We start from the raw sequence: 57,149 nt of genomic DNA, 5'->3' as shown, positions 1-57,149 counted from the left end.
AGGGCGCATCCGGCTTATTCCGGAGTGCAACACCATAAAGAGCAGCACGGCCCTGTGGCCTGCCGCTTTCATGGCCATCAACTCGCGCAAGTGCTTGGCACCACGGGCGGTGACCGCATCGGGGAAGTAACCCATCCCCGGATGTTCACGCTCGTCGAGCAGGGTGACCGATTTTACCTCGATGTAACAATTGCCCTTTTCGTCATCTTCCAGCAACAGATCGATGCGACTGTTCTCTTCGCCATACTTCACCTCGGTGCGCAACCGGCTGTAACCCGCCAGCGGAGCAATGGCCTCCTGCTCGATCAGCTCCCGGGCAATCTGGTTGGCGCGCGCCGTGTTGACGCAGATAAAGTGGCCCGCCGGGCTCTCGGCGATCTCCCAGCTGTTGGGCAGCTTGCGCTTGGGGTTATCGGAGGTGGAGTACCAGACCCGGGTGCCCGGATCGGCACAACCGGTCATGGCACCGGTATTGGCGCAGTGGATAGTGATGACCTCGCCGTTATCGAGTTGCACATCGGTCAGAAAGCGCTTGTAGCGGGTCACCAGCTGGCCCGATTGCAGGGGGGGATCAAAGATCACGGGTTAGCCCTCCGCGCATCTTCTTTTACCCGGGCACGCAGCGGCCAGCAGGCAAGCGGCTCATAGCGCACCCCGTCCGGAGTCGAGATGGATTGATAGAGGCAGAACTCATCGGCCTGCAGCAGAAAATTGGGAGCAGGCTGGATGGCCGGTGCCTCAACCGCCTTGCGCGACAGGGTGACATGGGGGCGATAACCCTGCTCGCCATTGCCAAGGCGCAGCTTCTCACCGTGGCGGCGCAGCGCCTTTGCCAGCACGGTCAGCTCGTTGGGCCACTCCTTCGGGCCAATCCAGGCGGCTTTGGCCCGGCTGAACCAGCCGGTCTCATCCAGCCTGATGGAGAGCGGCGGACAGTGCTGACGCTCCACGGCGGCGATCAGGCGCCGGGTGGTCAACTCGTCAGCCTCCCCCAGAAAGGCCAGGGTCAGGTGGAGGTTGGCTTGCGGCACCGGCTGACCGGGCCAGGGCTGCTGATCGCGCCAGGCGATGAGCTCGGGGGCGAGCTCCTTGACGGGCAGGGCAAAAAAGAGTTTGGCCATGTGGTGATAATGCCTTTTTCACGCTCATTGGATGGGCCCATTCTATGGCAGCCATTCGGCCATGTCTCGCCACCCTCCCGCCCGAGTGGTCATCTCCGCACATCCACTCACGGTGGCACGGGTGGCTGTGGCAGAATAGGCGCCGTTTTACCGGTTGCCACAGAAGGTGCTCATCGCTTTGTCCCAGCTCCCCATCGTTTCGGTATTGCCCGAACTCTTTGCCGCCCTCGACAGCCACACCAGCGTGATCCTGCAGGCGCCCCCCGGCGCGGGCAAATCGACCCTGCTGCCGCTGGAGCTGGTGCGCCAGAACCGGCTTCCCGGCCGCATCATCATGCTGGAACCAAGGCGCCTGGCTGCGCGCAATATCGCCACTTTTCTGGCCCGTCAGCTGGGGGAGAAGGTGGGCGAGCGCATCGGCCTGCGGGTACGCGGTGAGAGCCGCACCAGCCCAGCGACCCGGCTCGAGATCGTCACCGAAGGGGTGCTGACCCGGATGTTGCAGCAAGACCCTGAGCTGAATGGCGTCTCGCTGGTCATCTTCGATGAGTTCCACGAACGCAGTCTGCACGCCGATACCGCATTGGCCTTCGTCATCGAGAGCCAGCAGGGATTACGCGATGACCTCAAGCTACTGGTGATGTCCGCAACCCTGGATGGCATGGCACTCGAGACCTTGTTGCCGGATGCCCCTGTGGTTCGCTCCGAGGGGCGCGGTTTCCCCATCGACTACCACTACCGCCCCGCCAATCGCCAGCAGTGGCTGGAGCCGCAGGCCGGCGCCGTGGTACTCGAAGCGCTGGCCGCCCACCGCGGCAGCCTGCTGGTCTTTCTGCCCGGGCAGGGTGAGATCGAGCGGTTGGCACAATGGTTGGCAGATAAACTGCCGGACGACGTGACCCTCGCCCCCCTCTACGGCCGCCTCGACATGGCGGCGCAGCAGGCAGCCATCGAACCAGCGCCTGCGGGCCGCCGTAAGCTGGTGCTCACCACCAATGTGGCGGAGACCTCCCTCACCATCGAAGGGATTTCGGTGGTGATCGACAGCGGGCTGGAACGACGGGCTTCCTTTGATCTGAAAAGCGGCGTCACCCGACTGGAGACCCGCCAGATAGCCAAATCCTCCGCCACCCAGCGGGCCGGTCGCGCCGGTCGCCTCGGCCCCGGTATCTGCTACCGGCTCTGGAGCAGCGAGGTGCAGGAGCGGCTCGCCGAGCAGAGCCCGCCAGACATCCTCACTCAGGAGTTGACCGGCCTGCTGATAGATGCCGCCCAGTGGGGGGCAAAGGTGGAAGATCTGCCACTGCTGGACATGCCCCCCGCCGCCGCGGTGGCCTGCGCCCAGCGGCTGCTGATTGCCCTTGGCGCCATGAAGCCGGAGGGTGAGCAGCAACTCACTGCCGCTGGCCGTGCCATGGCGGCCTTCGGTACCCACCCTCGCCTCGCCCGTATGCTGCTGCGCGCCCGCGAGCTGGAGTCAGAGGGTCTGACAGGGATTGTCGCCGATGCCGCTTATCTGGTGGCGTTGCAGGAAGAAGATCTGCGAGGATCGGAGCGCCTCTCTGTGCTGTTCCACCGCCGTCAAAACGCCCTGCGCCAGAGCGCGGCCCGCTGGTTTGAACGGCTTGGCGTGCGCCCTGCCAATGCGCAGGGTCAGTGGCTGGGGCTGCTCTGTGCTCTCGCCTGGCCGGATCGCATCGGCAAACTGCGTAGCGGCAGTCGCTATCAACTCAGTGGTGGGGTGAGCTGCGATCTGGTAGAAGGTCATCCCTGTCAGGGACAAGGGGCCCTTATCGCCATCGAGATGGGGCAGAACGATCGCGGCAGCCGTATCTTTATCGCCGAACCGATAGAGCTGGATGAGCTGGCGCGTCTGCTGCCGGAGCTGGTGAGCGAACGGCAGTGGTTCGACTGGGATGAGCGGGAAGAGCGGGTGCGCGCCGAGCGCCAGCAGGTGATCGGTGAGCTGGTGCTGAGCCAGCGACCGCTGACCGAACTCTCCGACGAGCAGAAAGGACGCTGCCTGCTGCAAGGCATTCGCCGCAAGGGGCTGCATGTGCTGCCGTGGGACGAGAGCAGCGAAGGGCTGCTGGCCCGTCTGCGCTGTGCCCGCGACTGGCTGCCCGATGAGGGGTGGCCCGCGATGGATGAGGAAAGTTTGCTTGCCACGCTGGAACAGTGGCTACTGCCAGCAGTGAGCGGCATGACCCGGCTGGAGCAGTTGAAAAAGCTCAATATGAGCGACATCTTGCGCCAATCCCTGCCCTGGCCGTTGCCCAAACGGCTCGACGAGGCGCTGCCGAGCCACTTTGCGGCACCGACCGGCAGCCGGGTGCGGATCCGCTATCAACCGGGGCAGGCACCGGTGATCCCGGTGCGCATTCAGGAGATGTTCGGGCAAGGTTCGACCCCCTGCGTGGCCGATGGCCGGGTACCGCTGGTGGTGGAGCTGCTCTCCCCCGCCCAGCGACCGCTGCAGATCACCGCCGATCTGGCCGCCTTTTGGGCTGGCTCCTACGAACAGGTGAAGAAAGAGATGAAGGGGCGCTATCCCCGCCACTACTGGCCGGATAATCCGCTGGAAGCGATGCCGACCAAAGTCACCAAAAAGAAGATGGGCATCTAGGTTCGGCGAGTTAATCCCGCTCGGACGTTCGCGAATGCGACATAACAAGTAGAAAGGAAAGCAAAGAGGATTTATGGCAACCCAACGACGCAAGCGTGCCCCCAAAAAGGCAGCGCCCAAACGCACCATCTGGCGCAAGCTGTTCTGGCTTGGCTTCAAGCTCTCCCTGGTGGTGGCGGCCTTTATGGTGGTGTTTGGCATCTACCTCGATACCAAGGTGCGCGAGCGCTTCGATGGCGAGAAGTGGCAGCTGCCGGTGATGGTCTACAGCCGCCCGCTGGAGCTCTACCCCAGCCAGCGCCTGTCGCGGGACCAGATGCTGCGCGAGCTCAACATGCTGAGCTACAAGCAGGTGCGCCAGCCTCACACGCCGGGTGAATACACCATCAACGGCAACCGCATCGAGCTGATTCGCCGTCCGTTCGAATTCTATGATGGCGCCGATGGAGCCCGCGGCCTGCGCCTCACCTTCAACGGCCCGCGCCTTGAGGGGATCCAGTCGCTGGAGAACCAGCGCCAGCTCGGTTACGCCCAGATGGACCCGGTGCTGCTCGATCGCCTCAATACCGAAGATCGGGAAGATCGCCTGCTGGTGCGCATCGCCGAGGTGCCCGACAGCCTGCTGGTGACCCTGCTCACCACCGAAGATCGCGACTTCTACCAGCATGGCGGCGTCTCGCCGGTGGCCATCATGCGCGCCATGTTCGCCAACCTGATCGCGGGTCGTACCGTGCAGGGGGGCAGTACCCTGACCCAGCAGCTGGCCAAAAACTTCTTCCTGACCCGTGAGCGCAGCCTGTGGCGAAAACTGCAGGAAGCCTATATGGCGGTGCTGATCGACTATCGCTACAGCAAGGACGAGATCCTCGAGTCCTACCTCAACGAGGTCTATCTGGGGCAGAACTTCTCGCAAGGGGTCTATGGTTTCGGCCTCGCCTCCTACTTCTACTTCGGCATTCCGGTCAACGAGCTGGATATCGATCAGGTCGCTCTGCTGGTCGGGCTGGTGAAAGGCCCCTCCTATTACGACCCATGGCGCTTCCCGGAGCGGGCCAAGACCCGCCGTGATCTGGTGCTGAAGCTGCTGATGGATCACGGCAGCCTGACCCAAGCCGAGTATGAACTGGCCAGCCGTCAGCCCCTCGGCATCATCGCTCGCGGCCAGATGAGTTATGGCCGTACCCCGGCCTTTATGGGACTGCTCAAGCGGGAGATCCAGAGCCGCTTCGGCGCCGATCTGCTCAAGCAGTCCGGCCTCAAGATCTTCACCAGCCTCGACCCCATCGCCCAGCATGCGGCCGAGCGAGCGGTCGAATCGGGCCTCGCCGATATCGAAAAACTGCGCGGCAAGAAGAAGCTGGAGGCGGCCATGGTGGTCTCCGACTGGCATAAGGGCGAAGTGGTGGCGCTGGTGGGTGGCCGCGATCCCCGCTACGCCGGGTTCAACCGAGCGCTGGATGCCCGCCGCCAGATCGGCTCGCTGGTGAAACCGGCGGTCTACCTCACCGGCCTCTCCAACGGCCTGACCCTGGCGACCCCGCTCAAAGATCAGCCGATCCGCATTCGCGGTCAGGATGGTCAGGTCTGGACGCCGCAAAACTACGATCGCAAGTTCCGCCAGAGCGTGCCGCTAATGGATGCGCTGGCCAGCTCCCTCAACGTGCCGACCGTCAATCTGGGTCTGCAGGTGGGGCTGGAGAAGGTAGTCGACACCCTGCACAAGCTGGGAGTCCAGCAGGAGATCCAGCCCTATCCGTCGCTGGTACTGGGGGCGGTGGCCCTCTCCCCGCTGGAGGTGAACCAGATGTATCTGCCCATCGCCAATCAGGGACTGACCCAGCCGCTGTCGGCCATTCGCGCCGTGGTGAACGGAGATGGCAGCCTGCTCTATCAGCATGATCAGACCGCCAAGCGGGTCACCGACCAGCAAGCAAGCTGGCTGACCCTGTTCGCCATGACCAAGACGGTGAGTCAGGGCACGGCCCGCGCCCTCAGTGCCAAGTTCCCCGGCGCCACCATGGCGGCCAAGACAGGCACTACTAACGAGCTGCGCGACTCCTGGTTTGCCGGGATGGACAACAACGAGCTGGTCAGTATCTGGGTCGGTCGCGACGACAACACCCCGGCAGGTTTGACCGGTGCCAGCGGTGCTCTGCAGCTCTTTAGCGGCTACATGAGCCAGCGCGGCGTCAACAGTCTGGGGCTGAAGATGCCGGAAGGGGTCACCTGGGCCAACTTCTCCCGCGCCAGCGGCACCCGCGTCACCAGCGACTGCCCAGGCAGCCTGCAGGTGCCGGCCAAAGCCTCCACCATGGGCTCCCCGGCCGGTTGCGCCAGCAGTGCGACGCCACGCAGTGCGCTGGATGACTGGTTCGGCGGTTTCTTCAACTAGATCAACGACACGGGCAGCGCAGGGTGCCCGTTCACTATGCTGCTGACAAGGAAACACCATGACCTTTCCGCTGTTTGACGCCATCCACCATGTGGCCATCATCGCCAGCGATTACCCACGCTCGCGCCACTTCTACCACGAGGTGCTGAGGCTGCCCATCATCGCCGAGACCCTGCGCGAGGCGCGCCAGTCGTGGAAACTGGATCTGGCCCTGCCGGACGGCAGCCAGCTGGAGCTGTTCAGCTTCCCCTCGCCTCCCGAGCGCCCCTCCCGCCCCGAGGCGTGTGGCCTGCGCCATCTCGCCTTTAGGGTCAGCGATCTTGACCGGGTCATCGCCCACCTGCTGACCCATCGGGTCGAGGTAGAGCCCGTGCGGGTGGACGAGCTGACCGGCAAGCGCTTTACCTTCTTCGCCGACCCCGACGGCCTGCCGCTGGAGCTCTACGAAGCGCCGCGCTGAGCCTGCATCGACCAAGCAATCAGCCAAACAAAAGCCGCCCGGTTGCTACCGGGCGGCTTTTGTTATTGCTTCAGGTCATCAAGCGGTAGTCAGCATAACGACAGCCAGCGCCATCACCATCATGCCAGCCCAACCGATGGGCTTGAGCCGCTCACCGAAGAAGAGCAAACCGCCCAGCGCCGTACCGACGATGCCGATAGCCCCCCAGGTGGCGTAGGCAACAGCCAGGTCAATCTGGCCGCCACTTACCGCTTCCGAGAGCAGGGTAAAGGCGCCGAGTACCAGCATGATCCCCAGGAATCCCCACCCCTTGTAACGAAAACCCTTGGAGCGGTTGATGGCCATGTTGGCGCCGATATCGATCAGTGCGGCCCCCAGTACAATCACAAACGGACTCATGCTGTGGCCTCCGCTTCTACTGACTTGTCTGCGGGCTCATCATGGGTCTCCCCCATGGTCACCATAACAATCCCCACTATCGCGAGAGCCAGGCCAATCAGCTCCTGAACGGTCACATCGTAACCAAGGAACATGACCGACACTATGGTGATCAAGGTGATCCCGAGCCCCTCCCAGAGCGCAAACGCAATACCAATGGAGATTGTTTTGGCGGCTTTCGCCAGCAACCAGTACGAGAAACCGATCAACAGCCACATCGGGATGTAATTCATCCAGCCAGCCCCCTGCTCGGGGATCATGGCCATGCTGGAGGTACCGGCGACCTCGGTCACGATGGCGCCGGTCAAAAACAGCCGGGCCAGAAACATACGACTTAATAACATATAAGATGCCTTTGTTGCTTCGACGGGAGAGATGGTAAACGGGGAGAAGCAACTCGCGACAATCGCTCAGCGTCGATTATTCCGACGCCACAGGTTTGCCTTGCCTTGGTTCGGCACGCTAAGGTGATGGTGAAAAACTCCGCCACAGCCTGTAAAACATGAAGCTATATCAGATAGAACTCTTTGTAGAGTCAGCCAATAGCGGCTCTATTGCCAACACCGCCCGTCGCCTCGGCAAAAGCCGCAGCGCCGTCAGCACCGCCATCGCGGCGCTGGAAGTTGAGCTTGGCGTCGAACTTTTTGAACGAGGTGCCAATCAGAGTCGGCTGACCGAGATCGGCGAGCTGGTGCTTGATGATTGCACTCGCCTGCTACAGGCAGCCAACAGCCTGCAGCAGAAGTGCAAACATTACGCCTCGGGGGCCGAAGTGGCGCTGCGGGTTGCCCGCGATGACGCGATTCCCGAGCCGGTGTGGCGCGAGATGCTGACCAGCCTGCACAATCAGTTTCCCGGTACCAGTATCTCGCTGGTGCTTGCATCTCCGCCTGAACTGCCGGCGCTGGTGGAAGAGGGATTCGTCGATGCCGCCTTTGGCCTTATCACCGAGGATCAGGAACGCAGCGGCCTCAATATCGACGTGCTCAACCCGATCCGCACCCTGATGGTGGTGGCTCCCAGCCATCCGCTGGCCGGACTGAAGCGGGTCAAACAGCAGGATCTGACCGATCACACCCAGGTTACCCTCTCGTATGTAGATGAATTTTCGGTAAAAAGCCTGCTACCTGTGGGAGGCCAGCATATCGGTCTCTCCAGCTTCGAGTTGATGCGCAATGCGGTGCTGGACGGACTGGGCTGGGCGGTGCTCCCCTCGCCACTGATCCAGAGCCAGCTGCGACAAGGCTCCCTGCTGACCCTGAAACACAAGTTCAGCCTGCAGTGGCGAGATTACGGGGTCTATCTGGCGGAAAACGCCTATCACGGCAAGGTGTTGGCCTGGTTGAAGAAGTCGATCCAGGGGTATCTGGAACCTTTCGAGTAGCGATAAAGAGGCGGAGCCAGCTCACGATATCTACTTATCCTGATGATCCGAGCGGATGTGATCGTGCATACTGTTCACATACTCATTGAGCGCCGGAGGCGTAACCGATATGAGCAGTGCCCAAGACAAGGACGATATCTTGCTGGACGACGACATCATCGAACTCGATGATGAGGAGGTCGTGGTCCCCAAGGCACTCAACCCATGGCAAGTGCTGATCGTGGATGATGAGCCGGATATCCATCATGCCACCCGCCTGGCCCTCTCCAACATTCACTACAAATCCCGCCCGCTGGAGCTGCTCAATGCCTACAGCGGCGCCGAGGCTGGCCGCATGCTGGAGGCCAATCCCAGGATTGCGCTGATCCTGCTCGATGTGGTGATGGAGACCGAAGACGCAGGTCTGCGGCTGGTGCACCGGATCCGCAACGAAATGCACAACTCGCTGGTACGGATCGTGCTGCGTACCGGCCAACCCGGCCAAGCCCCCGAGCAGCGGGTGATCCTCGATTACGACATCAATGACTACAAGACCAAGACCGAACTGACGGTACAAAAGCTCTACACCACTGTCATCGCATCCCTGCGTTCATACGAAACCCTCAGTGCCATCGACAAGAGTCGGCAGGGGCTCGGCAAAATTCTCGAAGGGGCGGGCGATCTCTACCATCTTCATTCACTCAAAGAGTTTGCCTCCGGCGTGCTGAAACAGATCAGCGCCATTCTCGATGTGGGCACCGAAGGGGCTATCTGCGCCGAGCGCCGTCCCGGCGAACAGGGGCTGGAGATCCTCGCCGCCACCGGCGACTACGAGACTCTGCTGGATGATGGCAAGATCACCGACTTTCCCACCCTCAATGACTCGGTTCTGAAGGCACTGGCGGCGCGCAGCAACCGCTTTGAACACCCGCAGGACTCCCTCTATATCGCCGCCCAGAATGGTCGCGAGTTCGTGCTGAGTTTTACCCCGACCCAGCCCCTCGATCCCCTCGAATGCGATCTGCTGGATGTCTTCTGTCAGCGCATCTCGGCGGCCTACGACAACCTCTATCTCTACAACCAGTTGCTGCGCGCGCAGGAGGCCACCGTGGTGGCGCTGGCGGCGCTGGCGGAGTTTCGCGACTCCGATACCGGCGAGCATGTCTTGCGGGTGCAGAAACTCTCGGATGCCATCGTGGCAGAGTTGAGGCAGATGTCGGCCTATCCCGAGCAGCTGACCCCGGAGTTTGTCGAGATGATCGGCATGGCCTCCATCCTGCACGATGTGGGCAAGGTGGGCACCCCGGATCATATCCTGCACAAGCCCGGCCGTTTCGACCCGGAGGAGCGGGCCATCATGGAGCAGCACGCAGGTATCGGCGCCAATATCCTGCACAAGGCGGGCGAAATGGTGGAGGGAACCAGCTACCTCTCTCTCGGCGCCGAAATCGCTCGGGGCCACCATGAGCACTTCGATGGCAAGGGCTACCCGCAGCAGTTGGCTGGTCAGCAGATCCCGCTGTCGGCGCGGATTGTGGCGGTAGTCGATGTATTCGATGCCCTGCTCAGCAAGCGCCCCTACAAGGAGCCCTGGACGCTGGCGCAGACCATGGAGTATATCCAGTCCCGCTCCGGCACCCAGTTTGACCCTCATGTAGTGACAGCCCTGTCGCGACTGGTCAACGAATCGAGACTCCCCTACTCGCTCTGACCCCCTTTGCTCGCAACTCCACATGCCCTGCCGGTGACCAAGGTCAGCGGCAGGGCATCAAAACAGCCGTTTTGTTGCATCCCGCACACATCAAAGTGCCGCAAAGCGGAAACATCCCCCTTCTTTGTTAGCGATATCCGCTGAAATATGGTCATTTAACATCACATCGCTATAATATCGGCCTGCAAACCTGATACTAACAACGAAGGAATTATCATGAGCCTGAACCTGGTACCGGCCGGCAAGAGCCTGCCCGACGATATCTATGTCATCATCGAAATCCCGCAGAATGCCGACCCGATCAAATACGAAGTCGACAAGGACAGCGGTGCTATTTTCGTCGATCGCTTCATGTCTACCCCGATGTTCTATCCGTGCAACTACGGCTACGTGAACGCGACTCTCTCTCTGGATGGTGACCCCGTCGACGTACTGGTTCCGACCCCCTACCCGCTGCTGGCCGGTTCCGTCATTCGCTGCCGTCCGGTTGGCGTGCTGAAGATGACCGACGAATCTGGCGAAGATGCCAAGATCGTTGCCGTACCGCACTCCAAGCTGACCAAGCAGTACGACCACATCCAGGATGTGAACGATCTGCCGGAACTGCTGAAAGCCCAGATCCAGCACTTCTTCGAGCGCTACAAAGAGCTGGAAGCGGGCAAATGGGTCAAGGTGGAAGGTTGGGGCGACAAGGCCGCTGCCGAAGCCGAGATCAAGACCTCTGCCGAGCGTTACGCTGCCAAGTAAGCGTCACCCGGTTTGTAAAAAAGGCGCCTTATGGCGCCTTTTTTGTCGGTGTTTGCGGCAGCTGACCGGCCGCATCTCCGGCAGGATTGCCCTGAATGTATATTTCACAGCCATCTTTCTGGTAGGGACGATAGTAATCACCGCCACAGCGATAGCCGCCGCCCGGCTGGCTCATCAGCTCGCAGTTGACCGGCAACACCTCCAGCCACTTGATGGCCTGCTGGTAGCGCAGCCACTCCTGCCATTCGTGCTCGCGTGCCAGCTGATCACGCAGGGCAAAGGTATCCGCAGTGGACATCCCCTTGTTGACGATCACCTGACCCGCCATGGCTGGCAGGCTGAGCAGCCCAAACAGCACTATGATCCAAGGCTTCATAACCCCTCCAGAGTGACTTAATTTCACAATTAAATTAAAAGTCACATCAATCTGTTATCCAGATCACAAAACGAAACATCACCAAAGTGGTGCCGGCTCACCTAGTTGTTAATTATCGTCCACGGCAGGAAGCACCACCATGAAGCTGACCCCCGCGCTGTTGCTCAGCCTCACTCTCAGCACCACCCTTGGCGCCACAAGCAACGCCAGCGAGATCAACATGAGCTGGCAGTGGCAATCCACCGATGGCCAGCGCAAGCACTTCCAGCTGACCACCGACGACCAGGTGATGGCCGCCAGTCGCCACGAGATGAGCCTGCTAAAGGCTTCCCTCACCAATCCGCTGGAGACCCTTTACGCCTACATCAGCCCGCGGCTCTACAACAGCATCAACCTGATCAACCAGAGCAGCCCAGAGACCGCTACCAAATTTCGCAATCTGGAGCAGGCCTTCACCCTGCGGGACGACAGCATGGAGTCGCTGCTGTTCTGGCAAGCCTACCAGCAGTATCAGGAGGATGCCTTCTACCAGATGAGGGTGATCCCCTGCGTCCATCCGGCCAATCGCAAACTGCCTTGCGTGCGACCCGATTACTCCCAGCTCTTCTACCACTTCAAAGGGCACCTCAAGCCACTGGCGCAGCAGTTTGCGGCCAAGGATCTCGCCACCAGCGTAAGCCTGCTGCAGGAGTGGCTGAACGCCATCCCCACCCAACCGGAGCAGCTGGATCACTTCGCGCCGCCGCTGCAGGCGTTGCAGGATAACAAGGCCGACAGCGACGAGAAGGCGCTGCTGATGGCCAGCCTGCTGGCGGAGCTGGCCCCGCAATATGTGCTCAGCATCATCTATCCGGATATCAGCATCGGCAGCGTCTCCCCTGCCTGGCTGGCCATTACGGCAGACAGTGGCGTACCCGGTGATGTGGTGGTGATCAACAATCAGCGCCATGTGCTGCTGACCGGCTCGTCCCTGCTGGCCCAGCAGATGACCATGGCCAAGATCCCCCTCATCAGCGAATCGCTCTACTGACGCAGACAGCTCAGACCAGCAGCCAATTCATTGATTTTTATCGATGTCATGCCATCCTAGCCGCCCTTGCCAGCCAACCCCCTGACTGGCGGGGCGCCGACGCTTCTGAATTGCGATCTTATTTAACACTTTTTAAACAGATCCGATCAGTTTAGGATGAAGCTCGCCCATTCCCTCAATCCGAAACTCGTTATAACATAACAAATGGAGTGTCATCAGGATGAAACATCTCGTACTTACTTTGGCGCTGCTGCCATCTCTGGTCTTTGCTCACAACTTCAAGGATGGCAACCCGGTTCCGCTGGTCAATGTCAGCGACAAGGGTGAGCTGGTACTGAACGGCAAGGATATCGGCTACCAGCCGTGGCAGAGCACCTCGCTCACCGGCAAGGTGTTTCTGATCCAGCATATTGCAGGTCGCTCCAGTGCCAAGGAGCTGAACGCCCCGATGATCGAGGCGATCAAGGCCGCCAAGTTGCCGCAAGACAAGTACCAGACCGTTACCGTCATCAACAGCAATGACGCCATCTGGGGCACCTCCGGCTTCGTGAAGAGCAGTGCCGAGGACAGCAAGAAAGAGTTCCCCTGGTCCGCCATGGTGCTGGATGCCAAGGGCATGGCGCGCAACGCCTGGGATCTGACGCCGGAAAGCTCGGCGATCATCCTGCTGGATAAAGAGGGCAAGGTGCTGTTTGCCAAAGATGGCCAGCTCGATGCCAACAACATTGCTACCGTGATGGGGCTCATCAAGTCCCATCTCTAAGTCAGAGAGAAAGGGCGCTGATGGCGCCCTTTCCATAAGGGTTTATGGGTCGTATCAAGCTGAAAATCTGGATCTTGCTGCTGGGCTGGTTATGGCTGCAGCCTGCCCTTGCCCGGCACCAGTTTGAATCTGCCCTGCCCGGCCACGACGACCATCACTGCCTGGTTTGCGCCCTCCATCTGGATGGCAAACAGGTCATCACCGCCACCCCCTATTGTTTCCCCGGTTCGACCTCTGTTCTGCCCGCAGTTGCAACCATGCAACGCTCGGCAGATACCGCCACGCTTCACAGCTATGCCATCCGTGCGCCGCCCGCCTCTGCTTTTCTCTATCCCTTTGTTTAATTTCGCTATTTGTTTTGAAAAAGGATTAAAGATGAAAGCAGTTACTCTGTTGCTGGCCGCTGCGGCCTTTGGCGCACACGCAAATCACGACGAACACGAGAGCCACAGCCATGGCGCCCACGAGCATGGCCACGGCCACCTCAATCTGGTGGTCGATGGCGACCAGCTGATGATCGAGCTGCAGGCCCCTGCTGCCGATCTGGTGGGCTTCGAGCACGCGGCCAAGAGCGATGAAGAGAAGGCGCAATACGCCAAAGCGGTCGCCCGCCTCCAGCAGCCTGACGCCCTGTTCCGCTTCGACCCGGCCGCAGGCTGCAAACTGACCCAGCAGGAGCTGCAAGCAGCCAAAGAAGAGCATGATCACGACCATGACCATGACCATGACCATGACAAGGCTGCCAGCGACAAACATGAAGACCACCATGATCATGACGAAGCGGGTCACGCCGATATGGGCGCCATGTACACCTACACCTGCGCCACCCCGGCCAAACTGACCGGCCTTGAGGCGACCCTGTTCAGCGTCTATCCGAGCCTTGAGAAGCTGAGCGTGCAGGGGATCCTGCCCACCGGCCAGACCGCTGGCGAGCTGACCCCGTCCGCCAACAAGCTGAGCTGGTAACGCCATGAAAAAAGCCGTGGTTGAGATCCGCGATCTGGCCTTTGCCTGGCCAGGTGGCGACGCTGTACTCGATCTGCCCGCCCTCACCATCCGCGAGGGTGAGCGGGTCTTTATCAAGGGCCCGTCGGGCTCTGGCAAGTCGACCCTGCTCGGGTTGCTGGCCGGGATCCAGACCGCCAACCACGGCACCCTGGAGGTGCTGGGCCAACCATTGGCCCGGCTCTCTGGCCGTGCCCGTGACCACTTCCGGGCGGCCAATCTGGGTTATATCTTCCAGCAGTTCAATCTGCTGCCTTTTCTCTCGGTGCAGGACAACGTGACTGCTGCCCTCACCTTCTCGCCCGCCAAACGGGCCCGCTTGCAAGGGAGTCCGGAGCAGGAGGCGCGCCGTCTGCTGGCGGAGCTGCAACTGCCGGATGACGCACTGCATCGCCCCGTCCACGCCCTCAGCATCGGCCAGCAGCAGCGGGTTGCTGCCGCACGGGCGCTGATCGGCTCGCCGCCACTGGTGATCGCCGACGAGCCCACCTCGGCCCTCGATACCGACAACCGGGCCGCCTTTATCAAGCTGCTGTTCGAGGAGTGCGACAAGCAGGGCTCGACCCTGATCTTCGTCAGTCACGACCCTTATCTCGAACCCCTGTTCCCGCGGGTCGAAAACCTGCAACAGCTCAACCGGAGGGCATCATGCTAAAGCTCGCCCTGCAAAGTCTCTGGGCCCGCCGCCTTACCGCCGGGCTCACCCTGCTGGCCGTCGCCATCAGCGTCACCCTGCTGCTCGGGGTGGAGCGGGTGCGCACCCAGGCCCGCGAAAGCTTCTCCAACACCGTCTCGGGAACCGATCTCATCGTCGGTGCCCGCTCCGGTCAGGTGAACCTGCTGCTCTACTCGGTGTTTCGCATCGGCAACCCCACCAACAACGTGGGGTGGGACTCCTATCAGGCCATCAAGCAGAAACCGGGCGTCGCCTGGACCATCCCGCTTTCCCTTGGTGACTCCCACAAGGGATTTCGGGTGCTCGGCACCAATGGCGACTACTTCACTCACCTGAAGTACGGTCAGCAGCAGTCGCTGCAACTGCGCGAGGGGCGGCCATTCGAGACGCCGTTTGAAGCTGTGCTCGGCGCCCAGGTGGCCGAGAAGCTCGGCTATCACCTTGACCAATCCATTGTCATCGCCCACGGCGCTGGCAACACCTCGTTCAGCCAGCACGACAATCTGCCGTTCAAGGTGGTGGGTATTCTGGCGCCGACCGGCACGCCCATCGATCGCACCATCCATGTGCCGCTGGCGGGGATCGAGGCGATCCATCTCGGTTGGGACACCGGCCGCCACAGCAAGAACGTGACGCCGGAGCAGGCGCTGGCGCAGGATCTCACCCCGAAAACCATCACCGCCTTTATGGTGGGGCTGAGCAACCGGATCCTGGCGTTCCAACTGCAACGCAGCGTCAACACCTATCCCAAAGAGCCGCTGATGGCGATCCTGCCGGGGGCCGCCCTGCAGGAGCTGTGGAGCCTGATGAGCGTGGCGGAAACGGCCCTCTCGGTCATCGCCGGTTTTGTGGTGGTAGCGGGCCTTATCGGCATGCTGACTACCCTGCTGGCGGGGCTTAACGAGCGGCGCCGGGAGCTCGCCATCTTGCGATCCCTCGGCGCGGGCCCTGCCCACCTGTTCCTGCTGCTGGCGCTGGAGGCCATGGCGCTGACCACGGTCGGCATCGCTCTCGGGGTCGCCGTGCTCTATCTGGGGCAGGGGCTTGCCTCGCCCTGGCTGCTCAGCCACTATGGCCTGCAACTGAGTCTGGGGCTGCCGAGCACCTACGAGTGGCAGTTGCTGGGGGTAGTGTGGCTGGCAGGCATGATGATCGGCCTGCTCCCTGCTGCCCGCGCTTACCGCTACAGCCTGAGCGATGGTATGAGCATTCGCGTCTAGCGAGACGCCCAAAAATAGAAACAGAAGGACAGATGATGAAGTGGAAAATTGTGGCGCTGCTCGCCAGCCTGCTGGTACTGCCCGCCCTGGCCGCCGATTACAAGACCATCGACTGGGATGTGCTCATCCCGGAAGGGGAGAAACTGCTGCCACCGCCCCAGGTCAATCACGAAGATCCCATGTCGGTTCCGCAACCGGTGGGTGGGGTAAACAAGAAGCTGGACAACCAGGATGTGCGCATTCCGGGCTTCGTGGTGCCACTGGAAGGGGATGCCAAGAAGATCACCGCCTTCCTGCTGGTGCCCTACTTCGGCGCCTGCATCCATGTGCCGCCGCCCCCCACCAATCAGGTGATCTATGTGAGCTACCCCAAGGGTGCGCCGGTGGATGATCTGTGGGATGCCATCTGGGTGAAGGGCAAGATGCGCACTGTCAGCTCCAGCCACGAGATGGCCACCGCCTCCTATTCGATGGAAGCAGTCGAGGTGAGCGTCTACGAGGAGTAATACTCCCGTTGCAAAAAAAGCGGCCTCCACGGAGGCCGCTTTGTTATCTTGGCATCCCGGTTGGAGTAACATTCAGCTCCAGAACCTGTGCGAATGGAGTCAGCATGGCAGACCTCCCCCCCCCGAAAAAAGAGAGTTCGATCCTGAGCAGCCAGGAGCAGACCCTGCGTCTGGCCCGCAGTCGCGGTATCGACGGCATGCTCACCCGCAATACCGACAGCACCTTCGAACAGCGCGCCACCTTTCGCCATCTGGCGGATCAGGCCGCCCGCCAGCGCAATCTGGAAGCCATCATGGTGATGGCCTCCCGCCACTGCGAAGAGACCGCGGCTGGCGGCGAGATGGACAGCGACTGGCTGACCCGCTTCCTGCAACTGGCAGAAGATATCAGCATGGTGCCGATGCAGCAGCTGTGGGGGCGGATCTTCGCGCTGGAAGTCGCCACCCCGGGCCGCTTCTCCATCCGGGCGCTCGCCACCCTCAAAGAGATGACCCAGCGCGAGGCCCAGCTGTTCCAGCGCATCTGTTCGCTAACCTGCCACTATACCGGCAGCGACGAGCAGCGACTGCTGCTGGGGCTGCACAAGGGGGCCACCCTGCTGAGTCGCGCCAAGGCAACGCGCCTTGGCCTTGGCAAATACCGACTGCCATACAATGCCCTGCTGCAACTGTTCGAGCTGGGGCTGCTGCATCGCGCGGAGCTGGAGTCCGGCCCGCTGCCCGCCGATGGGGTCGAGCTGGAGTTCGGCAACCAGCGCTGGCGGCTGCAGTGCAAGCAGAACAACATCACCCTGCTCTACTACCGCCTCACCCCGGTGGGCAACGAGCTCGCCCAGCTGCTGCAAGAGTCGCCGCTGGAGGAGTACCTGCAGGATCTGAAAACCGTGCTGGTGCAGGGTATCCAGATTGAAGTGATGCAGCTCGTCAGCCCCCCCTCCTCACCCGCTCCCGACCCTCTCCCCTGAGCTCTGGCGGGGCAGCGGATGCCCCGTCGGTTCGTGGTTCCTTCGCATCAAGCTGCTGGCTCCCAGCTTATGGGCTTGACCAGAATAGGTTGCAAATTGCAGATGCCGCAGAGGCACACCCCGTCAGCTCCGTTGCATATTGCAAATAACAACGATCTTTTCCTGCCAAAATGGCACTAATAACACATCAATCATTAGCTTTTGCCAGCTGGCCCGCCCTTTGCACATGTCTTGATGCAGATCAAAATTTAACCATCACAGCTCGGGAGCAAGGCCATGAGAATCAATCAACCGGTTACCCAAAGAGAACGTCTCTATCCAGACCACCAGAGCCTGATCTCCACCACGGATCTGGAGAGCCGCATCACCTACGCCAACGATGAGTTCTGCGAGATTGCAGGCTTCCAGCTCGACGAGCTGGTGGGGGAACACCACAATCTGGTACGCCATCCTGACATGCCGAGACAGGCCTTTGCCGATCTGTGGAACCATATCCGCGAAGGCAAGAGCTGGATGGGGCCGGTGAAGAACCGCTGCAAGAGTGGCGATCACTACTGGGTCAGCGCCTTTGTCACCCCCATCAAGGATGCCAGCGGCCGGGTGGTGGAGTATCAGTCGGTGCGCACCGCCCCGAGCGAGGCGATCAAACAGCGGGCCGAGAAGGTCTATGCCGACCTTCGCAACAACAAGCTGCCGCTGGCGCTCAAGTTGCCCACCTTCTCCCATACCCTGACCATCAACCTCTGCCTGCTGCTGAGCCTGCTCGCCATGTTTGCGCTTGGCTACAACCACGACATGAACTGGCAACTGGCGATGGTCGCCCTGCCGCTGGCGATAGCGGCCATCACCCTGAATGCCCTCTCCCGTCGCCTCGGCAAGCTCAACAAGATGGCCCGCAGCCGCTTTGACAACCCGCTGATGCAGCTGCTCTACACCAGCAAGGTGGACAACATCGCCGCCATCGAACTCTCGATGGTGATGAATCAGGCCGAGTTCAACGCCGTGCTGGCCCGCACCCAGCAGACTTGCAGCAAGATCCTGCAGGCCGCCGAGGGGGATCTGCGCAACGCCGAATCCATCACCGACAACCTGCAACAACAGCAGGCCGAAACCAATCAGGTAGCGACCGCCGTGACCGAAATGTCGGAGTCCATTCGCGAGGTGTCACAAAGCTCGACTGACTCCTCCAGCCTGCTGGATGAAACGGCCGTGCTGTTCAAAAGTGGCAACAGCAGCGTGGCCGAAACCGTGGCTGCCGTGGCAGGCATGAACAGCGAGCTGACCACCTCCAAGAGCGTGATCAGTGCGCTGGTCGGCCACTGCCGCGATATCGATGGCATCCTCGATGTGATCAACAACATCGCCAACCAGACCAACCTGCTGGCCCTCAACGCCGCCATCGAAGCGGCCCGGGCTGGCGAAGCAGGTCGCGGTTTCTCGGTGGTGGCTGACGAGATCCGCACCCTCGCCATCAAGACCCAATCCTCGACCAGCGAGATCCAGAAGATGATCACCGAGCTGCAAACCAGCGCCGGGGATGCAGAGCAGGCGATGGAGAAGGGCTGCCAACTCTCCGAGAGCTGCCAGCAAAAAGCCTCGGCGACCGGCACCATACTCCAGCAGATCAACGATATGCTGCAGCAGGTCGCCTCCGGCAGCGGCCAGATTGCCCAGGCGGTGCAGGAGCAGTTCCACGTCACCGCCGAGATCAACCGCAACGTGCTCAGCATCAAGACTCTGGCTGATGACTCCAGCGTTGGCAGCCAACACGCCGTGCACGGCATCACCCAGCTGGTAAATCAGTTGAGCGATCTCGACCGACTGGTGCGCCAGTTCCAGAAAGGGGCTCCGGCAACCCAGAGCCGCTACGAAGTGGCCACCACCCGCGCCGTGCCGGTACGCCAAGCCAGATAACCACCACCCAAACAATCACCGCAGAAAAACCCTATGGGCCCGCAGGCCCATAGGGTTTTTTAGTGTTCGCCAACAAGAGGGAGACACTCCCGCTTCACTGTCCGATTTCCCTCTGCGCTAATGGGCCCAAGCGGTTGAGTGACCACATTTAAACCCATTAATGATTAATTTATTGATCTTGCTCAGGAAACGGCCCGCTTGCGCTTTTCACCTGAGCCCCGTTCGGTAACATAGCCGCTTGGCAACCTCTTGCAGGAGTCAGCCATGAGCCAAGCTAGTGCCAAAACGCAGGTAACAAGCAGCAGACTGGAAGCTGTAATTCAGGGGCGGTAGCGTTATCTGAATATATATAATCAAGTTAAGACTGTCGTGCGCTATTAAAAATGATGACTATCACAACATTATTTATTCTTGACTTATTCATAAGGCATGAAAATTAGTTGCTATCATTGTTTGAATATGCTGACTTATTATAAGCATTAACACAACAACATTTATCTATTAGTTATTCTGAAACGTGACATAGTTTATCGTATGCCCTCTAAAATATAGCTCAGTGATTTAGTTATCAAAAGAGACAAAAATGAAAAAGAATGACAGTGGTGGTATCGGCGCTAAGAAGGGCTTTCTTTATCAGGATTATATCGCCGCATACCTAGCTCTACACATGCTCAAAGATAAACACCTAAAGGCCGTTCGCTGTGAAGTTAGCGATGATATTGATCTTATATATTCAAACTACATTGAATATATCCAAGTAAAAACAACTAATGTTACTAATAAGTGGAACTTAGATGAACTTACGAAAGTAACTAAACAGTCAGTGACAGGAAAGACCAGGCAGATAAAAAATACAGATTCAATACTACACAAATCTATTAGCTGTGACACCAATATTTTATCTCCGAGATTTAGAATTGTTACACCGATAGATGTTAACAGCACTCTAAAATATCTTACCATTCCTTTTGAAGACCGAGAGGATGAAGATAAAAGAAATTCTTTACTGATATCACTAAAAAAAAGGGTTAAAGATTTTCATAGTCCGAATGGTAGGGATGTCGAATACTGGTTAGATAACACGACTTGGATGTATATTGCACAAGTTGAATATATAAAGTCAGAATGCAAACTCATGATCATTAGAAGTGCGTTTGATGATTTTCGTTTACAAATAAATCCTTCTTCAGACCCAGAGAAGATATTAAATGATTTACTTGTTGCCTTAATCGAGAAAAGTGCAACATCAATTGTGTTGTCTTCTGCTGATAAAAAGACGTACTTCAGAGAAGACTTCCTTGATTGGTTTGAAAAACAGCTAAATTTCTACTCGAAGGAAAGCTATAATTTCTCCAAGGTTTACAAACAAAATGAATCCCCTATCCTCTCAAAGTTTTTTGAGTCGAAAGAAGATTATCGAGCTCATGACCAAGAAAAGTTATGTGTAGGAGTTGAAGGAAAATATCACCTTCAAATGTATACATATGACAAGATCGCAAAAGGAATTAAAAAATGGCTACCAGAGGTTCTTTTACGGCCGAGAGAGCTCGCAGATAACACTGCAACAAACCTTGAGCAGAAACTGGCATCCTACTCAAAAATGAAGTTGCAAAGCAGCAAAGAACTTATTTCATTAATTCCACAGGTTCTCTTACACTCAATTATTCGTACTACATATGAAAGTCAACCAATTCCAGCGCACTTGCATATAGATGATGATGAAAATACAACATTCTCAAATGTACATATCGTTATCAATCGTCATTCACCAGACATTTTAGTAATGGGATTTAATTATTTCATACCAAAATTAGAAAAAGCAGACATTGACAGGATAGTAAGTGAATTCGAAACTCTTTTAGAACAAGAGTCTTTCGATACCAAAAAGGACAAAATCCTAGAAATCAAAGATGATTCATATCTTATTACTCATGATATAGATGAGATTCTAGATGCTAATAGTTCATTGGATGAACATTTAGATAGAATTAAGTTTATATTTTTTATCGGATTTAACTCACACAATTTAACATGTAATAAATCAAATATGGATGATGGGTATGAGCATGAACTGAACGCTGAAATAAAAAATAAATTCATCGATTTGATTGAAACACTATTGGAACAAAATTCCTTTTATTCAAAAATGAATATCGAAGTTTATTTATATCCAGTACCCAAAATAGAAAGATTGATAGACTCCGTCAGCTGCTGCTTGGAGGGGAAATGAATACAAATATAGCAACCCTGATTGACAAGGTTGAAAATAATGAAATATCCCCTTTCGGATATTTAAAAAAAACCAATGAATATCTATCCAACCCAATAAGCAATAGTTTAGGGCGTGAATTGGTGATACGAGCTCTGGACAAAAAACATTTATTCTCAGACCGAGAAAAATTATTATTAGAAATGGTAAGGAAATCTGGGCTATATCCTTATATCAACAAATACTTTAAAAAAATAGATTCAAATACTGAGCTAGCCATTAATCTTTATAAGAGTAAAGATGGTGATGGATTTATATTCCATACATTACAAGCAAGAGTTTTTAACTATCTTCTTGAAAAGAGGAATGTTGTATTGAGTGCACCGACCAGCATGGGTAAAAGTGCGATCATAGACTCAATATTATATACCGGCAAATTTAATAAGATAGTTATCGTTGTCCCTACAATAGCACTAATAGACGAAACCAGAAGACGAATTCAACATAAATTCAAAGACACTTATCAAATAATATATCACAACACCCAAGAACTTTCTTCAAATAAAGCTGTATATGTATTGACTCAGGAGCGAGTTAATGAGAGGAATGATATAAAGAACATAGATCTTTTTGTCATAGATGAGTTTTACAAGCTTGCATTTGGCAAAGAGGAAAAAAACCGTTCTATAGCACTTAATATTGCAATGAGTAAACTTCTAACAAACTCAAAGCAATTCTATTTAATTGGGCCATACATTGATGAAGTTAGGGGTCTAGAAAACATTTCAAAGGACTTTATATTCATTCCAACGGATTTTAAAACGGTGGCTGTGAATCTATATTGCTTCAATATAAAACCAACAAACATAGATGAAAAGATAGATAAGACAACTGACATAATTAAGAAATATAAAGGGCAAACCATTATATATTGTATGTCTCAGAACTCCATAAGTGATCTTGCCGAAAAATTGCTTGAGATAGAAAATTTATTTTACTATGTTTCCGAGGATGTAGTTTCAGATATTGTCGAGTGGATAAAGTCAAACTATAGTAAAAACTGGATTTATTTTAAGGCGCTAAGACGGGGGATTGCTATACATCACGGGACATTACCCAGAGCATTACAACAGTTGAGTTTGGACTTATTTAACTCAGGTAAAATATCAATTTTGCTTTGCACAAGTACAATTATAGAAGGTGTAAATACTGTTGCTCAGAATGTAATTATTTATGACAACAAGCGTTCTAAGTACCTTGTTGATAATTTTACACATAAAAACATTTCTGGTCGTGCTGGTAGAATGAATCAACACTTGATAGGTAATGTTTTTTGCTTGGAGGCTTTACCAAAAGATGAAAACGATCCCAAAATTGTAGATCTCCCTCTTGGTAATATGGATGATAACACTCCAATAAACCTTCTAGCTGGCATTCAAGATGAACACCTATCTTCTATAGCGGAAGAACGAATACGTTTATATGCTGTAAAGTCAGATATCCCTATGGAAATCATAAGATCACATACATCATATGACATTGAAGTTATTGAAAAAGCCTATGAGGCTCTTAACGAACTATCCGCTCAAGAACTAGGGATACTGACAAATCCAGCTAAATCAAATTCAGTTTTCTTTGACTTAATAACAAAGTTAATTAAAAAGGTAGAATATCACTCATTAATGAGACTTAATCTTCACTATGATGATAACGATGACTTAAAGAATAGAATTATGTGGTATGTATTTGCAAACAGCCACTCTGAATACATAGAAAAAAGAATTGACTATATAAGTAAGAATGTCTATGAAGATATGCAATCTAAAAAAATAGATATAGAGCTAAAGATATGCAGGAATATATTCAAGCACAATATACCTAGAGCCCTTTCATTGTATCAAGATTTAATAAACTTCGAATTATATTCTTTAGGAATAGCTAAGGAAGCTGATTATGGATATTTAATCCATAAGTTTGAAAACTCAAACCTACCAACAAACTTCACCGCATTAGAGGAAATGGGCGTGCCTATTGAAACTCTTGATAAGGTTAAAACTTTACAGCTGTCTGAGCTGGAAATAGAAGACTTATGCCTAGAGATGAAAAAACTAGCTAAGACTTACAAATCGTTTAACTCTGTTGATTGCTACTTCATAAGAAAAGCATTAAGTTGAAGCTAACTCGACCATTCTATTTCAAAAATGCATAACAACTGAAATATAAGGTCTGTGCATGGTGAGCGGTACAATGATTTACTGATATTCTATCTATATTTCAAACGCTTGTCATAATCAATATAAATAGCTGAACTAAACAAGGGAGGGCAATGCCCCCCTTGTTTATCAATATTCGGACCAGACAATAAACCTCAATCTATTAACTCTCGTAACCTCAATGCAGCCAACAACTCCTCCACCAGCTCCGCCACCGGTTTACCGGCGTTAAGCAGATGAATTTCCGGACTTTCCGGTGCCTCGTAGGCGGAGTCGATACCGGTAAAATTCGTAATTTCCCCTGCCCTAGCCTTCTTGTAGAGCCCCTTGGGGTCGCGCTCTTCACAGACGGCGAGCGGCGCATCGACAAACACCTCGACAAACTCACCTTCACCCAAGAGGCTGCGCACCAGCGCCCGCTCGGCACGAAACGGCGAGATAAAGGCGGTGAGCACAATCAGGCCCGCATCCACCATCAGCTTTGCCACTTCGCCAACCCGGCGGATATTCTCCTGCCGCGCAGCATCATCGAAACCGAGATCCCCGCAGAGGCCGTGGCGCACATTGTCCCCATCCAGCAGATAGGTGTGCTTGCCTTGTGCCGCCAGCGCCTGCTCCAGCGCCCCCGCCAGGGTCGATTTGCCCGCCCCCGACAGCCCGGTAAACCAGATCACCAGCGGCTTTTGCCCTTTCAATTCGGCCCGACTCTGTTTGTCCACGGCATGCTTGTGCCACACGATATTGCTCATCCCACACTCCTTGATTGGCGCTCACGCCTTAAAACGGAAACAGCAGGGGCACCATCACAATCACCCCGAGGCTATAGGCCAGCGAGACCGGCAGGGCCAGCTTGAGGTAGTCCGGCATCTTGTAGTTGCCCGCGGCATAGACCATCAGGTTGGTCTGGTAGCCGTAGGGCAGGATAAAGCTGGAGCTGGCCCCGAACAGCACCGCCAGAATAAACGGCATGGTCGAGACATCCATGCTGAGCGCCAGCTGGTAACCCATGGGGAAGGCCAGCGCGGCGGCCGCGTTGTTGCTCATCAGCTCGGTCAGCACCAACGTAAACACATAGATACCGATAAAGGCGATGATGGGGCTGGCACCGTTGAACTCCCCCATCAGCCAGTCGGCGATAAGCTTGGCCAGCCCGCTCTTTTCCAGCTGATCGGCGATGGCGAGCGCCCCGCCCACCACCAGCCAGATATCCAGCGGAAAGCGGCGGCGGATCTCGTCCAGAGTCAGAATGCGGGTAAGCAGCAGCGCCACCAGCATCAGCAGCAAGCCCTTGAACAGCGGCACCAGATCGAATACCGAGAGCGCCAACACCCCGAGAAAACCCAGCACCACGGCGGCGCTGCGCTTGCCATCGAGGCGGGTGGAGGCTTCCAGCCCGCTCACCACCACAAACTCCCGCCCCAGCGACTTGTTGCGGGCAAACTGGGGGCCTGGGGCCAGCAGCAGGGTATCACCGGCGTGCAGCTCAATCTGGCCGAGGCCACCGGTAAGCTGTGTTTCGCCGCGGCGCACCGCCAATACCACCGCATCGAAGTGGGTGCGAAATTCGGCATCCTTGATGGTCTGACCCACCAGCCGCGAGCTGTGGCTGACGATCACCTCCACCAGATGCTGGCCGTTGAGGCGGTGCTGGCCGTAGAGATCCAGCCCCTTCATCTCCTGCAACACGCCGACGCTTTCCACGTCGCCGCAGAACAGCAGCACGTCCCCTTCGTGCAGTTCGTGTTCCGGCTGCACCGGGCAGATCACCTGCTCACCGCGAATGATCTCCGCCAGATAGAGGCTTTTCAGGCTGCGCAGGCCGTTCTCCTTGACGCTGCGCCCCGCCAGCGGCGAACCGGCGCCCACCTTGGCTTCGAGAAAGTAGCCGGATTCGCGGCTCATCTCGGTATCCTGCTCCGGCAGGTGACGGGCAAACAGCAGCACGGCCACCAGACCGGTCAGCAGGGTACCCGCCCCCACCATAAAGAAGTCGAACATGCCGAGCGGCGGCGCCCCCATCTTGATGAGGAAGCTGTTGACGATGAGATTGGTGGAGGTGCCGATCAGGGTCAGCACCCCGCCAAAGGTGGCCGCGAAGCACATGGGCAGCAGCAGTCGCGACGGCGCATGGTTGGGGTTGCGTTTGACCGCTCCCAGCATGGAGGCCACCACGGCGGTGTTATTGACGAAGGCCGACAGGAAGGCGGTGGAGAACCACACCTTCACCAGCACCTTGTTGAATGAACCCGTGCCCACCAGATTGGCGAACCAGCTCATGATGCGGGTCTTCTCCACCGCCAGCGACACCAGCAGCAACAGCACCAGCGTCAGCAGGGCACTGTTGGTGTAGCCCGCTACCACGGCGTTGATATCCGCCAGCCCGCTCAGGTAGGTGATGAGCACGGCGCCCGAGAAGAGCAGCGCCGGGCGGAGTTTGCCCTGGATCAGCAGGGCCACGAGAGCAGCCAGCAGACCCAGCACCAGGAATTGTTGCCAGGTCATGGGCTTACTCCTTGCTTATGTCGTTACCGATGGCAAGGGCTTGCCAGTGCGGGAAGTGCTTGCGCACCAGCGCGTTGAGCTCGATTTCGAACTCGCTGTAGTGCCCTTTTACCGCTTTGGCCGCCAAGCCTTCCACTATCATGCCGGCGCCGACGGTGACGTTGGTCAGCCGGTCGATCAGGATAAAGCTGCCGGTGTCGCGGATCTCCTGATACGGGTCGAACGCCACCGGGTCGGTGAGGCTCAGCTCGCACAGGCCGATCTCGTTGAGCTTGAGCTCGCTCGCGGGCAGTTCGTCCAGCTTGTTGATCTCGATGCGATGGCGGATAGCTTCCACCTGACCGCGACTCTTCTTGGTGGCCAGTTTGACGTCGTAGACCCGGCCCGGTTGCAGGGACTCTTCCCCCATCCAGACGATATGGGCCAGCACATTCTGGGTCACTTGCGGCCGCTTGGCGGCATCCACCAGCAGGTCGCCGCGACTGATGTCGATCTCGTCGGCGAAGGTGACCGTGATGGCCTGACCCGGCAGGGCGTACTCCAGATCCCCGTCGAAGGTGACGATGCGAGTCACTGTGCTCTCCTTGCCCGACGGCAGCACCGCCAGCTTGTCGCCCACCCGCAGGATGCCGGAGGCGAGTGTGCCCGCGAAGCCGCGAAAATCGAGGTTGGGGCGGTTCACATACTGTACCGGCAGGCGCACCGGATGGCGCTCCAGCTCGCGCTCAACCTCGGCAGACTCCAGCAGAGCAAGCAGGGTTTCGCCCTGATACCAAGCCAGCTTGTCGCTCTGGTTGACTACGTTGTCACCGTCCAGCGCCGAGACCGGCACGATATGGATGGTGTCGACGCAGAGCTTCTTGGCGAACTCGCGGTAGTCGGCGCTGATGCGCTCGAACACCTCCTGACTGAACTCCACCAGATCCATCTTGTTGACCGCCACTACGAACTGCTTGATGCCTAGCAGGCTCGCAATAAAGCTGTGGCGACGGGTCTGATCCAGCACCCCTTTGCGGGCGTCGATCAGAATGATGGCGAGATCGCAGGTGGAAGCGCCGGTGGCCATGTTGCGGGTGTACTGCTCGTGGCCCGGGGTATCCGAGATGATAAATTTGCGCTTGGCGGTGGAGAAATAGCGGTAGGCCACGTCGATGGTGATGCCCTGCTCGCGCTCCGCCTGCAGGCCGTCAACCAGCAGCGCCAGGTCCAGCTTCTCGCCTGTGGTGCCGAGCTTCTGGCTGTCGGACTCCAGCGCTTTGAGCTGATCTTCATAAATCTGCTGGGAGTCGTGCAGCAGGCGACCGATAAGGGTGCTCTTGCCGTCATCCACGCTGCCGCAGGTGAGAAAACGCAGCAGACTCTTGTGCTGCTGGGCGTGCAGATAGGCTTCGATGCCCTGTTCGGTGATGGCGGTCTGAATATGGCTGTTCATGCTGACGACTCCTTAGAAATATCCCTGACGCTTCTTCTGCTCCATGGAGCCGGCCTGATCGTGGTCAATCAGCCGCCCTTGCCGCTCGCTCGAAGTGGTGAGCAGCATCTCTTCAATAATTTCCGGCAAGGTGGTGGCATCGGATTCGATGGCCCCGGTGAGCGGATAGCAACCGAGGGTGCGGAAACGCACCAGCTCCTGCTTCACCTCATCCTCGGCGGTCAGCGGCATGCGCTCGTCATCCACCATGATCTTGATGCCATTGCGCTCCACCACCGGACGGTAAGCGGCGAAGTAGAGCGGTACTATGTCGATGTTCTCGAGATAGATGTATTGCCAGATATCCAGCTCGGTCCAGTTGGAGAGCGGGAACACCCGGATGCTCTCCCCCTTGTTGACCTGGCTGTTGTAGACCCGCCACAGCTCCGGACGCTGGTTCTTCGGATCCCAGCGGTGGGACTTGTCACGGAAGGAGTAGACCCGCTCCTTGGCGCGGGACTTCTCTTCATCGCGGCGCGCGCCACCGAAGGCGGCGTCGAAGCCATATTTGTTGAGCGCCTGCTTGAGCCCCTCGGTCTTCATGATGTCGGTGTGCTTGCTGCTACCGTGGACGAAGGGGTTGATGCCCATGGCGAGGCCGTCCGGGTTCTTGTGGACGATGAGATCCAGCCCGTACTTCTTGGCGGTCTCGTCGCGGAACTTGATCATCTCCTTGAACTTCCAGTCGGTGTCGACGTGAAGCAAGGGGAACGGGATCTTGCCCGGATAGAAGGCCTTGCGGGCCAGATGCAGCATGACGGAGGAGTCCTTGCCGATGGAGTACATCATCACCGGGTTTTCAAATTCGGCAGCCACCTCGCGGATGATGTGGATGCTCTCGGCTTCCAGCTGCTGCAGATGTGTCAATCTTTCACGAGAGACACCTGCATGACTGCTCTCCGCGTTCGGCTGCTGCAAGTGGGTCAATCTTTCACGGTCCATGTTGGTCCTCGGGTCATTGCTTATGCGCCTGCTCGGGGCGCTGGGTGGTTCAGTGCGCGGCCGCGCTGGCAGCCGCATCAAATATCTCTTTCTCGGTCAGGCCAGCTGCACCAGCTTGAGGTCGCAGCCATCGAGATCCGGGTTAGCGCGCTGCTGCTCGCCGCTTTTTTCTCCAAACCAGGCCAGCCGCTCGCGCAGGGCGACCACTTCGCCGATGACGATAAGCGACGGGCTCACCGCCTGTTTGGCCAGCTCCGCCAAATCGGCCAGCGTGCCGGTCAGCACCCGCTGGCGGGATGTGGTGCCGCGCTCGATGATGGCGATGGGGGTGGCTTGGCTTCGGCCGTGATCCACCAATTGCTGCTGGATATGCTCGGAGCGCATCAGCCCCATGTAGATGACCAGGGTCTGACTGGTGGCGGCGAGCTGCTGCCAGTCGGGCTCCTTGCCCTCTTTTTGGCAGTGGCCGGTAATAAAGACGGCGCTCTGGGCGTAATCACGGTGAGTCAGCGGAATACCGGCATAGGCGGTGGCACCGGCAGCAGCCGTGATGCCGGGCACTACCGAGAAGGGGATACCTTCGTCGGCCAGCACTTCCAGCTCCTCGCCACCCCGGCCAAACATAAAGGGATCGCCCCCTTTCAGCCGCACCACTCGGTTGCCCGCCTTGGCGTATTCCACCAGCAGGCGATTGGTCTCCTCCTGCGGCACGCTGTGGGCTCCCGCCTTCTTGCCAACCGACACCAAAGTGGCATCGCGGCGCACCAGATCGAGGATCTCGGCGGAGACCAGCTGGTCGTAGAGCACCACTTCAGCCTGTTGAATCTGTTGCAGCGCCTTGAGGGTCAAGAGGCCCGGATCCCCGGGACCCGCGCCGACCAAGACCACTTCGCCCACTTCGCTTTTCGCCTGATCGAGGCCATCGCTCAGCCACTGCTCGGCTCCTTGCCAATCCTCTTTTTCAATCAGGCTGGCGAGGGTGTTGGAGGCAAAGGCGCGCTCCCAGAAGCGGCGACGGTCGGAAATCGAGGAGAGCACCCGCTTGGCCTTGTCACGGACCCGGCCGGAGAGCTCGGTCAGCCCGCCAAGATGGCGCGGCAGCAGGCTCTCCAGCCGCTCGCGCAACAGGCGCACCAGCACCGGCGCCTTGCCACCGCTGGAGACCGCCACCATCAGCGGCGAGCGATCGATGATCGAGGGGAAGATAAAGCTGGAGCGTTTGGGGTCATCCACCACGTTGACGAACAGACCCTGCTGGTTGGCACTTTGATAAACGAGGGCGTTGACTTCGAGGTTGTCGGTCGCCGCCACTACCAAAATCTGGCCTGCCAGATGGGCCGGAGTGAAGCGCTCGGCCAGATGGGTGAAACGACCGGTGAATTCCGCAAATTCCGGTTCAAGCTCCGGGGAGACCAAGGTCAGCCGGGCACCGGCTGCCAGCAGCAGGCGCGCCTTGCGCAGGGCAACCTCGCCCCCGCCCACCAGCAGTACCGGGCGGCCTTCCAACTTGGCAAACATAGGTAAATAATCCATTTCGGCCCATCCCTCGGAACACGACTAATATGGGGCGACTATAGGCAGGGCAGCTTATCCCTCAAAATAATAAAAAATGCTTTTTAATGCGTTTTGGTAATTAGCAAAGCCAATTCGTGACAAAGGCGTACGAAGTCACTTGTGGTACCTGACGCCAGACCATAGGCTAGGGACTGTGTTTCATAAGGAGCTAAATGATGAATGAATCATTGATTGTGCTAGGGATTTTCGTGTTCCTGGTGCTCGCCACCCTGAGTGCGGGCATCAAGATAGTGCCCCAGGGCTACAACTGGACGGTGGAGCGCTTCGGCCGCTACACCCGCACCCTGACCCCGGGCCTCAACCTGTTGATCCCCTACGTGGATAGGGTCGGCCACAAGATCATCATGATGGAGCAGGTGCTGGATATCCCGGCACAAGAGGTGATCTCCCGCGACAACGCCAACGTCACCATCGACGCCATCAGCTTTGTGCAGGTGGTGGATGCCCGCAAAGCGGGTTACGAGGTCAACGATCTCACCAGCGCCATCCGCAATCTCACCATGACCAATATGCGGACCGTGCTCGGTGCCATGGAGCTGGACGAGATGCTCTCCCAGCGCGACACCATCAACGAGAAACTGCTGCGCACCATGGATGCCGCTACCGCCCCCTGGGGCATCAAGGTGACCCGCATCGAGATTAAGGATGTGCGCCCGCCGCTGGCACTGGTCGAGGCGATGAACGCCCAGATGAAGGCCGAGCGCCAGAAACGGGCCGAGGTACTGGAAGCCGAAGGCGTGCGCCAGTCCAAGATCCTGAAAGCGGAAGGGGAGAAACAGTCCCAGATCCTCAAAGCCGAAGGTGAGCGTCAGGCCGCCTTCCTCGCTGCAGAAGCACGGGAGCGGGCTGCAGAAGCGGAAGCCAAGGCGACCCACATGGTTTCCCAAGCGATTGCGGAAGGAGACCTGCAGGCCATCAACTACTTCGTGGCTCAGAAATATACCGAGGCACTGGCCCGCATCGGTGAAGGCCCCAACAGCAAGATCATCATGATGCCGCTGGAAGCGGGCAGCCTGATTGGCTCTGTGGCTGGCATGGCCGAGCTGTTCAACAAAGATGGCAAGGGCAGCAAGTCATGACAGCCCTGTTAGAGGGGCTGACCCACTGGCACTGGCTGGGGCTCGGCTTTATTCTGCTGGCCATCGAGGTGCTGGGGTCGGTGGGCTTTTTGCTCTGGACCGGCATCGCCGCACTGGAAGTGGGCCTGCTGCTGCTGATCTGGCCCTTTGGCTGGCAGGCGCAGTTGCTGCTGTTTGCGGTGCAATCCCTACTCACCACCTGGGCCTGGTGGCGCTGGCAACACCAGCGTGACAACTCGGGTCAGGATGCCGCCAGCACCATCAACGAGCGGATGCAGAGCTATATGGGCCGCGAGCTGACCCTGCTGGATGATGTCACCCAGGGCACCAGCCGGGTGCATCTGGACGACACGGTCTGGACAGTGCGCTGCGACGAGTCGCTGCCTGCGGGCAGCAAGGTCAGGGTGGTGGGGGCCGACTCCCACATCCTGCTGGTTGAACCCCGCAACTGACGCAACTCTGCCATCGAGTCATAAAAAAGCCCGCGATCGCTCGCGGGCTTTTGTCTCTCTGGCGGCTACTCAGGTACGCAGCCGATCGAGCTGACTGGCCAACGCCGTGGCCGCTTGCTCCAGCGCCTCGCTCAGTTGATGGCTGGAGCTGGCCTCCTGCCCGATCACGTTGGCGGTATCGCCGATCCGCATCAGGTTCTGGTTGATGGTATCGCTCACCGCACTCTGCTGCTCGGCGGCGGTGGCTACCTGACTGATGTGGTCGTGGATCTGCTGGATCTGGGCCACCACCTGATTGAGCGCCTCAAACGCCTGCTCGGTGCCCTGCACCGTGGTGGTGGAGCGCTCGATGCCGGTATTCATCAGACGCTGGCTGCTGCTCACCTCGGTCTGCAGGCTGCCAATCAGCTGGCCAATCTCGTCGGTAGATTCACGGGTCTTGGTCGCCAGCGCCCGCACCTCGTCCGCCACCACCGCAAAGCCGCGGCCCATGTCCCCTGCCCGCGCCGCTTCGATGGCGGCGTTGAGGGCCAGCAAGTTGGTCTGCTCGGCAATGGCGCGGATCACATCGAGGATCCGGCTGATATTGGTGCTGCGCTGGGCCACCAGCGCCACCGCTTTATCCGCCTCATGCATATCGCCGACCAGAGTATGGATCTCGTTGCGGGCATTGCTGAGGGTCTGCTGGGCGGTATTGATGTGGTGGGTCGCCGCTTCCGACTCCTGCGCCGCCTGCTCGGCATAACCTGCCACGCTGACTGCCGTGGTGCTCATCTGGTGCATGGCGCTCACCACGCTCTCCAGCTCCAGATTCTGCTCGTCCAGACTATTGCGCATGGTGTCGGCGGTATGTTTCATCTCCCGCGCCTGCTGGTAGACCTGCTGACCGATCCCCTTGCTCATTTGCACCATGCCCCGCAGCTTGCCGAGGAAGGCATTGAGCTGGGACCCCAGATCGATCAGCTCCTGATGGGTGTCGATCTCCATCTGCTGGGTCAGGTCCCCCTCGTTGCTGGAGAGATGGCCCACATGGCGGCTGATAAGAGAAAGTGGCGCTGTGATGGTCTGAATAAACCAGACCAGCAAGCCCAGCACCAGCAAAGTGATCCCGCCCATGGCGATGATCTGCTGCCGCTGGGCATCCACCAGCAAGGCGCCCAGTTCATTGCTGATGGCGTGCGCCTTGCCGAGCGCCAGCGCCTTGGGCACCTTGATCATCAACCACCACTGGGTATTGGCTGCCTCAACCCGGATGGGCTGATGAAGAATGAAGTCACTGTCGCTGCTGACCGGCCGACCGTCGGGCAGGGTCAGGCCCACCTCCTTGAGTGGACGACCCAGCTTGTCGGCATAGCGGTTGCTGCCCACAATCAGCCCCATCTTGCTGACCAGGGTCACATCCGCCTTGTTGTCATAGAGGCTCTTGCCAAGGTTTTCAGCCAGTTGCTGAAAAATGGGCAGGTTCATATCCACACCGGCCAGCCCGACAAACTTGCCGTCACGCAGCACGGGCACCGTCAGACTGGTCATCAGCATCTTGTTGCCCGGGCTGATTTCGTAGAGATAAGGCTCCATCAGGCAGGGCTGGCGGGTATCGCGACCACAGAGATACCACTCGCTGTTGCGAATGCCAAACTCGTTGAGGGAGGTATCAAACTTGGCCTCGCTGGCAGCGGCGTCCACCGCTTGCTGGGCGACGGCCCCTCCCTGATCCTTGGTGAAATAGACCTCCAGACTCCCCTTGCCTGCCACCGAGTGACTGGCCCCGCCCAGCCAGTTGCCATCCTCGCCATCATACCCATCTGGTTCAAACTGGGCATAAATGGAGCTGATCCCGCTCGCCTGCTGCAGGCTGCTGCCGAGCAGAGACTCCACTTGGGGTCGCGACAACCGCAGTTCCGGTTTGGCCATACCGGCTTCAATCTGGGCGGTCACGGTCAGGGGGATCTGATAGGAGTTCTGCATCAGCGAGGCAATCTGGATGGCATAGCGCTCTGCCTGATACTGCAAGCTGCGGGAGACCTCCTCTTCCAGAGCATCGCTGGTCTGGGTCATCACCATGTTGCGAAGGGAACTGAAAGAGGCCGATTGCAGCAGGGTCATGGCCAGCCCGGTCAGCAGAAACAGCCCCATGGTAAGGCACAACAGCTTGAACTTGAGGGAACGTTGCTTCATGCGACAACTCCTTATGGCAGAATAACAACGAATTACTTGAGTATATTCGCCCACTTGCGCTTCACCCGATTTGTTGATGGGTTTGTGGCAGGCTTCTGGTTATAATTTTTGCCTTCCCGAGCGTTGATGGAACAGTCGCAATGAGCAATGCACTGAGCAGTGTCCCGCCGGTAGTCGCGATGGACTACCCCTTTCCGGCCAAACCTCTTCCCCTGAGTGCCGAGCAGAGAACGACCTTGACCACAGAAATCAAGGCGCTGCTCAAGGAGCGCAAGGCGGTACTGGTCGCCCATTACTACACGGATCCCGAGATCCAGGCGCTGGCCGAAGCCACCGGCGGTTTCGTCGGTGACTCGCTGGAGATGGCCCGCTTTGGCCGCGATCACGAGGCGCAGACCCTGATCGTCGCCGGGGTACGTTTCATGGGGGAAACCTCCAAGATCCTGAGCCCCCACAAGCGGGTGCTGATGCCGACTCTGGAGGCCGAATGCTCCCTCGATCTGGGCTGTCCCATCGAACAGTTCTCCGCCTTCTGCGATGCCAATCCCGACCATACCGTGGTGGTCTATGCCAATACCTCGGCCGCCGTCAAAGCACGGGCTGACTGGGTGGTGACCTCCAGCATTGCACTGGAAATCGTCGAACACCTCGACAGTCTGGGTCACAAGATCATCTGGGGCCCGGATCGCCATCTGGGCGCCTATATCGAGAAGAAGACCGGGGCGCAGATGCTGCGCTGGCAAGGCCACTGCATCGTCCACGACGAGTTCAAGGCCCGTGCCCTGCGCGAGCTGAAAGAGCAAAATCCGGACGCCGCCGTGCTGGTTCATCCGGAATCCCCCGCCTCGGTGATCGAGCTGGCCGATGCGGTGGGCTCCACCAGTCAGCTGATCAAGGCGGCCAAAGAGCTGCCCCAGCAGAAGCTGATCGTGGCGACCGATCGGGGCATCTTCTACAAGATGCAGCAGGCCTGTCCGGAGAAAGAGATGGTGGAAGCACCGACCGGTGGCGATGGCGCTACCTGCCGCAGCTGTGCCCACTGCCCCTGGATGGCGATGAACGGTCTGGTGGCGATCAAGGAGGCCCTCACCGATGGTGCCGAACGCCACGAGATCCATGTCGATGAAGCGCTGCGGGTAAAGGCCCTCATTCCGCTCGACCGGATGCTCAATTTCGCCGCCGAACTCAAGCTCAAGACTCAGGGCAACGCCTGATTGCCGCCGTCACGAGATGCAAAGAGGGCTCCCGCGGGAGCCCTCTTTATTTATCTGAACCTAATCCAACTCAGATGATTACGGTGGAGAGGCTGTGCTCTTCATCCGGCGCAACGGTCACCCCAGCGTCGCCGGCAATGGCAGCTTCGACGCAGAGCATGGTGCGATAGCCATCGTCGCTCATGTCGGCCATGGCGGTGGCCCCTTCCAGCCATGGGGTCCAGACCACCACGCTGTCGTGGTTGCCACTGACAACCCGGGTCTCGCGCTCACCATCCTGCACCCTCACCAGCGCCTCTGGCTGCCAGTAGACCCGATCCAGCGGCCCGCTCAGGGTCAATGCACCCTGCTGCTTGGCATCCTGTCCGGTCAGCTTGTCGGCATAGGGCTCGCCCAGACCGCTCACGCTCACCGCCTCCGGGGCGCTGATCTGCAAATAGGTGTGCAGCGCACCGCTATAGGTCAACGGCTGAGCACCTGTGTTGCGAGTGGTCAGCACCAGCGAGAGCTCTTTGCCCACCAGCACGTCCAGCTCCAGTTCGAAGGCGTGATCCCACAGGGCACGGGTCGCATCGCTGTCGCGCAGGGAGAGATGAACGAGCGTGCCGTCAGCGTGATCTGAGACCCCGTCCAGCATCCAGAGGGCGGTACGGGCAAAACCGTGGGAGGGCTTGCCGCTACCGACGCGGGCGGGCGCCGGACCAAACCAGGGCCAGCAGATCGGGATACCACCGCGAACAGGCTTGCTGCCATCCAGCACCGCCTTGTCACTCAGCCAGATGGAGGCCGGCTCGCCATGACGCTGATAGCTCAGCACATGGGCGCCAAACAGGCTGATTTCTGCCTTGGCATAGTCGTTGTTGATGGTGAGAACCGGCAGACCGGCCGCATTGTTGGCAAGCTTGCAATTGGCTGTCAGGGGACGAATGGATTGCATGTGGACTCCTGTCATCAGGGGAAACCGAAAAACAAAAAGGCGGCCAATGGCCGCCTTTTTCAAGCTACGCGATTGCGCATCCCAAATTACTTGGAGATGTGAGCGATCAGGTCCAGAACTTTGCTGGAGTAGCCCATTTCGTTGTCGTACCAGGATACAACTTTAACGAATTTGTCGTTCAGCTGGATACCAGCCTTGGCGTCGAATACGGAGGTCTGACGCTCACCCAGGAAGTCGGTAGATACAACTTCGTCTTCGGTGTAGCCCAGAACGCCTTTCATAGCGCCTTCGGAAGCAGCTTTCATCGCTTCGCAGATTTCTGCGTAGGTGGCAGCTTTCTTCAGGTTAACGGTCAGGTCAACAACAGACACGTCCGGAGTCGGAACACGGAAAGCCATACCAGTCAGCAGGCCTTTCAGTTCCGGGATAACTACGCCAACAGCTTTGGCAGCACCGGTAGAGGACGGGATGATGTTCTGAGCCGCACCGCGGCCACCGCGCCAGTCTTTGGCAGACGGACCATCAACGGTCTTCTGGGTAGCAGTGGTAGCGTGAACGGTGGTCATCAGGCCAGACTCGATACCGAAGGTATCGTTCAGAACCTTGGCGATCGGGGCCAGGCAGTTGGTGGTGCAGGAAGCGTTGGAAACGATGTCCTGGCCAGCGTAGGTAGCGTCGTTAACACCCATTACGAACATCGGGGTAGCGTCTTTGGACGGGCCAGTCAGTACAACTTTCTTGGCACCAGCTGCGATGTGCTTACGAGCAGTCTCGTCGGTCAGGAACAGACCGGTAGCTTCAGCAACAACGTCAACACCGATTTCGCCCCACTTCAGGTTGGCCGGGTCACGCTCAGCGGTAACACGTACGGTTTTGCCGTTTACAACCAGGTTGCCGTCTTTAACTTCAACGGTACCGTTGAAACGACCGTGAGTTGAATCGTACTTCAGCATGTAAGCCATGTAGTCAACATCGATCAGGTCGTTGATACCAACAACTTCGATGTCTGCACGCTCGCAAGCCAGACGGAATACGAAACGACCGATACGGCCAAAACCGTTAATACCTACTTTGATAGTCATATTTAGTTACCTAACTGTTCAGTAGTCAAAGAAAATTCCGCTTGTAAATTTACTAGAACTCTCCGGTGAGTCAACCAACATTCTGTCTGAAATTGCGCTATATCATGAAAAACTGTGAAATTAATTTTCTGTTTATGTAACTGATTACCACGTTTTGACGAAAAAAGTGCCAGATCGTGGCATCGCGCAGATATCAACAATAGTGCCTACTCGGTCACACAACCATTCACAGAGATATGTAAAAATGTGCGCGGTTTAGCATGGCCCATAGAGCCACTGTTCAAGTACCACCCCATAAAAATCAAACAAAATAGTATAGATAGAATCCACAGCGGGAATTCTCAAACTATGACCACCCTGATTGAACAGCTGGCTGCCGCAAAAGGTATCGCCAGCGAGTATGTCGATGCCTGGGGCCACCCGGCCCAGGTATCAGAAGAGAGCAAGGCCGCCATGCTGGGCGCCATGGGCTACCGCGTCGATGACGAGGCCGCACTGGTGCAGCAGCTGGAAGAGGAACATCGTCAGCACTGGCTGCGGGCGCTGGATCCTGTGATGGTGGTTCGCACCGGCGACACCGTTACCCTGGAGGTTCGCCTCCCCATCGAATTCGTCAACGACGCCCTCACCTGGCAGCTCCAGCAGGAGCAGGGTGCAGTGCTGTCCGGTCAATTCACCCCCATCGAGGGTGAGCTGGTCGGCGTGGCCGAATTTGAAGAGATGGAGTGCCAGGCCTATCGCGTCACCCTGGAGATGGCCCCGGAGCTGGGTTACCACCAGTTGGTGCTGCTGGAAGAGGGCAATGACGAGCCGTTGGCCACCATGCGCCTCATCGTCGCCCCCAAGGCCTGCTACAAGCAGGCGCCGATTGCCGATGGCCGCAAGGTATGGGGCCCGAGCGTGCAGCTCTACTGCCTGCGCAGCCGCCACAACTGGGGTATCGGTGATTTCAGCGATCTGGGCCAGCTGGTCGAGAAAGCCGCCGCCTGGGGTGCCCACTTCGTTGGCCTCAACCCTATCCACGCCCTCTATCCGGCCAATCCGGAGAGCGCCAGTCCCTACAGCCCCTCTTCCCGTCGCTGGCTCAACGTGGCCTATATCAATGTGGAAGCGGTGCCCGAATTCCAGCAGAGCGATCGCCTGAAGGCGGAAGTGGCAAGTCCTGCCTTCCAGCAACATCTGGCCGATCTGCGCGCCAAAGAGAACGTCGATTACACCGGCGTGATCCAGACCAAACTCGGCATGCTGCGTCAGGTGTTCGATGAAGCCACCCTGAGCACCGAGCGTCAGGCCGCCTTTGATGCCTTCGTGGCCGCCGGTGGCGACAGCCTGCAACAGCAGGCAGCATTTGATGCCCTGCAGGCCCACTTCTATGCCAAAGGCGAAAATGCCTGGGGCTGGCCGGTATGGCCGCAGGAGCTGCGCGATTACCACAATCCTGCCGTTGCCGCCTGGATGGCCGCGCACCCGCAAGATGTCAACTTCTACCTCTATCTGCAGTTCCTGGCTGATGAGCAATTGGCGCAAGCCGATGCCCGTGCCAAGGCTGCCGGCATGGTGATGGGGATCTACCGGGATCTGGCGGTGGGCGTCTCCGAAGGATCTACCGAGATCTGGGCCAACCAGGATCTCTACTGCCCGAAAGCCTCGGTCGGTGCGCCGCCCGATATCCTCGGCCCGCTCGGTCAGAACTGGGGCCTGCCCCCGATGAACCCGAACAAGCTGTTCGAAGCGGCCTATCAGCCGATGGTGGACTTGTTCCGTGCCAACATGCGCTCCTGTGGCGCACTGCGTATCGACCACGTGATGGCCTTGCTGCGCCTGTGGTGGGTACCGCCCGGAGCATCCGCCGCCAAGGGCGCCTACATCTACTATCCGGTCAACGATCTGCTGGGCATTCTGGCCCTCGAATCCCACCGCAATCAGTGCCTGCTGATCGGCGAGGATCTGGGCACCGTGCCGGAGGGGATCGACGTGACTCTGAAAGAGAACGGCGTCCACTCCTACAAGGTGTTCTTCTTCGAGCGCTCCAAGGAAGATGGCGGCTTTATCTCCCCGGCGCACTACACCGAGCAGGCGATGTCAGCTCTGACCACCCACGACATGCCGACCCTCAAGGGCTTCTGGCACTGCGACGATCTGGCGCTCGGCCGTCAACTGGGTCTGTATCCGGATGAAGATGTATTGAAGACTCTGTATGCTGATCGTCACCAGGCCAAACAGCGGATCCTCGACAGCTTGCATGCCCACAAGGTCATCTCTGACAACATCAGTCATGACGTGAACTGGGTCGGCATGAACACCGAACTCAACCACGGTCTGCAGATCCACATGTCCCGCGGCAGCTGCGCCCTGTTCAGTACCCAGCTGGAAGACTGGCTGGAGATGGACAAGCCGGTCAACGTACCGGGAACCAGTTACGAATACCCCAACTGGCGCCGCAAGCTTTCCGCTGATCTGGAAGATATTTTTGCCAATGAGGCACTCAAGGCACTGGCTGGCAAGATGAGCCAAGCCCGTGATGAGGCCAGTCGTTGAGACGCTGTCTCTCACAGCGCTCTCACCTAAATCCACTCCGGCTTCGGCCGGAGTGGATGCTCTGTCATGAAAGGAAATCTCGATGCTCGTTGAACGTTTGGTTGCTGCCCGCTGTTCCGATCCCTTCTCTCACTTAGGCCTGCAGGCCAATCCGGATGGGCCCGGCCTCAAACTGACCGCCTGGTTGCCTGATGCCCTCGAAGTCCGCGTCAAGGATCTCAAGTCGGGCAAAGTCGTTGCCACCCTGGCGCCCACCGATGAATCGGGTCTTTTTGAAACTGTTTTCACCCGCCGCAAAAACTCCTTCCCCTATCAGCTGATCGCCAGCTACCAAGATGCCACCACCGAGGTCATCGACCCCTATCAGTTTCAGGATGCCGCCTGGGCAGGCCTGGCCGAACTGACCGCCCAGCCGGAAAACCTCTATCACACCCTTGGCGCCCAGCTGCGCACCGTGGAGCATCTTGGCCAGCAGGTGGAGGGGGTGCGTTTTGCGGTCTATGCGCCGAGCGCCACCGCCGTGAGCCTCATCGGCGATTTCAACTTCTGGGATGGCCGCCGCCACCCGATGCAGCGCAGCCTCTGCGGTCACTGGGTGCTGTTTGTGCCGGGCCTCAAGGCCGGGGATCGCTACAAGTTCGAGCTCAAGGACCCCATGGGCAACCGGCTGCCCCACAAGAGCGACCCTGTCGGTTTCTACTGCGAGCAGTATCCCTCGTTCGCCTCCGTGGTCTATGACCACGCCCAGTACCAGTGGCAGGATGCCGAGTGGATTGCCAGCCAGCACAACGACAAGCGCGAGCAGCCGCTCTCCATCTATGAGCTGCACGTCGGCTCCTGGAAACGCCACCCCAACGGCGACAGCCTGAGCTGGCGCGAGCTGGCGGTGGAGCTGGTCGCCTACGTCAAGGAGATGGAGTACACCCACATCGAGCTGCTGCCGGTCTCCGAGCACCCCTTCAGCGGCTCCTGGGGCTACCAGCCGGTGGGCATGTTCTCCCCCACCAGCCGCTACGGCACCGCTGATGATTTCAAATACTTCGTCGACCAGTGCCACCAGGCAGGGATCGGCATCATTCTGGACTGGGTGCCCGCCCACTTCCCGTCCGATGCCCACGGCCTGGCCCGCTTCGATGGCACCCCGCTCTACGAGTACGAGGATCCGCGCCGTGGCTGGCACCCGGACTGGAACTCCTACATCTATGACTTTGGCCGCGACACAGTGCGCCAGTTCCTGGTGGCGAGCGCCCTGTTCTGGCTCGACAAGTTCCACATCGACGGACTGCGGGTGGATGCGGTCGCCTCCATGCTCTATCTGGACTACTCCCGCAACGCCGGTGAGTGGGTACCGAACGTCGATGGCGGCAACCACAACTACGAAGCGATCAGCCTGCTCAAGTGGACCAACGAGGAGGTCTACGGCAAGTATCCCCACGCCATGACCATAGCCGAAGAGTCCACCGCCTTTGCCGGTGTCTCCCGCCCCACCTTCCTCGGCGGCCTCGGCTTTGGCTTCAAGTGGAATATGGGCTGGATGCACGACACCCTCACCTACATGCAGAAAGAGCCGATCCACCGCCGCTACCACCACAACGACATGACCTTCTCCATGGTTTACCACTATGACGAGAACTTCATCCTGTCGCTCTCCCACGACGAGGTGGTGCACGGCAAGCACTCCATGCTCTACAAGATGCCCGGTGACGAGTGGCAGCAAGCCGCCAACCTGCGGGCCTACATGGGCTTTATGTACGCCCACCCGGGCAAGAAGCTCAACTTCATGGGCACCGAAATCGCTCAGAGCAACGAGTGGAACCACGACGCCCAGCTGCCGTGGCACCTGCTGCAATATCCCAAGCATGCCGGTCAGCAGCGGCTGATCCACGATCTCAACCACCTCTACCGTCATGAGCCTGCCTTGTATCAGGCCGATTATGAGCAGACCGGCTTCCGCTGGCTGGATCACAACGATGCCGACAACAGCATCTTTGCCTGGCTGCGGGCGGACAAAGAGGGCAAGCAGGCTATTGTGGTCGCTTGCAACTTCACCCCGGTGCCCCGTCTCGAATATCGGATCGGCGTCCCTGCGGCGGGCAATTATCGGGTGGTGCTCAACACCGACAGCGAGTATTACTGGGGTAGTAACTATGATGTAGGTCTGGTGTTCGCTGCCGAACCGACCCCCTGGCAGGGGATGGCACATAGCATAGTGCTGGATCTGCCGCCGCTGGCGACCTTGTTTATCAAACAGGAGTCTTGATGCTTGTAATGGAAAAAGGGGTGGGCCACCCGCTGGGGGCCCGCCTTGACGAGAACGGTTGCCACTTCTGCGTCTGGGCCCCCCAGTCGGACAAGGTGGAGATCTGCCTGTACGACGAGCAGGAGCAGGAGCTGATGCGGCTGGAGTTGCCCGGCCGCCGTGGCCAGTATCGCTTTGGCTATGTGCGCGGTGTAAAGGCCGGTCAGCGCTACGGCTATCGGGTCTATGGCACCCCGCAGGAGGGGATGCTGTTCGATCCGCAAAAACTGCTGATCGACCCCTACGCCAGGGCGCTCAGTCGTCCCACCTACTGGGATGAAGCCCTCTATCAGGGGGACAGTGCCGGGATGATTGCCAAGTCGGTGGTAGTGGATGACAGTTTTGACTGGCAAGGGGTTGATAAACCCGGGATCAGCCCGGCCCGCACCATTATCTACGAGACCCACGTCAAGGGCTTTACCAAGCAGCACCCGGGGATCCCCAAAGCGCTGCAGGGCACCTACCTTGGCATCAGTCATCCGCTGGTTATCGAGCATATGAAGAGCCTCGGCATCACCTCGGTGCAGCTGATGCCGGTGGCCGCCTTCATGTCGGAACCGCGACTTGAGCAGCTGGGACTCACCAACTACTGGGGCTACAACCCCATCGCCTTCTTCGCCCCGGAGCCACGCTACAGCACCAGGGCCGACGAGGCGGTGACCGAGTTCAAGACCATGGTGCGCGAGCTGCACCGGGCCGGGCTCGAGGTGATTCTGGATGTGGTCTACAACCACACTGCCGCCTCGGGCTTCGACGGTCCCACCCTCTCGTTCAAGGGCTTTGACAACGCCGGTTACTACGCCTTTGAAGCGGGCCCCCACGGCCCGGACTACACCCGTCACGCCAACGTGACCGGCTGTGGCAACAGCGTCAATCTGGATCATCCCAACACCCTGCGGCTGGTGCTCGATGCTCTGCGTTACTGGGTCACCGAGATGCAGGTGGACGGCTTCCGTTTCGATCTGGCGGTGACGCTGGCGCGGGAAGCGGGGGAGTTCGAGCCCATGGGCGCCTTCTTCAAGGCAGTGATGGCCGACCCAGTGCTGTCACAGGTCAAGCTCATCGCCGAACCCTGGGACATCGGTCCCTTCGGCTACCGGCTGGGTCAATTCCCGAGCCAGTGGCAGGAGATCAACGACCGCTACCGCGATACTGTGCGCGCCTTCTGGCGCGGTGATGCGGGCAAGATGGGGGACTTTGCCACCCGTCTGGTGGGTTCGCGGGATATCTTCCCGAAGAACTGGCGCTCCCCCCACACCAGCGTCAACTACCTCTGCTATCACGACGGTTTCACCTTGGAGGATCTTGTCTCTTACAACCAGCGCCACAATCAGGCCAATGGTGAAGACAATCGGGATGGTCACGGCAACAACCTCTCCTATAACCATGGGGTAGAGGGGCCGACCCTGGATCCGCGGGTCAACAGCCTGCGCCAGCAGCAGAAGCGCAATCTGATTGCCACCCTGCTGCTGTCGCAAGGGACACCGCACTTCCTTGCCGGGGACGAGATGGGCCGCAGCCAGCTTGGCAACAACAACGCCTACTGTCAGGACAACCAGATCAGCTGGGTCAACTGGCAGTGGCGGCCGGAGGATGAGCGGCTGTTCGCCTTCACCCAGCAGATGATGGCGCTGCGGGCGGAGTCCAGCGTCTTCTCCAACCTGCAACTGAGCGACGACAGTTGGAATGGCACCCCATCCAGCTGCCATCAGGTCAACTGGTATCACCCGGACGGCCACCAGCTCACCGATCAGGATTGGCACGCCCCCATGGGGCAGGCGTTCGCCATGGATATCGGCATGATCAACTGTGTCGGCGAGCGCTGGTACGTGCTGTTCAACGCCAGCGATTACGACATCCAGTTCCGCCTGCCGCCGCCGGGGGAAGGGATGGAGTGGATCCAGACCATCGACACCGCCACCAACGATGGCCTCCCCTTCCTGCCCGATGACATCAAACGGCAGGTGGCAGTCGGCCGGGCCCACTCCCTCAAACTGCTGGAGCGGGTGGCGCTGGCCAGCACGGCGGAGGATGCCCAGCCACCGCAGCAGGAAATTCTCCCTGCATCCGGTGAGGAGATGGTTGCCACCTCGATCACAGATACAGGCAAAGCATAAGAGGCATGCTGGAGTCAGCTTTACGGAGCCGCTATGCTGGGCTCCGGTATGGATGGCAAGGAGTCGGTATGAGCAGTAACAATCCGGAACAGTGGCGCAGCAAACTGACCGCAGAGCAGTTTCACGTCTGCTGGGAGAAGGGCACCGAGCGCCCCTACAGCGGCGCCCTGCTCCACAATCGCAAGAGCGGCGACTACCTCTGTGTCTGCTGCAAGAGCGTGCTGTTTCACTCAGGAGCCAAGTTTGATTCCGGCTGCGGCTGGCCCTCGTTCGACAAGGCCATCGAGGGGACGGTGGAGTACACCGAGGACAACAGCCACGGCATGAAGCGAGTGGAGATTACCTGCCGCCAGTGCGGCTCTCACCTCGGTCACGTCTTCCCCGACGGACCGACCGAGACCGGCCAGCGCTACTGCGTCAACAGCCTGAGTCTGGATTTCGATCCCGACGCTTAAGCGACTTACCCATTGCAATAAAAACGGCGCCTCCATCACGGAGGCGCCGTTTTTATCGGGATTTCACCGGCTTCACGCCAGCAGGATAGCAGCCATCACCAACAGGGCCGCGATGGCCGGCACCGGCAACTTCAACACCCGCAGCAGATAAAAGCCGATGGCCGCCAGCGCCAGATCGGTCGGCGCCAGCACCGCACTCTGCCACACCGGCTGATAGAGGGCCGCCAGCAACAAGCCCACTACGGCAGCATTGATGCCGGTGACAGCCCCCGCCAGACGGGGCCGGGCCAGCCACTGTTGCCAGCAGGGGCCCACCGCCCAGAGCAGCAGAAAGCCGGGTGCAAAGAGCGCCAGGGTCGCCAACAGGGCCCCGATCATCGGCATCTCGGGCTGCTGCTGGGCGCCAAGATAGGTTGCAAGGGTAAACATGGGGCCCGGCACCAACTGGGCCAGGCTGTAACCGGTCAGAAACTGCTGCTCGTTGAGAGTGTGTCCCACGCTCTCTTGCAGCAACGGCAGCACCACATGACCACCGCCAAACACCAGACTACCGGCGCGATAGAAGTCGGCAACCAGCTGGCCAAGCGGGCTGCCGAGCAGCGGCAGACCGATAAAAAGGATGCCAAACAGCAGCAGGGTCGGCCAATGAGGCTGACTGGCAGCGGCAGCAGGCAGCTCGGCGGTGGCTGGCCCACTGCCTGCCCCGCGCTGGCTGCGGGCACAGATCAGCGCCGCTCCCGCCAGCATCAACAGTTGAGTCAGCAGACCGGGCTGCCACCAGAGCGCAGCAGCGGTTACCACCATGATCCCTTGAGTCATTCCCGTGGCACAGAACTGACGACTCATGGTGAGCACCGCATCGGCCACCACGATAAGCGCCAGCAGTTTAAGGCCATGCAAGGCAGCGTCGAGCCACAGATTGCTGCCCAGCTGGCCGATGCCGATCGCGGCCGCCAGTAGCAGCAGAAATGAGGGCAGCGTGAAGCCAAGAAAAGCTGAGAGCGCCCCGCCCAGACCGGCGCGATGACGACCGATGGCGAAACCAAGCTGGCTTGAGGCGGGCCCCGGCAGCAGTTGGCACAGCGCCAGCAAGCGGGCAAATTCGGCCTGTGTCAGCCAGCCGAGCCGCTGGACGAAGGTGCGCTGGAAATAGCCGATATGAGCGGCCGGACCACCAAAGCTGATGCATCCCAGCCATAAAAACTGAATAAATACCTGTCCCACGCTCTTCTCCCTCATCCCTCTTCTCCCGATGGAGAGGGGATATTATGACAGCGCGATGATCGTTTTATGACAATCAGACTGATTAGGCCGACACCATTGGCGCATCACTCGGCAGATAGCAGCGTCCCGCCAGCCAGCAGGCGATGGATTGGCGGCTGGCATCGAAGTGGGGCTCGGGCAACTCGCGCGGATCGCACCAGACCCAGCCTTCGCACTTCTCCGGCTCCAGCAGTTGCGGCTCGCCATCGGCCCGGGCGTGCAGCGTCACCGAGATATAGTGCAGCCCGCTCTCGCGCCAGGTCTCCAGGTTATTGGTCACCGCTACCACCTCGGGCCCCTGGATCTCCAGTCCCGTCTCCTCGGCCACCTCGCGGATCGCTGCCGACTCGAAGCTCTCCCCCAACTCCAGATGACCACCCGGGATCGACCAGTAGGGGGCATGGCTCCCTTTGCGTTTGCCAAGCAGCACCAGGCCTTGGGCGTTGGTCAGGATGACGCCGACCCCGACGCGGGGATAGAGAGTGGACATGAAAACGCTCCTTCAATCAGGCAATAAAACGGCCCCACCTTAGGCCCAAGGAGGGCACAGGGCAAGCCCCAACTGCACGGCACCTGCGCCTGTCGGTGACCCCTCCCCTTGCCCCTTAACCGGTTATCACTGATGCTGGGGAGTGAAGCCCGGATGGAGAGGTCATCCCAATCCTCTCAGTCCCCCATCACCCCGAGGAGTCCGCCATGAAAAAATTGCTCCCCCTGTGCGCTCTGCTGCTCACGGCTTGCCAAACCACGCCGTCCCCCAACTCGCTCGCCATCGATGATGCCGACGCCTGGCAGGCCATTTGCAAAGATGGCACCCGGGTTCGCGCCGTGGTGGCAGAGGGGATCTGTGGGGATCATCGCGGGGTAGCCATGTGGACGAATAAGCCAAGAGCTGAACGGATGGCAGAAGAAGCCGCCAAATAGTGTGATCCAGACACCATAAAATGACTATGCCGGCCAATTGACCGGATTTTTTCGCGATCTAGCCAGCACTTTGCCACCTTGTTCATGGTGCGCTCAGTTTTCTGTTCCCATACTGGCCCTACAGTTCCAAAAGAGGAGAGACAAGATGCAAACATCCATCGTCGGGCTCTCCATTCTGTGGGGGCTAGCCAGTTTTGGTGTTCAGGGGGATTTCATCGAGAGCCGTGATTCCGTTGCGCCATCCTGGCAAGCCGAGTCCAGAGTGGAGATGGAAGGTTATCTGATTGAATCGCTTGGCGAAGATCGCTGGCTGTTCGACAACGGCAGCGAGAGCCTGCTGGTATCCCTGCCCGAGGGGCAGTGGGTGCCGACCGGCGAGCGGCTGCGAGTTAGCGGCGAACCGCAGCAGGAGCTGAGCGGCTGGCTGCTGCAGGTGGAAGACATCAGCCAGGTCAGCGTCTGACAGCGGCAGTCGCCCCGTCACCGCGACAGCTAATCCAGACCGATAACCACTACCGAATAACCAAGAGCGAATAGCAAAAGAGGAGGCCAGTGGCCTCCTCTTTCTGTTTCTATTAAGCGGTTTGCGCAGCCTCAACCCAGATGGTTGAGCGGCAGCGCCGTCTTGTGCTTGATGCGGCGCAGCACGAAGCTGGAGCGCACCCCGGTCACCCCCGGAATATGGGTCAGCTTGTCCAGCAGGAAGTGCTGGTAGTGCTCCATGTCGCGCACCACCACCTTGAGCTGGTAGTCGGCATCGTTGCCGGTGATGAGGTCACACTCCAGCACTTCGGGCAACTCGCTGATGGCGCGATCGAAGTTTTCGAACCGCTCGGGCGTGTGTCTGTCCATGGAGATGTGAATGTAGGCGGTGAGGGTGAGGCCAAGCTGGCGGGCGTTGAGCAAAGTAACGTGGGTGTCGATGAGGCCGGCATCCTCCAGCGCCTTGACCCGGCGGGAGCAGGGGGACGGGGAGAGCCCGACCAGCTCGGCCAGTTCCAGATTGCTGATGCGGCCATTCTCCTGCATCAGCTCGAGAATATGTCTGTCTATGCGATCAAGTTTCAGCATCTACCCTTCCTCGTTGCAATGACTAATCCACTTTTCCTAGATTAAGGGTGAACTATTGCAAAAACAACCGAAATAAGTGGTTACTTTGCAACCACTCACCGGCACGGGAGGGATACTATGGTTACATCTTCCGGTGGCAAAGCAGATACCTGACCGGGTCTCTGCGGTGAAGGACCTTACCGGGTCAAGAGCCCCATCAGCCGTCTTACCTTATCGGGAAACGACGGGCTGGAACGAGAGAACCCCCTCCCCGAAGGCAACAAAGCAGGCATCCCGGCGCCTGCTTTGTTGTTTTTGGGCGTTTGGCGCAATCAGAGCGCGGGCGGCGTGATGCGATAGAGGCAGCGATGCGCCCCCTCCAGCAGATATTGCTCCCGCTCCACCGTCGCCGGCGCCAGCAGCTGGCGAAACAGCGCCAGCTCGCTGCGACAGAAACCGCGGCAGGTGCGCGCCGCCGCACAGATGGGGCAGTGGCTCTCCCACAGCAGCCAGCTGCCATCCTCTTCGCGGCGGATCTCCGCCATGTAGCCCTCGCGAGTGCGCAGCTCCTTGAGCGCCGCCAGCCGGCCAGAGAGGCCATGGGACCCCAGCACCTCCTGATAGCGAGCAAGCATCTGCTGCTCTCGCTGCTGGATCAGCCGCTCCATCCCCTCCTCGCCAAACAGCTCGCGCACGTTGTCGATCAACTGCACGGTCAGATCGCTATGGCTATCGGGGAAGCGCTGCCAGGCCTGCTCGGTTAGCTGCCACAGCCGCATGGGACGACCGCGCCCGCGCGCCTCGTCGCTGAATGTGACCCACCCCTCCTGCTCCAGTGCGAGCAGGTGCTGGCGGGCGCCCATGGAGGTCATCTGCAACTGCTCCCCCAGCGCGGCGGCGCTCTGCGGGCCATGGCTCTTGAGCAGAAACAGGATCTTGTCGGTGCTTGCGTTCATGATCTCATTATGGGGAGCGCCCTTTATTAAATCAACAATTCACTTTACTTAATCACGTCTATGAATCAGCATAAATAAACCAATAACTTTACTTAATGGGTGCGACATGGAGAAACACGGGCACAAAAATCCCCTCTGGGTGCTGGTCATGACGGTCACGCTGGCAGTTGCAGGTTTCAGTCTCCCCTCCCCGGTGTTGGCACCTTTGCTGCTGGATCCGTCCCACGGCATGCTGACGCCGGAAGCCTCCGACTGGAGCCGCAAGTTGTGGCTGGGGGTCATCATGGGGCTCTATCCCCTGTTCCAGCTGGTGGGCAGCCCCTGGCTCGGTCGCCTCTCCGACCGCTATGGCCGCAAGCCACTGCTGTTGCTCTCGCTGGCGGGGGTACTGGCAGGCTATGCCCTGATGGCACTCGGTATCGCCTGGCGCTCCCTCCCCCTGCTGCTGCTCAGCCGGGTGGTGGAGGGGCTGTGCAACGGCAACATCGCCATCGTGCAGGCGATGGCGGCGGATCTCGCCGGCAAGGAGCACAAGACCCGCAGCTTCGCCTGGATCAACATCGGCATGAATCTGGGCTGGGTCGTGGGGCCGATGATCGGGGGCTACGCCGCGGTGATCTCGGGGGATTACAGTCTGGCCGCCTGGCTGGCGGTAGGAATGACCCTGCTCAACCTGCTGCTGGTGTACTGGCTGATCCCCTATCGTCCGCCGGTGGCGGCCGCCCAGCAGGCCCCGACCCTCTCCGGCCGCCAGCTGTTGCTGCAACCGGCCCTGCTCCCCTACTTCGCACTCACCCTGATCAGCTATGGCGCCGTGCAGCTCTATTTCACCTACTTCAATATCTGGCTGGTGGAGCGGCTGGCCTGGGATCCGGCCCAGCTGGCGCAAGCGGCAGTGCTGGTGAGTTTGCCTATGATGGCGGGCTCCTGGCTCGGCTCCCGCATCGCCCGTCACTGGCGCGGCAGCTCCCTCGGCATCGTCGGCCATCTGGTGATGGCGAGCGGCATGCTGCTCTTTATCCTGCCCGTGCACTGGTGGGGGCTGGCACTCACCTTCGTTCCGGCTGGCATAGGCATGAGTCTGGGGGAGCTGGCCACCTCGGTGGCGATCTCCAACCGCAGTCACCCGGAGCAACAGGGGCAGGCGATGGGGCTCTACCGCGCCCTCGCCGTGGGCAGCGAGATCCTGGCGGTGCTGCTCGGCAGTCTGGTGCTGCTGGCCGGTACCGAGTGGCCCTTCTATCTCGCCACCCTCTGCTCCCTTGCCAGTGCCGCCGGTTTCTATCTGCTGCGCCGCCGTGCCGACCGTCGTCAACAGCTGGCCAGCTGCACCTGAGCCACGAAGGGATCACAGTTCGGAGCTTCGGCTGCGGGCAAGACTTGCATCGGGGCGCCGGGTCTGGGACGGTAAAGCTCTTTGCGGATTTGTTCGATGCTGGAGGAGCTATGAGTGAGTACAAGGCCATCGCGCTCGATATGGATGGCACCCTGCTGACCCGGGATCACAAGATCTCGTCGGCCACCCGGGCAGCCCTGGCGCAGGCCCGCGCCCACGGCATCAAGGTGCTGCTGGTCACGGGGCGCCACTACATGACGGCACGCCCCTTCCACCACGAGCTGGCCCTCGATACCCCCCTCATCTGCAGCAATGGCGCCTATCTCTATGATCCGGTGCAAAACCGGATCCTCAGCGGCGACCCGCTGGCGGCCGCCCCGCTTACCGAGCTGCTGGCCGCGGTCGAGGCACAGCAGATGGGCGCCCTGTTCCACCTGAGCGAGGGGATCGGCTACATCGGCTGCGAAGAGCATGTCACCCGCATCCGCCACTGGTCGGCCAATCAGCCGGACCACCTCAAGATCGCCCTCCACCCGGTCGAGGAGCTGGCAGGCTGGCTCGACAACCCGGTCTGGAAACTGGAGCTGTTCAATCAGGATCCGGCACGCCTGCACACCTTTATGGGCGAGGTGGTCGAGCAGATGCCCTTTACCCGCGACTGGGCGGCCCCCTATGCGGTGGAGCTGGTACAGCCCGGTTGCAGTAAGGGCAACCGGCTTGCCCAGTGGGCAGCCAGCGAAGGGATTGCGATGGATCAGGTGGTGGCGTTTGGGGACAACAACAGCGACATCAGCATGTTCGAGCAAGTTGGGCTGGCAGTGGCCATGGGCAATGCGGCCCCGCAGATCCAGAGCCATGCCCATCGGGTCACGGCCGACCACAACGAAGATGGTATCGCACTGGCGCTGCAGCGCTGGGTACTGCCCTGATCTGACAGGATACAACATGGCCAGCACGCGGGCTGGCCATGAAGAGAGGGATTAACCGCCGAAGGAAAACTGGATCACCCGATCCGGATAACGCAGACGGTTGTACTCCCGGCGCAGGGATTCGTAGTGGCGAATGGCCCGATCGCGCTTGGCACGGTAGTAGTCGCGCTGTTCCGTGTTGGTTTCGTTGCGGATGCTGCGTTCAAGCGTATCGATATCCCGCTCGGTACGCTCCAGCTCGTCGCTGATCTCCCGCAGGCGGGCAGCCAGTTTGTACTCTTCGTAGCCACGCTGATACTGCTTGAGGAAGCTGGCGTCATTGGGGCATACCCCCAGATAAGCCTGCCCCTCCTTGCCCTTGCTGTAAGCCAGCTCGGGAATGCAGTAGAGCTCCAGCCCCTTGTCGTAGCCCCGTTTCCACTCGGCCTCATCCACTTTGAGGCCATATTCGCTGCAAGACGAAACGTAATCGCGGGTCGCCTGACGGGTTTTGCCTTCCGATCCATCCTGATAACCCAGGTTGTACCAACTCATGGTACGGCACTCATCTTCTGACAGGGCACTGCATCCCGCCAGCAATACCGGCAGGGTCAGCAACAGGATTTTGGGGGACATGAACAGACTCCGGAAAAGATAGTGAGCGGCATTCTAGAGAGGATAAAAGGCCATAACAAGGGATGCGCCCCCGTGCGATCTGACGCGGTTTATTTGATGTTTTTGTCACTATTCAACGCCGTGCCAGACGGGGCGGCCAACCTGCTTTCCTTGTTATCAGGTGCAAGGTAAACTGCGCCATCTTTTAACTTGCGCGCAACAAAAACAATGAAAGTCCTGACCGTCGATTACCGCTCACCCGATGCGGCCCAACGCTTCACCGAATCCCTGCGAACCACCGGCTTTGGCGTGCTGACCAACCACCCCATCCCGAAAGAGCTGGTGCAGTCCATCTACGACAACTGGTATCGCTTCTTCATGAGCGAGCAGAAGCAGGATTTCCTGTTCAACCGCGAAACCCAGGATGGCTACTTCCCGCCGTCGGTCTCCGAGGTGGCCAAGGGCCATAGCCAGAAAGACATCAAGGAGTACTTCCACATCTACCCCTGGGGCCAGATACCGGAAGAGCTGAAGGAGCAGGCGATGGAGTACTATCGTCTGGCCAACGGTCTGGCCGCCGAGCTGCTGAGCTGGGTCGAGCAGTACACCCCGGCCGATATCGCCGCTCACTACAGCTGCCCGCTCTCCTCGATGATCGAAGAGAGCCAGAAGACCCTGCTGCGGGTGCTGCACTATCCGCCGTTCGATGGCACCGAGGAGCCGGGCGCCATCCGCGCCGCCGCCCACGAAGATATCAACCTGCTCACTATTCTGCCCGCCGCCAACGAGCCAGGGCTGCAGGTGAAGGGCTCCGACGGCGAGTGGATGGACGTGCCGTGCGACTTTGGCACCCTCATCATCAATATCGGCGACATGCTGCAGGAGGCCTCTCGCGGCTACTACCCCTCCACTACTCACAGGGTCATCAACCCGACCGGTGGCAGCGCCGCCAAGTCGCGTATCTCCCTGCCGCTGTTCCTCCACCCGCGCCCGGATGTGGTGCTCTCCGAGCGCCATACTGCCCACAGCTACCTGATGGAGCGGCTGCGGGAGCTCGGGGTGATCTAGTCCGCCGACGAGCAGCTGTCAGAGACCAAACCGGAGCAATCTCGCTCCGGTTTTTTATTTGGTGGCAGGATTGGGCTAAAAACAGAATTAAATTAGACAATCATGCCAATAAATCGTATTTACACCTGATAACCGTCGTAGTGATTGCGCCGTGACCTCCGTAACATGAGCGCCATTCTGCCCCTGCCAAGGGGCGCTCGATTGGAGTTCTTATGAAGCAGTCCCAATGGTCATCCCGACTCGGCTACATTCTCGCCGCAGCGGGTTCCGCGGTCGGTATCGGCGCAATCTGGAAATTCCCCTATGTCACCGCCGTCAACGGCGGCGGCGCCTTCCTGCTGGTCTTTCTGCTGTTCAGCTTCACCCTGGGGGTGGCGGTACTGATGGGAGAAACCCTGCTCGGCAGCATGAGTCGCAGCGGGGTGGTCGGTGCCTTCTCCGAGCTGCTCGGCAAACAGTGGCGATGGGTTGGGGTAATGGGGGTGATCTCTACCCTGCTCATCTACTGCTTCTACAGCGTGGTGGGCGGCTGGACCCTGGGTTATACCGGCATGGCCATCTCCGGTCAGCTCAACCATGGGGATGCGGCGGCCCTCACCGCCCGCTTCAATGACTATGTCAGCGGCGACGTCTGGCCAATCCTCACTCACCTGCTGTTTGCCGCCCTCACCTGGATGGTGGTACAAGGAGGCATTCAGAAAGGGGTGGAGCGCACCTTGCGCTGGATGATGCCGGCCCTGTTCCTGATGATCCTGATGCTGGTCGCCTTTGGCCTCACCCTGCCCAATGCGATGGCGGGAGTACGTCACTTCCTGATGCCCGACTTCAGCAAGCTGGGGATGTCCGGCGTGCTCGATGCCATGGGGCTGGCCTTCTTCTCCCTCTCCATCGGTCTTGGCATCCACACCACCTACGGCGCCTATCTGCCGACCAGCGAAGGGGTTGGTCGCTCCAGCCTCTGGGTGGTGCTGCTGGCCAGCATGGTGGCGGTACTGGCGGGGCTGATGATTTTCCCGGTGCTGGCCTCGACCGGTATCGACCCGGCATCCGGCCCCGGCCTCACCTTTATGACCATGCCAGCGGTGTTTCAGCTGCTGCCCTTCGGTCAGGTGCTTGAGGTGATCTTCTTCGCCCTGCTGGTCTTTGCTGCGCTCTCCTCGGCCATCTCCCTGCTGGAGCATTTGCAGTGCTTCCTGTGCGAGACTTGGGGTTGGTCACGCCGCACGGCCTGCAGCGCCATCACTGGATTCGTCATGGTTAGCGGTGTTCCGGTCAGCCTGTCGTTTGGCCCGCTGCAACACGCCACTCTGTTTGGCAAAACCATTTTCGAGCTGCTGGACTTTGTCACCTCAAACCTGATGATGCCGCTGTTCGGCCTGATGCTGACGCTGCTGCTGGGCTGGAAGCTGGGGCGCAAGGCACTGCCGCAGGGGATTGCCAGCCACTGGCATCACTTGCTGATGAACTGCTGGCGCTGGATTGCCCCCTTGCTGATCGGCGGGATCTTGATTCGCGGTCTGGTGTGACGGTTACTCTTCGCGGGTGGGCTCATCGGCCCGCCCCTGGGCGGCTCTGACGGCCTCCAGGGCATGCTGCCAGCGGGTGATCTCGGCATCATCCGTTCCCTTGGAGAAGACGATATAGAGACCGGCCTGATGGAGCAGCACGCCACTGCTGACGATGCTGCGCCGGGATAACCCCATCTTGTCGAGGGTGGCCTCCATCACCAGCTCCGCCATCGGCAAGGCATCGATCTTGCCCAGCATCAGCCGCTCTATCGCCTCCCCGACTGTCTTGTAGCGCACAAGATTGGTGTAGCCCTCATGGGTCAGCCGCACATCATCGGCATTACCCAGCACGACCCCCACTCTGGGCAGATCTCGCAACTGCGCCAGCGAGGTCAGCGGGTGGCGACTATCCGGTGCCTGATAGATAAAGACCCGATTGATAAAGAGCGGGCCAACCCATTTGAAATGGGGCTCCCGTTCCGGGAGCCGCTGTACCACGAACAATCCATAGCCGGGCTCGACCCGTGCCAGCGCCAGCGCCCGCTTGAGCGGGTAAATCCGCACCGGATAGCGGGTGCCAAGCTCCTCCTGCACCTCATCAATCAAACGAATGGCGAAGCCATCAAGCTTGCCATCGCGGTATTCGGTAAAGGGGGGTAAGTCGTGACTCAGCAGGGTTAATCCGGACTGCGCCGACACACTCAGGCTGATCAGTAACCAGGGCAGCACCATCCATCTCATACGACATCCTGTCTCATCGTTGTTCCCGTCGGCGCCATGTCGCGGCCACTAGTTCCAGAAGAAGCTACGTCGATTATCGCCCAGTAAATAGCCACAAGGTAGAAAAGATACGGCCCGGCGAGGTTTTCCCCCATTGAGCTGTACGTATAGCCAGAGTGATGACAGCGGCACACATAAAAAATTTTGATTTTATGTGTCAATTATTCTTTCCATGGTTTAGGCTGTTCCCTCATTCATTGGTCAGGTTGCCACCTCATGTCTGCCATCCTCGTGCTGTTTGGTCGATTTTTTAGCTCGCAAGAGAGGTGACCTTGCACGCACAGTTTTTCTGAATGTTCATTGCAAAGGTCGCCTCAGGCGGCCTTTTTTATGGTCTGTCGTTTATTGCTACTCAGGAGTATTGCTTCGATGTCGTGTTACCCGGAGGTTGTATGAGCCAGGTTCAGTGGTCTTCCCGTCTCGGTCATGTGCTGGCCGCAGCAGGCACCGCGATTGGCCTTGGTGCCATCTGGAAGTTTCCCTATGTGACCGCCACCAATGGCGGTGGCGCCTTTCTGCTGGTGTTTCTGCTGTTCAGCTTCACCCTGGGGGTAGCGGTACAGGTCGGCGAAACTCTGCTCGGCAGCCATAGTCAGCGCGGGGTGCTCGGCGCTTTCCGCAAACTGGTGGGGCCGAACTGGCGCTGGATGGGGTATATGGGGATCGCCTGCGGCTTCTTTATCTACAGCTTCTATAGCGTGGTGGGCGGCTGGACCGTGGGTTACGCCGCGCTGGCGATGGCTGGCAAGCTCAATCTGAGCGAAGGAAGCGCCCTCACCGCCCTGTTCAACGGCTATGTCAGCAACCCCTGGTGGCCGGTGCTGACCCATCTGATCTTCGCAGGCCTGACCTGGTGGTTCGTGCAGGGGGGTATTCAGAAAGGGGTGGAGCGGGCACTGCGCTGGATGATGCCCGCGCTCTTCATCATGATGTTGCTGCTGGTGGGGGTTGGCCTCTCCATGCCCGGCTCCATGGCGGGTGTGCGCCAGCTGCTGCTGCCAGACTTCTCCATGCTGACCGGACAGAGCGTGCTGGATGCGCTGGGGCTGGCCTTCTTCTCCCTCTCCATCGGGCTCGGGGTACACACTACCTATGGCGCCTACCTGCCCAATAGCGAAGGGGTGCTGCGCTCCGGGGTCTGGGTGGTCACACTGGCAAGCCTTATCTCGGTGCTGGCGGGCTTGATGATCTTCCCGGCGCTGGCCTCCACCGGCATAGATCCCACCGCGGGCCCAGGGCTCACCTTTATGACCATGCCAGCCGTGTTCAGTCATCTGCCGTTCGGTCAGGGATTAGGTGTGGTCTTCTTCCTGTTGCTGCTGGTCGCAGCCCTATCCTCTTCCATCTCCATGCTTGAGCATCTGGTGCGCTTCACTACCGAGGAGTGGGGTTGGTCGCGTCGTGGCGCCTGCAGGGTACTGACTCTGCTCATCATGGCCTCCGGCATTCCGGTGAGCCTGTCGTTCGGCCCATGGAGCGATCTGACCCTGTTTGGCAAGACCATCTTCGAGCTGCTCGACTATCTGACCTCCAACCTGATGATGCCGCTGTTTGGTCTGGTACTGACCCTGCTGCTGGGCTGGCGCCTGGGTGATGCCATTCTCCCTGTAGGCCTGTCACCCGCCCTGCGTCTGGCGCTGCTCTGGTGCTGGCGCGTGGTGGCGCCGCTGCTGATCAGCGGGATCTTGATCCGCGGGATCATGTAGCACCTTGCGAATCCGTGCGGGCAGGCCTTGGCCTGCCCTTTTTATTGCCTCTCGCCAGAGGCGACGGTCAAGGAGCTGCAATAAGATGAGCAGACATCAGCAGACCAAGAGCGGGAATGGAAAAGGGCGCTTGGATAAGGCGGGAGCTGACGGGACAGGTTAAGAGATCGAACAATAGAAAGAGCTGTTCACTGAATTTCAGGCAAAAAAAAATCCCCATCTGAGTGGGGACTTTCTCTGCAACCGCAGCTGATATCTCAGCCTCGCTTGCGAATATGGTGGTCGTTACTGGGATCGAACCAGTGACCCCCTCCTTGTAAGGGAGGTGCTCTCCCAGCTGAGCTAAACGACCTGGGATTCTTGAAATGATGGTGGGTCGTGCTGGATTCGAACCAGCGACCAATTGATTAAAAGTCAACTGCTCTACCGACTGAGCTAACGACCCATCTAAATCATTTTTTT

Annotated in this window: 50 protein-coding genes and 2 tRNA genes (1 of these 52 cut by a window edge); 31 read left to right on the top strand and 21 right to left on the bottom strand. The window is 58.7% G+C overall.

The window, feature by feature from the left end:
- Both sfsA and thpR read right to left on the bottom strand, forming a co-directional pair.
- On the bottom strand, positions 1–582 hold the 5' portion of the coding sequence (gene sfsA, locus OKC43_RS11770; protein ID WP_270804014.1) for a DNA/RNA nuclease SfsA. Its footprint begins 162 nt before the window's first position; 582 of the gene's 744 nt are visible here — the first part of the coding sequence; the start codon lies at positions 580–582; its stop codon lies beyond the left edge, outside the window.
- Positions 579–1,121: an RNA 2',3'-cyclic phosphodiesterase gene (thpR, locus tag OKC43_RS11765; RefSeq protein ID WP_064341702.1), complete on the bottom strand. Its 543-nt coding sequence runs from the start codon at positions 1,119–1,121 to the stop codon at positions 579–581. Before thpR ends, sfsA begins: the two co-directional genes overlap by 4 nt.
- Positions 1,122–1,299: 178 nt before the next feature.
- On the opposite strand from thpR, the gene hrpB reads away from it, so the two are divergent.
- The 3 genes from hrpB (at position 1,300) to gloA2 (ending at position 6,599) form a co-directional block, all read left to right on the top strand.
- The gene (hrpB, locus tag OKC43_RS11760) at positions 1,300–3,747 is read left to right on the top strand and encodes an ATP-dependent helicase HrpB (protein ID WP_236272259.1); all 2,448 of its coding nucleotides are present in this window, start codon (positions 1,300–1,302) and stop codon (positions 3,745–3,747) included.
- A gap of 73 nt (positions 3,748–3,820) precedes the next feature.
- Complete coding sequence (gene mrcB / locus OKC43_RS11755) at positions 3,821–6,139, top strand: penicillin-binding protein 1B (protein WP_042052390.1); 2,319 nt, start codon at positions 3,821–3,823, stop codon at positions 6,137–6,139.
- 58 nt (positions 6,140–6,197) lie between these two features.
- On the top strand, positions 6,198–6,599 hold the full coding sequence (gene gloA2, locus OKC43_RS11750) for an SMU1112c/YaeR family gloxylase I-like metalloprotein (RefSeq protein ID WP_236272260.1): 402 nt from the start codon (positions 6,198–6,200) through the stop codon (positions 6,597–6,599).
- Between the two features lie 78 nt (positions 6,600–6,677).
- On the opposite strand, the gene OKC43_RS11745 is transcribed toward gloA2, so the two are convergent.
- Both OKC43_RS11745 and OKC43_RS11740 read right to left on the bottom strand, forming a co-directional pair.
- On the bottom strand, positions 6,678–6,998 hold the full coding sequence (locus OKC43_RS11745) for an SMR family transporter (protein ID WP_005335659.1): 321 nt from the start codon (positions 6,996–6,998) through the stop codon (positions 6,678–6,680).
- Positions 6,995–7,381, bottom strand: a complete 387-nt coding sequence (locus OKC43_RS11740) for a DMT family transporter (protein WP_005335660.1) — start codon at positions 7,379–7,381, stop codon at positions 6,995–6,997. The genes OKC43_RS11745 and OKC43_RS11740 overlap by 4 nt, the downstream gene beginning before the upstream one ends.
- A gap of 158 nt (positions 7,382–7,539) precedes the next feature.
- On the opposite strand from OKC43_RS11740, the gene OKC43_RS11735 reads away from it, so the two are divergent.
- From OKC43_RS11735 to ppa, 3 genes are all read left to right on the top strand, one after another.
- A complete protein-coding gene (locus OKC43_RS11735) occupies positions 7,540–8,421 on the top strand; it encodes a LysR family transcriptional regulator (protein WP_107682739.1) in 882 nt (293 codons plus the stop codon).
- 109 nt (positions 8,422–8,530) lie between these two features.
- Positions 8,531–10,111, top strand: a complete 1,581-nt coding sequence (locus OKC43_RS11730; protein ID WP_236272261.1) for a DUF3369 domain-containing protein — start codon at positions 8,531–8,533, stop codon at positions 10,109–10,111.
- Between the two features lie 216 nt (positions 10,112–10,327).
- Positions 10,328–10,858: an inorganic diphosphatase gene (ppa, locus tag OKC43_RS11725; RefSeq protein ID WP_005335667.1), complete on the top strand. Its 531-nt coding sequence runs from the start codon at positions 10,328–10,330 to the stop codon at positions 10,856–10,858.
- Between the two features lie 28 nt (positions 10,859–10,886).
- Here the strand turns inward: ppa and OKC43_RS11720 are convergent, their stop codons facing one another.
- Entirely contained in the window at positions 10,887–11,234 is a 348-nt protein-coding gene (locus tag OKC43_RS11720) for a hypothetical protein (RefSeq protein WP_236272262.1), read from the bottom strand.
- 139 nt (positions 11,235–11,373) lie between these two features.
- Between OKC43_RS11720 and OKC43_RS11715 the strand changes: the two genes are divergently transcribed.
- The 11 genes from OKC43_RS11715 to OKC43_RS11665 all read left to right on the top strand — a co-directional run bounded on the left by OKC43_RS11715 (position 11,374) and on the right by OKC43_RS11665 (position 23,696).
- Positions 11,374–12,264, top strand: a complete 891-nt coding sequence (locus tag OKC43_RS11715) for a hypothetical protein (RefSeq protein WP_005354684.1) — start codon at positions 11,374–11,376, stop codon at positions 12,262–12,264.
- A 220-nt stretch (positions 12,265–12,484) separates the two neighbouring features.
- Positions 12,485–13,027, top strand: a complete 543-nt coding sequence (locus OKC43_RS11710) for a YtfJ family protein (protein ID WP_005343253.1) — start codon at positions 12,485–12,487, stop codon at positions 13,025–13,027.
- A 44-nt stretch (positions 13,028–13,071) separates the two neighbouring features.
- Positions 13,072–13,371, top strand: a complete 300-nt coding sequence (locus OKC43_RS11705; RefSeq protein WP_100645133.1) for a DUF2607 family protein — start codon at positions 13,072–13,074, stop codon at positions 13,369–13,371.
- A gap of 31 nt (positions 13,372–13,402) precedes the next feature.
- Entirely contained in the window at positions 13,403–13,993 is a 591-nt protein-coding gene (locus tag OKC43_RS11700; RefSeq protein ID WP_100652831.1) for a DUF2796 domain-containing protein, read from the top strand.
- 4 nt (positions 13,994–13,997) lie between these two features.
- Positions 13,998–14,687 (top strand): ABC transporter ATP-binding protein, encoded by a 690-nt coding sequence (locus OKC43_RS11695; protein WP_005335686.1) that lies wholly within the window; start codon positions 13,998–14,000, stop codon positions 14,685–14,687.
- On the top strand, positions 14,681–15,928 hold the full coding sequence (locus tag OKC43_RS11690) for an ABC transporter permease (protein ID WP_236272263.1): 1,248 nt from the start codon (positions 14,681–14,683) through the stop codon (positions 15,926–15,928). Before OKC43_RS11695 ends, OKC43_RS11690 begins: the two co-directional genes overlap by 7 nt.
- Before the next feature lie 32 nt (positions 15,929–15,960).
- On the top strand, positions 15,961–16,434 hold the full coding sequence (locus OKC43_RS11685) for a DUF3299 domain-containing protein (RefSeq protein WP_026034852.1): 474 nt from the start codon (positions 15,961–15,963) through the stop codon (positions 16,432–16,434).
- A 104-nt stretch (positions 16,435–16,538) separates the two neighbouring features.
- Positions 16,539–17,399, top strand: coding sequence for a TIGR03899 family protein (locus OKC43_RS11680; protein WP_005354697.1), 861 nt, complete (start codon positions 16,539–16,541; stop codon positions 17,397–17,399).
- A 276-nt stretch (positions 17,400–17,675) separates the two neighbouring features.
- Complete coding sequence (locus OKC43_RS11675) at positions 17,676–19,313, top strand: methyl-accepting chemotaxis protein (protein ID WP_236272264.1); 1,638 nt, start codon at positions 17,676–17,678, stop codon at positions 19,311–19,313.
- 583 nt (positions 19,314–19,896) lie between these two features.
- Entirely contained in the window at positions 19,897–21,543 is a 1,647-nt protein-coding gene (locus OKC43_RS11670) for a dsDNA nuclease domain-containing protein (RefSeq protein ID WP_236272265.1), read from the top strand.
- Positions 21,540–23,696, top strand: a complete 2,157-nt coding sequence (locus OKC43_RS11665; RefSeq protein WP_236272266.1) for a DEAD/DEAH box helicase — start codon at positions 21,540–21,542, stop codon at positions 23,694–23,696. The genes OKC43_RS11670 and OKC43_RS11665 overlap by 4 nt, the downstream gene beginning before the upstream one ends.
- A 194-nt stretch (positions 23,697–23,890) precedes the next feature.
- Here OKC43_RS11665 and cysC read toward each other — a convergent pair whose 3' ends face one another.
- The 5 genes from cysC to cysG form a co-directional block, all read right to left on the bottom strand.
- Positions 23,891–24,484 carry an adenylyl-sulfate kinase gene (cysC, locus tag OKC43_RS11660; RefSeq protein ID WP_236272267.1) on the bottom strand — a complete coding sequence of 198 codons (594 nt, stop codon included), beginning with the start codon at positions 24,482–24,484 and terminating at the stop codon, positions 23,891–23,893.
- A gap of 28 nt (positions 24,485–24,512) precedes the next feature.
- Positions 24,513–26,237 carry an SLC13 family permease gene (locus OKC43_RS11655; protein ID WP_005354701.1) on the bottom strand — a complete coding sequence of 575 codons (1,725 nt, stop codon included), beginning with the start codon at positions 26,235–26,237 and terminating at the stop codon, positions 24,513–24,515.
- A 4-nt stretch (positions 26,238–26,241) separates the two neighbouring features.
- A complete protein-coding gene (gene cysN / locus OKC43_RS11650) occupies positions 26,242–27,669 on the bottom strand; it encodes a sulfate adenylyltransferase subunit CysN (protein WP_236272268.1) in 1,428 nt (475 codons plus the stop codon).
- A gap of 12 nt (positions 27,670–27,681) precedes the next feature.
- Entirely contained in the window at positions 27,682–28,650 is a 969-nt protein-coding gene (gene cysD / locus OKC43_RS11645) for a sulfate adenylyltransferase subunit CysD (protein WP_270659276.1), read from the bottom strand.
- A gap of 96 nt (positions 28,651–28,746) precedes the next feature.
- A complete protein-coding gene (gene cysG, locus OKC43_RS11640) occupies positions 28,747–30,183 on the bottom strand; it encodes a siroheme synthase CysG (protein ID WP_236272270.1) in 1,437 nt (478 codons plus the stop codon).
- Positions 30,184–30,380: 197 nt separating this feature from the next.
- Here cysG and OKC43_RS11635 point away from each other — a divergent pair, with 197 nt between their 5' ends.
- Positions 30,381–31,304, top strand: coding sequence for an SPFH domain-containing protein (locus OKC43_RS11635; RefSeq protein WP_005335703.1), 924 nt, complete (start codon positions 30,381–30,383; stop codon positions 31,302–31,304).
- Entirely contained in the window at positions 31,301–31,756 is a 456-nt protein-coding gene (locus tag OKC43_RS11630) for an NfeD family protein (RefSeq protein ID WP_005335704.1), read from the top strand. The genes OKC43_RS11635 and OKC43_RS11630 overlap by 4 nt, the downstream gene beginning before the upstream one ends.
- A gap of 69 nt (positions 31,757–31,825) precedes the next feature.
- Here the strand turns inward: OKC43_RS11630 and OKC43_RS11625 are convergent, their stop codons facing one another.
- Entirely contained in the window at positions 31,826–33,931 is a 2,106-nt protein-coding gene (locus OKC43_RS11625; RefSeq protein ID WP_236272271.1) for a methyl-accepting chemotaxis protein, read from the bottom strand.
- 140 nt (positions 33,932–34,071) lie between these two features.
- Between OKC43_RS11625 and nadA the strand changes: the two genes are divergently transcribed.
- Entirely contained in the window at positions 34,072–35,145 is a 1,074-nt protein-coding gene (gene nadA / locus OKC43_RS11620; RefSeq protein ID WP_005343233.1) for a quinolinate synthase NadA, read from the top strand.
- A 70-nt stretch (positions 35,146–35,215) separates the two neighbouring features.
- Here nadA and OKC43_RS11615 read toward each other — a convergent pair whose 3' ends face one another.
- Together OKC43_RS11615 and gap are read right to left on the bottom strand one after the other, a co-directional pair.
- Positions 35,216–36,082, bottom strand: a complete 867-nt coding sequence (locus tag OKC43_RS11615; protein ID WP_236272272.1) for a D-hexose-6-phosphate mutarotase — start codon at positions 36,080–36,082, stop codon at positions 35,216–35,218.
- 86 nt (positions 36,083–36,168) lie between these two features.
- Complete coding sequence (gene gap / locus OKC43_RS11610) at positions 36,169–37,164, bottom strand: type I glyceraldehyde-3-phosphate dehydrogenase (RefSeq protein ID WP_139739792.1); 996 nt, start codon at positions 37,162–37,164, stop codon at positions 36,169–36,171.
- 348 nt (positions 37,165–37,512) lie between these two features.
- Here gap and malQ point away from each other — a divergent pair, with 348 nt between their 5' ends.
- The 4 genes from malQ (at position 37,513) to msrB (ending at position 44,573) form a co-directional block, all read left to right on the top strand.
- Positions 37,513–39,702 carry a 4-alpha-glucanotransferase gene (gene malQ, locus OKC43_RS11605; RefSeq protein WP_236272273.1) on the top strand — a complete coding sequence of 730 codons (2,190 nt, stop codon included), beginning with the start codon at positions 37,513–37,515 and terminating at the stop codon, positions 39,700–39,702.
- Between the two features lie 82 nt (positions 39,703–39,784).
- A complete protein-coding gene (gene glgB, locus OKC43_RS11600; protein WP_236272274.1) occupies positions 39,785–41,962 on the top strand; it encodes a 1,4-alpha-glucan branching protein GlgB in 2,178 nt (725 codons plus the stop codon).
- Positions 41,962–44,118, top strand: a complete 2,157-nt coding sequence (glgX, locus tag OKC43_RS11595; protein WP_236272275.1) for a glycogen debranching protein GlgX — start codon at positions 41,962–41,964, stop codon at positions 44,116–44,118. The genes glgB and glgX overlap by 1 nt, the downstream gene beginning before the upstream one ends.
- 68 nt (positions 44,119–44,186) lie before the next feature.
- On the top strand, positions 44,187–44,573 hold the full coding sequence (gene msrB, locus OKC43_RS11590; RefSeq protein ID WP_040068248.1) for a peptide-methionine (R)-S-oxide reductase MsrB: 387 nt from the start codon (positions 44,187–44,189) through the stop codon (positions 44,571–44,573).
- A gap of 72 nt (positions 44,574–44,645) precedes the next feature.
- Here the strand turns inward: msrB and chrA are convergent, their stop codons facing one another.
- Positions 44,646–45,797, bottom strand: coding sequence for a chromate efflux transporter (chrA, locus tag OKC43_RS11585; protein WP_409010837.1), 1,152 nt, complete (start codon positions 45,795–45,797; stop codon positions 44,646–44,648).
- A gap of 82 nt (positions 45,798–45,879) precedes the next feature.
- The gene (locus OKC43_RS11580) at positions 45,880–46,326 is read right to left on the bottom strand and encodes a nucleotide triphosphate diphosphatase NUDT15 (RefSeq protein ID WP_101529648.1); all 447 of its coding nucleotides are present in this window, start codon (positions 46,324–46,326) and stop codon (positions 45,880–45,882) included.
- Positions 46,327–46,532: 206 nt separating this feature from the next.
- Here OKC43_RS11580 and OKC43_RS11575 point away from each other — a divergent pair, with 206 nt between their 5' ends.
- Both OKC43_RS11575 and OKC43_RS11570 read left to right on the top strand, forming a co-directional pair.
- Positions 46,533–46,760 (top strand): hypothetical protein, encoded by a 228-nt coding sequence (locus OKC43_RS11575; RefSeq protein WP_040068243.1) that lies wholly within the window; start codon positions 46,533–46,535, stop codon positions 46,758–46,760.
- A 145-nt stretch (positions 46,761–46,905) separates the two neighbouring features.
- Entirely contained in the window at positions 46,906–47,223 is a 318-nt protein-coding gene (locus OKC43_RS11570; protein WP_101529649.1) for a hypothetical protein, read from the top strand.
- Between the two features lie 131 nt (positions 47,224–47,354).
- On the opposite strand, the gene OKC43_RS11565 is transcribed toward OKC43_RS11570, so the two are convergent.
- Both OKC43_RS11565 and OKC43_RS11560 read right to left on the bottom strand, forming a co-directional pair.
- Positions 47,355–47,831: an Lrp/AsnC family transcriptional regulator gene (locus OKC43_RS11565; RefSeq protein ID WP_005304871.1), complete on the bottom strand. Its 477-nt coding sequence runs from the start codon at positions 47,829–47,831 to the stop codon at positions 47,355–47,357.
- A gap of 311 nt (positions 47,832–48,142) precedes the next feature.
- Positions 48,143–48,766 (bottom strand): helix-turn-helix transcriptional regulator, encoded by a 624-nt coding sequence (locus tag OKC43_RS11560; RefSeq protein ID WP_236272722.1) that lies wholly within the window; start codon positions 48,764–48,766, stop codon positions 48,143–48,145.
- A 106-nt stretch (positions 48,767–48,872) separates the two neighbouring features.
- Here OKC43_RS11560 and OKC43_RS11555 point away from each other — a divergent pair, with 106 nt between their 5' ends.
- On the top strand, positions 48,873–50,102 hold the full coding sequence (locus OKC43_RS11555; protein WP_236272721.1) for an MFS transporter: 1,230 nt from the start codon (positions 48,873–48,875) through the stop codon (positions 50,100–50,102).
- Between the two features lie 110 nt (positions 50,103–50,212).
- Positions 50,213–51,031, top strand: a complete 819-nt coding sequence (locus OKC43_RS11550) for a Cof-type HAD-IIB family hydrolase (RefSeq protein WP_236272720.1) — start codon at positions 50,213–50,215, stop codon at positions 51,029–51,031.
- Between the two features lie 51 nt (positions 51,032–51,082).
- Here OKC43_RS11550 and OKC43_RS11545 read toward each other — a convergent pair whose 3' ends face one another.
- Positions 51,083–51,646, bottom strand: a complete 564-nt coding sequence (locus OKC43_RS11545) for a DUF2799 domain-containing protein (protein ID WP_005362971.1) — start codon at positions 51,644–51,646, stop codon at positions 51,083–51,085.
- Between the two features lie 207 nt (positions 51,647–51,853).
- Between OKC43_RS11545 and OKC43_RS11540 the strand changes: the two genes are divergently transcribed.
- Positions 51,854–52,693 carry an isopenicillin N synthase family dioxygenase gene (locus OKC43_RS11540; RefSeq protein ID WP_236272719.1) on the top strand — a complete coding sequence of 280 codons (840 nt, stop codon included), beginning with the start codon at positions 51,854–51,856 and terminating at the stop codon, positions 52,691–52,693.
- A 212-nt stretch (positions 52,694–52,905) separates the two neighbouring features.
- Positions 52,906–54,219, top strand: coding sequence for a sodium-dependent transporter (locus tag OKC43_RS11535; protein WP_236272718.1), 1,314 nt, complete (start codon positions 52,906–52,908; stop codon positions 54,217–54,219).
- A 3-nt stretch (positions 54,220–54,222) separates the two neighbouring features.
- Here the strand turns inward: OKC43_RS11535 and OKC43_RS11530 are convergent, their stop codons facing one another.
- Positions 54,223–54,942, bottom strand: coding sequence for a substrate-binding periplasmic protein (locus OKC43_RS11530; protein ID WP_139440735.1), 720 nt, complete (start codon positions 54,940–54,942; stop codon positions 54,223–54,225).
- A 431-nt stretch (positions 54,943–55,373) separates the two neighbouring features.
- On the opposite strand from OKC43_RS11530, the gene OKC43_RS11525 reads away from it, so the two are divergent.
- Complete coding sequence (locus tag OKC43_RS11525) at positions 55,374–56,687, top strand: sodium-dependent transporter (protein WP_005362979.1); 1,314 nt, start codon at positions 55,374–55,376, stop codon at positions 56,685–56,687.
- Positions 56,688–56,963: 276 nt separating this feature from the next.
- On the opposite strand, the gene OKC43_RS11520 is transcribed toward OKC43_RS11525, so the two are convergent.
- A tRNA-Val gene (locus tag OKC43_RS11520) sits at positions 56,964–57,039 on the bottom strand.
- A gap of 17 nt (positions 57,040–57,056) precedes the next feature.
- Positions 57,057–57,132: transfer RNA gene (locus OKC43_RS11515), tRNA-Lys, on the bottom strand.
- Positions 57,133–57,149 lie beyond the last annotated feature (17 nt).

It is taken from the genome of Aeromonas sp. Y289-2, assembly GCF_027705925.1.
GTDB classification, from domain to species: domain Bacteria; phylum Pseudomonadota; class Gammaproteobacteria; order Enterobacterales; family Aeromonadaceae; genus Aeromonas; species Aeromonas veronii.
Note: the sequence above shows the minus strand (reverse complement) of the source record. Positions and strands in the feature narration are given on the sequence as shown.

What these genes read in the sequence shown, in the direction of transcription:
- thpR (WP_064341702.1), bottom strand. Translation starts at nt 1,121, where the DNA reads ATGGCCAAACTCTTTTTTGCCCTGCCCGTCAAGGAGCTCGCCCCCGAG.
- mrcB (WP_042052390.1), top strand. Translation starts at nt 3,821, where the DNA reads ATGGCAACCCAACGACGCAAGCGTGCCCCCAAAAAGGCAGCGCCCAAA.
- gloA2 (WP_236272260.1), top strand. Translation starts at nt 6,198, where the DNA reads ATGACCTTTCCGCTGTTTGACGCCATCCACCATGTGGCCATCATCGCC.
- OKC43_RS11745 (WP_005335659.1), bottom strand. Translation starts at nt 6,998, where the DNA reads ATGAGTCCGTTTGTGATTGTACTGGGGGCCGCACTGATCGATATCGGC.
- OKC43_RS11740 (WP_005335660.1), bottom strand. Translation starts at nt 7,381, where the DNA reads ATGTTATTAAGTCGTATGTTTCTGGCCCGGCTGTTTTTGACCGGCGCC.
- OKC43_RS11735 (WP_107682739.1), top strand. Translation starts at nt 7,540, where the DNA reads ATGAAGCTATATCAGATAGAACTCTTTGTAGAGTCAGCCAATAGCGGC.
- OKC43_RS11730 (WP_236272261.1), top strand. Translation starts at nt 8,531, where the DNA reads ATGAGCAGTGCCCAAGACAAGGACGATATCTTGCTGGACGACGACATC.
- ppa (WP_005335667.1), top strand. Translation starts at nt 10,328, where the DNA reads ATGAGCCTGAACCTGGTACCGGCCGGCAAGAGCCTGCCCGACGATATC.
- OKC43_RS11720 (WP_236272262.1), bottom strand. Translation starts at nt 11,234, where the DNA reads ATGAAGCCTTGGATCATAGTGCTGTTTGGGCTGCTCAGCCTGCCAGCC.
- OKC43_RS11715 (WP_005354684.1), top strand. Translation starts at nt 11,374, where the DNA reads ATGAAGCTGACCCCCGCGCTGTTGCTCAGCCTCACTCTCAGCACCACC.
- OKC43_RS11710 (WP_005343253.1), top strand. Translation starts at nt 12,485, where the DNA reads ATGAAACATCTCGTACTTACTTTGGCGCTGCTGCCATCTCTGGTCTTT.
- OKC43_RS11705 (WP_100645133.1), top strand. Translation starts at nt 13,072, where the DNA reads ATGGGTCGTATCAAGCTGAAAATCTGGATCTTGCTGCTGGGCTGGTTA.
- OKC43_RS11700 (WP_100652831.1), top strand. Translation starts at nt 13,403, where the DNA reads ATGAAAGCAGTTACTCTGTTGCTGGCCGCTGCGGCCTTTGGCGCACAC.
- OKC43_RS11695 (WP_005335686.1), top strand. Translation starts at nt 13,998, where the DNA reads ATGAAAAAAGCCGTGGTTGAGATCCGCGATCTGGCCTTTGCCTGGCCA.
- OKC43_RS11690 (WP_236272263.1), top strand. Translation starts at nt 14,681, where the DNA reads ATGCTAAAGCTCGCCCTGCAAAGTCTCTGGGCCCGCCGCCTTACCGCC.
- OKC43_RS11685 (WP_026034852.1), top strand. Translation starts at nt 15,961, where the DNA reads ATGATGAAGTGGAAAATTGTGGCGCTGCTCGCCAGCCTGCTGGTACTG.
- OKC43_RS11680 (WP_005354697.1), top strand. Translation starts at nt 16,539, where the DNA reads ATGGCAGACCTCCCCCCCCCGAAAAAAGAGAGTTCGATCCTGAGCAGC.
- OKC43_RS11675 (WP_236272264.1), top strand. Translation starts at nt 17,676, where the DNA reads ATGAGAATCAATCAACCGGTTACCCAAAGAGAACGTCTCTATCCAGAC.
- OKC43_RS11670 (WP_236272265.1), top strand. Translation starts at nt 19,897, where the DNA reads ATGAAAAAGAATGACAGTGGTGGTATCGGCGCTAAGAAGGGCTTTCTT.
- OKC43_RS11665 (WP_236272266.1), top strand. Translation starts at nt 21,540, where the DNA reads ATGAATACAAATATAGCAACCCTGATTGACAAGGTTGAAAATAATGAA.
- cysC (WP_236272267.1), bottom strand. Translation starts at nt 24,484, where the DNA reads ATGAGCAATATCGTGTGGCACAAGCATGCCGTGGACAAACAGAGTCGG.
- OKC43_RS11655 (WP_005354701.1), bottom strand. Translation starts at nt 26,237, where the DNA reads ATGACCTGGCAACAATTCCTGGTGCTGGGTCTGCTGGCTGCTCTCGTG.
- cysN (WP_236272268.1), bottom strand. Translation starts at nt 27,669, where the DNA reads ATGAACAGCCATATTCAGACCGCCATCACCGAACAGGGCATCGAAGCC.
- cysD (WP_270659276.1), bottom strand. Translation starts at nt 28,650, where the DNA reads ATGGACCGTGAAAGATTGACCCACTTGCAGCAGCCGAACGCGGAGAGC.
- cysG (WP_236272270.1), bottom strand. Translation starts at nt 30,183, where the DNA reads ATGGATTATTTACCTATGTTTGCCAAGTTGGAAGGCCGCCCGGTACTG.
- OKC43_RS11635 (WP_005335703.1), top strand. Translation starts at nt 30,381, where the DNA reads ATGAATGAATCATTGATTGTGCTAGGGATTTTCGTGTTCCTGGTGCTC.
- OKC43_RS11630 (WP_005335704.1), top strand. Translation starts at nt 31,301, where the DNA reads ATGACAGCCCTGTTAGAGGGGCTGACCCACTGGCACTGGCTGGGGCTC.
- OKC43_RS11625 (WP_236272271.1), bottom strand. Translation starts at nt 33,931, where the DNA reads ATGAAGCAACGTTCCCTCAAGTTCAAGCTGTTGTGCCTTACCATGGGG.
- nadA (WP_005343233.1), top strand. Translation starts at nt 34,072, where the DNA reads ATGAGCAATGCACTGAGCAGTGTCCCGCCGGTAGTCGCGATGGACTAC.
- OKC43_RS11615 (WP_236272272.1), bottom strand. Translation starts at nt 36,082, where the DNA reads ATGCAATCCATTCGTCCCCTGACAGCCAATTGCAAGCTTGCCAACAAT.
- gap (WP_139739792.1), bottom strand. Translation starts at nt 37,164, where the DNA reads ATGACTATCAAAGTAGGTATTAACGGTTTTGGCCGTATCGGTCGTTTC.
- malQ (WP_236272273.1), top strand. Translation starts at nt 37,513, where the DNA reads ATGACCACCCTGATTGAACAGCTGGCTGCCGCAAAAGGTATCGCCAGC.
- glgB (WP_236272274.1), top strand. Translation starts at nt 39,785, where the DNA reads ATGCTCGTTGAACGTTTGGTTGCTGCCCGCTGTTCCGATCCCTTCTCT.
- glgX (WP_236272275.1), top strand. Translation starts at nt 41,962, where the DNA reads ATGCTTGTAATGGAAAAAGGGGTGGGCCACCCGCTGGGGGCCCGCCTT.
- msrB (WP_040068248.1), top strand. Translation starts at nt 44,187, where the DNA reads ATGAGCAGTAACAATCCGGAACAGTGGCGCAGCAAACTGACCGCAGAG.
- OKC43_RS11580 (WP_101529648.1), bottom strand. Translation starts at nt 46,326, where the DNA reads ATGTCCACTCTCTATCCCCGCGTCGGGGTCGGCGTCATCCTGACCAAC.
- OKC43_RS11575 (WP_040068243.1), top strand. Translation starts at nt 46,533, where the DNA reads ATGAAAAAATTGCTCCCCCTGTGCGCTCTGCTGCTCACGGCTTGCCAA.
- OKC43_RS11570 (WP_101529649.1), top strand. Translation starts at nt 46,906, where the DNA reads ATGCAAACATCCATCGTCGGGCTCTCCATTCTGTGGGGGCTAGCCAGT.
- OKC43_RS11565 (WP_005304871.1), bottom strand. Translation starts at nt 47,831, where the DNA reads ATGCTGAAACTTGATCGCATAGACAGACATATTCTCGAGCTGATGCAG.
- OKC43_RS11560 (WP_236272722.1), bottom strand. Translation starts at nt 48,766, where the DNA reads ATGAACGCAAGCACCGACAAGATCCTGTTTCTGCTCAAGAGCCATGGC.
- OKC43_RS11555 (WP_236272721.1), top strand. Translation starts at nt 48,873, where the DNA reads ATGGAGAAACACGGGCACAAAAATCCCCTCTGGGTGCTGGTCATGACG.
- OKC43_RS11550 (WP_236272720.1), top strand. Translation starts at nt 50,213, where the DNA reads ATGAGTGAGTACAAGGCCATCGCGCTCGATATGGATGGCACCCTGCTG.
- OKC43_RS11545 (WP_005362971.1), bottom strand. Translation starts at nt 51,646, where the DNA reads ATGTCCCCCAAAATCCTGTTGCTGACCCTGCCGGTATTGCTGGCGGGA.
- OKC43_RS11540 (WP_236272719.1), top strand. Translation starts at nt 51,854, where the DNA reads ATGAAAGTCCTGACCGTCGATTACCGCTCACCCGATGCGGCCCAACGC.
- OKC43_RS11535 (WP_236272718.1), top strand. Translation starts at nt 52,906, where the DNA reads ATGAAGCAGTCCCAATGGTCATCCCGACTCGGCTACATTCTCGCCGCA.
- OKC43_RS11530 (WP_139440735.1), bottom strand. Translation starts at nt 54,942, where the DNA reads ATGAGATGGATGGTGCTGCCCTGGTTACTGATCAGCCTGAGTGTGTCG.
- OKC43_RS11525 (WP_005362979.1), top strand. Translation starts at nt 55,374, where the DNA reads ATGAGCCAGGTTCAGTGGTCTTCCCGTCTCGGTCATGTGCTGGCCGCA.